A 55,506-nucleotide genomic window follows, 5' to 3' on the forward strand; every position below is an offset into this window, starting at 1 on the left:
CCCGAATAACCGAGCGCAGTCATCGTCTCGGTGACCGGCGCGATCGGCACCAGCTTGATCGCCCCGTCGAAAACGAGGAAGGCAACGATCAACCCGCTCATCACAGTGCCGGTCACGGTTTGCCAACGCGGAAGCCCCGCATGTGATTCAATGAATGCAGACATACCTCTATCCCCCTGTTTCGATTCCCGTTTCAGCTCCTGGCAAGCAACTCGGCGAGTTGGTCGGCGCATTTGCCCCAGCCTTCGTGGAAGCCCATCTGCTCGTGCTGTTCCTTGTCGGCCGCCGTCCAGTGTCGGGCCTTTGCGGTGTATTTCGTCCGCCCGTTGCCGAGGTCTTCGAGCAGGACGATGCCGACGAAGAACGGCTTTTCGGATGGCACCCAGGCACTGGTGAATGCATCGGTGAAAACGATCTTCTCGTTTTCGACGATCTCCAGATAGACCCCGCGGTTCGCAAACTCCCGGCCGTCGGGGCTGCGCATGACGATGAGGTTCGAGCCGCCGGGACGCACGTCGAGTTTTGCGTCTGCAATGCTCCAGGGACGCGGAACGAACCATTCCTTCATCAGCACAGGATCGGTCCAGGCCCTGAAGATCTTCTCGCGCGGGGCATCGAATTGCCGGACGAGAACCAGTTCGTGTTGGGCTTCTGCGGTCATTTCAGCATTCCTCCTGTTGAGCGAAACCTGTTTTTGATCAGGTTGTTACAAGGACGTGGGAGGGTTTCCGGTTCCGACAACCGGATATGACTTTTGAGAATTATTTCGCGATCGGTTGCGCCGCCCCGTGGACGAGGCTGTCGATCTGCTGGCGGATGTGGGCAGCTTCCGCTGCGGAATGAGCAAGCGCAATGGCGCGATCGAAGGCCTCGTGCGCCTCACGGGTGCGACCGAGTTGCTTCAAAAGGCCGCCTCGCAGACCGTGGTAGTAGAAATAGCCGTCGAGCTTGTCGCCGAGTGTTTCGACAAGTGCCAGCGCCTCTTGCGGGCCGCTGAGCTTGGAAACCGCGACGGCGCGGTTGAGCGTGATCACCGGCGACGGCTGGACACGCTCCAGCGCACGATAAAGCAGCTCGATCTCTTCCCAATCGGTATCCTCGGCGCGCTTGGCACGAGAATGCAGCGCTGCGATCGCTGCCTGCAGCTGGTAGGGTCCGGGCTGGCGATGACGGATCGCCTTGTCGAGCAACGCCAGCGCCTCGTTGATCAGCTCGCGATTCCAGAGCGAGCGGTCCTGATCCTCGAGCAGTACGATATCGTTTTCGCGGTTAAAGCGGGCCCGACGCCGCGAAATCTGCAGCAGCATCAGCGCAAGCAGGCCCATCAGCTCTGGCTCGCCGGGAAAGATGCGCAGCAAAAGGCGCGCGAGGCGGATCGCCTCGTCGCTGAAAGCGCAGGCCTCGTGCTTCGGATCGGCTTGGCTGTAGCCCTCGTTGAAGATCAGATAGATCATCGTGCTGACGATTGAGAGCCGTTCGGCACGTTCCTGCGCATCCGGCGTCTCGAAGGGAACGCCGGCCTTGGCAACACGCGCCTTGGCTCGCGTGATCCGCTGCTCCATGGCGCTTTCGCTGACGAGGAAGGCACGCGCGATCTGCTGCACGCTAAGTCCCGAGACGATGCGCAGCGCCAAAGCGATCTGCTGCGTGGCCGGCAGATCCGGGTGGCAGCAGATGAAGAGCAGCCGCAGGATATCGTCGCGATAGTTGGAATCGTCCAGCCGTTCGGCAATGTCGTTTTCGGCGTCGCCGGTATCGGAAATCAGTTCCTCATCGGGAAGCGCCTGTGTCTTCGAGCGCTTGCGCACAGCGTCGATGCCGCTGTTGCGGCCGACGAAGATCAGCCATGCCGTCGGATCGCGCGGCGGTCCCTTGTCCGGCCAGGTGCGGATGGCGCGCAGGCAGGCCTCCTGAAAGGCCTCCTCCGCGATATCGAGATCGCGGAAGTATCTGAGCAGCGCACCAAGCGCCTTCGGTCGGGCCGAAGCAAGCGTCACGTCGATCCAGGCAATGTCTGTCATGTCGAAGAAGCTCCCGGCCGGAACACGTAGAACGGCCGAATTTCATAAGAGGTGGAACCCGGATTGACCGCAGACAGCTCCTTCGAGAACGCGACCGCCTCCTCCAGAGTATCGAAATCAACCACGTAAAAACCGAGGAGCGCTTCCTTCGTCTCCGCAAAGGGACCGTCGAGGACAAGCGGCTCTTCCTTGCCCTTGCGCACGGTGGTGGCCGCGGTCGTCGGCATCAGCCGGCCCACAGGACCAAGCTTGCCGCGCTCGGCCAATGGTGCCTGGACGGCATAGAGCTTCGCCATCACGGCCTCCTCCTCCTCGCTGGTCCAGGAGAACACCGTCTCTTCATTCGCATAACAAAGGATTGCATAAAGCATGTCTTACTCCTCTTCCTGAATGACGAAGGAGTAGCGCGACATCCGACAGGACGCAGCAAAAAATTACAGCGCGCAGAAGGAGATGCTAAGCGTTCGCCGGCAGCGCCAGGCGTGGCGAATGCGGCGTAAGGCAAAACAGACGGCCGTCGGCTACGGTGCTGTCCCGGCTGAACACTGCCGGGACTGGTAAGCGCTACGCTACCTCAGCCCCATTCGTTCGGCCTGACCCGACGGCAACGACCTCCTGCACTGCCAACTCCGCCATGGCCAACGCGGCCTGGCGGGTCTTGGCGGCGGCGACGAAGCGGCCGTTATGGCAGAACGTTGCGCCCTCCACGCCGCAAGCGGCCTCAAGATCGCCATTGGTCAGGCCGGCCCAGCTTGCGGGCAGGTCTGCCCGCAGCTCGAACCCCTCTTCGGCCCGTCGAATGCCGGTCAAGCACCAATCCTTTTCCCGCGGATGAACGACAAACAGCAGGTGGTCGGCGCCTGCCTTCACGATGGCGGGACGGAAAGGCATTCCTGTCGGAAGTTCCAGAACGCGCGCTTGACCGGCACGCTCGATTGCCTGAAAGACCAGCGCTTCGGCCCGCAATTTGGCAACGCCTTTGGCAATCTTCGCCTCGACGAAACTGCGGGCAATGGCGACGGCGTTTTGGAATCCGCGATCTTCGGCTTCCGGATCCGTCTCGTCGAAGGCCGGCTTCAAGGTTTCCAGCAGGGCCGGCAGCGTCAGCCCGGCCAGTGGGCCGGACGGGCTGAGTACACCGTTGTCCGTGAGATCGACCGGCAGCACGAAGCTTAGATCGAAGGCGGCATGCACCGCCTCGATGTGGGCCTCAGGAACACCGGCAGCGACGAGGTAGTCGCGGCCGTAGTGCTTCCAGATCAGACCGAACGAGCTGTAGGGCTGCCCATCCTCGCGCAGGGGCGCACCACGCTGATGGTGATCGAAAATGCGCGCTGCGGCGTCATACCCGCCGCCGACGTCATAGATGATGCGGTCCGCGCCCGGCGTGATCCACTCCGACGCCCTGCTGCGGATCAGGCGGGCTTGCGGGAAAAGCCGGGTCAGGATGACGCTGGACAGCACTTCATCGGCATGGAAGCCACCGGAATGGGTGACGAGGAAATCGGGGATCATGCCAGGATGCGCCTTGTTGTTAGCTGGGGACCGCTTGCGGTTGGCATCACATAACCATTGCTGGCCGCCATCTCAACCGGTCATTTGCCGAACCGAGGGTCGTGATCGAAGCACGGTGGGTGTCGCCTGCCAACTGTGGCTAGCATTCGGCCGCGCCATCAGGCCGCCACCTTTCGTCGGAATTGCTCCGCAATCTCAAACGTCATACGTCCGAGACAATCGTGAAACCCGCTTTCCGCCTGCTTGCCGCCTTTGCGCTCCTCGCCTGCCTCGACGACGGCGTTCTTGCCGCGTCCGCGCGCGGTTCAGGAGCCAACCTTGACCGACAAGAATCCGAAGACGAAGAAGCCGTTCACCAAGGACGAGTTCATTGCCTTTGCCGGTGACTATCTCGGCGCCGACATTATCTTCTGGAGCACCGCGACGCCGTGGTTGCATCGCTGACGCAGCGATTTGGCGGCATCTGGCTCTCCGCGAATGCACGCTCGCGGTGCAAATTACGCCGCACCCCTCGTTTTTGACGTATTTTGCCTATCTATTTCGCTGCACTGCACAAATCGGAGGGCGGTCATTGCAGCAGAAAACCCGCATCGATTGGCTGGATATCGCCAAGGGTATGTCCATCATTCTTGTGGTGATCTACCACACCCTCCTACCACGACGTCCACGACATGGCCCCTGACCTCTATGCGCGCCTTAGCAGCATCATGACGCCGATCCGGATGCCATTGTTCTTTACGGTTTCAGGCTTCCTGGCTGCCTCGGCGATGCGTGCCTCGTGGGGCGACTTCCTGCGCCGCAAGATCTGGCTGCTCGTCTATCTCTTCGCGATCTGGAACACCGCGCGCTGGCTGTTCTTCCGTTACGTGCAGACGAACGTTCTGGTGCCGACCGAAGGAAGCGACCCCTATCAATTGCTCGAAATGTGGTGGGCGCCAAACACCGGCATCTGGTTCATCTGGGCGCTCGCCATCTTCATGGTCGCGACGAAGCTTCTCTGCCCCATCCGCCACCCGACCACAATCGCAATTGCCGCACTGATCTCGATCCTGACCTTCGGCGAGCACCTGTCGATCGATCTCTTCACCCACCGCAACGTACTGCAGTATTTCGTCTTTTTCCTATTCGGCTGCTGGTACGGGAAGCCGGTGGTCGACGCGATCACAAAGCGTCCGCTGCTGACGGCTTGTGCGGGCTTGCTCATCTTCGCCGCGCTCTACGTGCTGCGCTGGAGACTGCAGGCCATCGAGAAAGGTAGCTGGGCGCTGGTCTCCTCGATCGCCGGTCTTGCGTGGCTATGCGGGACGGCCGTACTGATGTCGCGTTTGCAATCGGTGCGCCACGCCTTCGCCTATTTCGGGCGCAACACGCTGCCGGTCTACGTGACCCATGTGATGATCGTGTCACTGGTGGTCGCCCTGGTTGCCACGATCGTTGGAAGCAATGCGGCAAGCGGCTACATCACCGCGCCGCTGGTGGTGGTCTTTGCGATCGGCCTATCGCTTGCGATCAGGGCAATCGCCGATCGCAGCTGTGCCGGCTGGCTCTACACGCCGCCGACGCGGCGCCAACAGCAGGCCGTGCCCGCCTGAATGACCGCAATCTCAGGAGCTAGGCGGCGCGCTCGATCGAAACTGCCACGCCGCGGCGCAGCGAATTGCTGACCATAGAGATCGCCTTCGCCCGCTCGACCACCTGCTCGGCACTCGTGCCGTCTTGCCCATGGCAAGCGACTTTCATCACCGCCGATTTCGCTATGATCGGCTTGCCCTCGAGCTCGAGGATGACCGAGACTGCGATCTTCCCAAGTGAGACGCCCATCTCGTCAGCGGCGTAGCGCAGGTCGTTGCAGAAGCAACCGCCGAGCGCCAATGCCAGAAGCTGCGCGCCATTGAATCCGAGCCCCTGCCCGCCGGCCTTACCCTCGGGACGATCGACAACGACGGTGTGCGAACCTGCCCATCCCATCGCCGCCTGCGTGCCCTCGACATTCCGCAACTCCACCGTGACTGCAACCATGCCAACTCCTCCGCGGCTAAACAGGCAAGTCCAAGAGCGCCGCAGTTTGGCGCGACGCGACCGGAAACTCGGTGCATATTATCCGCATCGATCGGTCGGGAGACAAGGACATGACGCCCTCACCGTATTTGAATGACCCCAAGGTCTACATCGACACCGACACCTTCATCGATCTCATCAACAAAAGGACACGGTGCCTAATCTGTTGCGAAGCCCTCGAGAGCAAGGTGGTCAACCGGGAACACGTCCTGCCCAAATGGATTCTGCGGAAGTATGACCTTTACGACAAGGAGCTCACTCTGCCCCACGAATACCATGGTCGGCGATACGATCGCCACACGATCCCCTGCTGCAAGGACTGCAATTCGCTGCTTGGACGGAAGCTGGAGCAGCCGGTGCGACGATTGACGGAAGGCGGATACGCAAAACTTCTGCGACACCTTGACGATGACGGGCACCGTGTGCTGTTTGCCTGGCTTTGCTGGATCTTCCTGAAATTCCTGATCAAGGACGGCGCCATCGCGATCAAGCCGGATCACCGGGTGGACGCCGTCGTGGAAGACAAGGACACCGATTGGGCGACACTCCATCACATCCATTGCATCGCCAGATCCCCCTATACCGGCGCACGCATTGCGCCAGAAGTGCTGGGCTCGGTGGTCATCCTTGCGATTGACGACGATCGCTATCGCGAGGACTTCGACTTCGTCACCGTCCACGAAACTCAAACCATCATGATCCGACTCGGCGATCTTGCCATCATCGCCAATCTGAGTGACAGCGGCCGCTCGATGGACATCATTCACCGTTTCGTCCTGCCCGGAAAACAGGAGAGGTTCACCATCCTGCAGGCACTGGAAATCTGCGCGGATATGGCGGCAACGACAACGCGGATCAACGCCAAGCCCGTCTACTTCACGCGCATAGACCAAGCCACGGGCCGTCCCTCGATCCATGCGGACCTCCCCGTCCACGAAGCAAATCCTGTCGATCCGAGCACGCGCGCCGCAATATTCGAACTCGTCTACAGGGAGCATCTGCCGCACCTGAAGATAGCGGGCAACGACATGTCCGCCCTGCAGGCCATCAGGGAGAACCGTTTGACCTTCCTCGATCATCGCATGAGCCGGGCGGCCACCGAAATAAAGGAATAGGCAATTGCTTCCAGCATTTGCGGACGTTTGCTGAGATCGACGGCGCGCTCAGGCATCCGCAAGCGTGCGCTTGACGGCGCTGCGCCAGCCCTTGAGCTTCGCCGCGCGAGTCTTCTCGTCCATGGCGGGTTCAAAGCGATGGTTGCGCTTCCAGCTCTTGGCGAAGCCTTCACGATCCGGCCAGACACCGGCCCTGCTGCCGGCAAGCCAGGCCGCTCCGAGCGCCGTGGTTTCGAGGATGACCGGCCGGTCGACGGGCGCGTCGAGAATGTCTGCCAGCCGCTGCATCGTCCAGTCGGAGGCGACCATGCCACCATCGACGCGAAGAACGGTGCTCTCCACGCCGCCCTTCCAGTCCTTGTGCATGGCGTCAAGCAGATCGCGGGACTGGTAGCAGACCGCCTCGAGGGCAGCGCGGGCGAATTCCTTCGGGCCGCTGTTGCGCGTCAGGCCGAAGATCGCCCCACGCGCATTCGCATCCCAATGCGGCGCGCCAAGACCGGTGAAGGCGGGAACCAGATAGACCTCCTGCGTCGGATCGGCAGCATCGGCAAGCTCGCCGGTGCGAGACGCCCTATCGATGATGCCGAGCCCGTCGCGAAGCCATTGCACGGCAGCGCCCGCGATGAAGATCGAGCCTTCCAGCGCATAGGTCGTTTCGCCGTTCAGCCGATAGGCGATCGTCGTCAGCAGCCGGTTCTTCGAACCCACGATGTCGCTGCCCGTGTTGAGCAGCGCGAAGCAGCCGGTGCCGTAGGTCGATTTCATCATACCGGGCTCGAAGCAGGCCTGCCCGATGGTCGCCGCATGCTGATCGCCGGCGACGCCGAGGATGGGAATCTCCGCGCCAAGGATGGCTTTCTCGGTCATGCCGAAATCGTCGGCGCAGTCCTTCACCTCAGGCAGCATCGCCGCCGGAACACGCAGGATATCGAGCAGAGCCCTGTCCCAGCAATTGTCGGAAATGTTGTACATCAGCGTGCGGGAGGCGTTCGTCGCATCAGTCGCGAACACCTTGCCGCCGGTCAGCCGCCAGATCAGGAAGGCATCGACGGTACCGAAGCACAATTCGCCCTTGGCGGCACGGGCCCGCGCACCTTTGACGTTGGCGAGCAGCCACGACAGCTTGGTGCCAGAGAAATACGGATCAAGAAGAAGGCCGGTCTTCTTGGTGAACGTCTTTTCGAGATCCTGTCTTTTCAACTTGTCGCAATAACTTGCCGTGCGGCGGTCCTGCCAGACGATTGCGTTGTGGATCGGTTTGCCGCTTTCGCGTTCCCAGACGACGACGGTCTCGCGCTGATTGGTAATGCCGAGCGCCGCGATGTCTTTTGCCTGGATCCTGGCCTCACGGATCGCCATTTTGATGGTCGAGACGACGGAATCCCAGATTTCCTCCGGATCGTGCTCCACCCAACCGGATCGAGGGTAGATCTGGCGGAACTCCTTCTGGCCCGCACCGGCGATCTGCATTTGGCCATCGAAGACGATCGCCCGCGTCGATGTCGTCCCCTGATCGATTGCCAGAACATATCCGCTCATGCCAGTCCTCCCGCTGATCGTGATTATCGGGAAAAATCAATAAGACAGGAGGGCGGGCGATGAAAGAACCTAGCCACCTCTTCGACACAAGAGAATTGCCGATAGCGCAATTGCCAGCAGAGATGCTTTGCGCATAACCTCACCTCGATTGCGTCGCAAAACGGCTTGAGGAGAAGAGAATGGCCAGAACAATCGTCGTCACCGGATCCACCAGCGGCATCGGCCTTGCGATCGCGACAGCCTTTGCCGGCAAGGGCGACAACGTCGTCATCAACGGTTTCGGAAAGCCCGAGGAAATCAAGGCGATAGTCGAGAAGCTTGAATCGGCCTCGAAGGCGAAGGTGATCCATCATCCGGCCGACATGACGAAGCCAGCCGAAATCGCCGACCTGATCGAAACTGCCGCGAAGACCTGTGGTTCCGTCGATGTGCTGGTCAACAATGCCGGCATCCAGCATGTCGAGAAGATCGAGGATTTCCCGATCGAAAAGTGGGACCAGATCATCGCGATCAATCTGTCCAGCTCGTTTCACACCATGCGTGCCGCGATCCCGCTGATGAAGGCGAGGAAAAAGGGACGCATCATCAACATCGCCTCCGCGCACGGCTTGGTCGCCTCTCCGTTCAAATCCGCCTATGTCGCGGCAAAGCATGGTATATTGGGCCTGACGAAGACGGCGGCGCTGGAACTTGCCGAATTTGGCGTGACCGTGAATGCCATCTGCCCGGGCTATGTGCTGACGCCGCTCGTCGAGAAACAGATACCGGATACGGCCAAGGCACGCGGCATGACCGAGGAGCAAGTCAAGACCGAAGTGATCCTCAAGGCCCAGCCGACGCATGAATTCGTCAAGGCGGAAGAGATTGGGGCGCTGGCTCTCTACCTCGCAAGCGACGAAGCCCGGCAGGTGACCGGCACCCACATCTCGATTGACGGTGGCTGGACCGCGGCATAACCATTCAAAATAAAGATAAAAACCAAGGAACGATATGAACGACAGCATCCGCTTCATCCTCAATGGCGAGGACGTCACGCTTGGCGACGTCCGGCCGACCGAGACGCTTCTCGATTATCTCCGGTTGAAGCGCCGGCTGACCGGCACGAAGGAAGGATGCGCGGAGGGCGATTGCGGCGCCTGTACCGTCCTTGTGGGACGGCTGATCGACGGCAAGCTGCATTATGAACCCGTCAACGCCTGCATTCGTTTCATGGGGTCTTTGAACGCCACCCATGTCGTCACCGTCGAGCATCTGGCCGCCAGGGACGGTTCGCTGCATCCGGTACAGCAGGCAATGGTGGATTGCCACGGCTCGCAATGCGGCTTCTGCACGCCGGGTTTCATCATGTCGATGTATGGCCTCTGGCTTTCCAACGACAAGCCGGTTCGCGCCGACATCGAAAAAGCCCTACAAGGCAATCTCTGTCGTTGCACCGGTTACGAGCCGATCGTGAAAGCCGCCGAGCAGGTAAGCCGCACGCGCCCGAGCGCACTCTTCGACCCGCTCGAAAAGACCCGCTCCGATATCATCTCGCGCCTCTGGGCGATGCGAAACAGCGAGACGATCTTGATCACGACGCTGGAGGGCCGGCTGATCCTGCCGGGATCGCTGGAGGCGCTGGCGCGTGTGCTGTCCGAAGAGCCGAGCGCCACCATCGTCGCGGGATCGACCGATGTGGGCCTCTGGGTGACCAAGCAGATGCGCGCCTTGAACCCGGTCGTCTTCATAAACCATCTGACCGATCTGCAGTCGATCACCGCTGGCGACGGCGGCTTCACGATCGGCGCCGGCGTGACCTACAGCCGCGCCTTCGAAACCATCGCCAGCAAGGTGCCGACCCTCGGCCGCCTCATCGAGCGCATCGGCGGGGATCAGGTGCGCAACATGGGCACGATCGGCGGCAACATCGCGAACGGTTCGCCGATCGGCGATATGCCACCGCCACTGATTGCCCTCGGCGCCACGGTGAAGCTGCGTTCTCTGGCCGGAACGCGCATGCTGCGGCTGGAAGATTTCTTCATCGATTATGGCAAGCAGGATCGCCGACCGGGCGAGTTCGTCGAGAGCATCTTCGTGCCCTATCCCGCCGAGGCGACCCAGTTTGCCGTCTACAAGATCACCAAGCGCCGCGACGAGGACATCACGGCGGTTCTCGGCGCCTTCTACCTGACACTGGATACGGAGGGAGACGTCAACGACATCCGCATCGCCTTTGGCGGCATGGCCGCAACACCGAAGCGTGCCCGCAGCGTCGAGAATGCGCTCATGGGCAAGCCTTGGAGCGAGACGACGATCGAAGCCGTCCGGGCCGAGTTCGACGCCGACTTCCAGCCGCTGACCGACTGGCGCGCAACGGCCGAATACCGTCAGTTGACCGCCAAGAACCTTCTGACCCGTTTCTATCTGGAAACCTCAGGCACGCCGGCGGAATTGAGGCGTTTCGAGGAGGTGGCATAAATGGACAAGTCAACTCTCCCCGACCCAAAGTTTATCATATCAGGCGCGATGCATGGCTCGCTGCGTCACGATTCAGCACACAAGCACGTTACCGGCACCGCCGACTACATCGACGACCTGCCCGAGCCTGCCGATCTGCTGCATGGCGCACTCGGCCTGTCCGAGCGGGCACACGCCGAGATCATCAGCATGGACCTTTCCGAGGTGAAGGCGACAGCGGGTGTCATCTGGGTTTTCACCGGCAAGGACGTGCCCGGCGTCAATGACGTCAGTTCGAACGGCAGCCACGACGAGCCGCTGCTGGCCGAACACAAGGTCGAATTTCACAACCAGCCGATCTTCGCCGTCATTGCCGAAACGCGCGAGATTGCCCGCCGCGCCGCCCGCAAGGCAAAGATCGAATATCGCGACCTGCCGCACTGGAGCGATATTGACGGCGCGCTTGAAAATGGAGGCCCGCTCGTCATCACGCCGATGACCTTGCAGCGCGGCGATGCCAAGGGCGAGATGGAGAACGCCCCGCGCCGGTTGAAGGGTCAGATGCGGATCGGCGGCCAGGAGCACTTCTATCTCGAAAGCCACATTGCCGTCGCCATCCCCGGCGAGGACGACGAGGTCGCCATCTGGTCGTCCACCCAGCATCCGAGCGAGATCCAGCATATTGTGGGCCACGTCCTCGATATCGCGTCGAACGCGGTGACGGTGAACGTGCGCCGCATGGGCGGCGGTTTCGGCGGCAAGGAGACGCAGGGCAACCAGTTTGCCGCCCTGGCGGCGATTGCCGCCAAGAAGCTGAAGCGCGCCATCAAGTTCCGTCCTGATCGCGATGAGGACATGGCCGCAACCGGCAAGCGCCACGACTTCCTTGTCGACTACGAGATCGGCTTCGATGACGAAGGCCGCATCCACGCAGTCGACGCCACCTATGCCGCGCGCTGCGGCTTCTCCTCGGATCTTTCCGGCCCTGTCACGGACCGGGCGCTGTTCCACGCAGATTCCAGCTATTTCTATCCGCATGTCCATCTGACATCGAAGCCGCTGAAGACCCACACCGTTTCCAACACCGCCTTCCGCGGTTTTGGCGGGCCACAGGGCATGCTCGGGGCTGAACGCTTCATCGAAGAGATCGCCTATGCGATCGGCAAGGACCCGCTCGACGTCCGCAAGCTGAACTTCTACGGCCAGCCTGGCTCCGGCCGCACGTTGACCCCCTACCATCAAGAGGTCGAAGACAGCATCCTCGAACGCATCGTCAGCGAACTGGAAGAAAGCGCCGAGTACCAAGCGCGCCGCAACGCCATCATCGCGTTCAACCGCGACAGCCGCTACATTCGCAAAGGCATTGCCCTGACGCCAGTGAAGTTCGGCATCTCCTTCACCATGACAGCGTTCAACCAGGCCGGCGCGCTCGTCCACGTCTATCAGGATGGTTCAATCCACCTGAACCACGGCGGCACCGAGATGGGCCAGGGGCTATACACCAAGGTCGCGCAGGTGCTCGCCGACAGCTTTCAGGTCGATATCGAGCATGTGAAGATCACGGCAACGACGACCGGCAAGGTGCCCAACACGTCTGCCACCGCGGCATCCTCCGGATCGGACCTGAACGGCATGGCGGCCTACGATGCCGCCCGCCAGATCAAGGAACGGCTGGTTGCCTTTGCCGCCGAAAAATGGGGCGTACCTCCGACGGACGTTGTCTTCCTGCCCAATCGCGTCAGGGTTGGCGACAAGGAGTTCCCCTTCCCCGATTTCATCAAGCAGGCCTATTTGGCCCGCGTCCAGCTTTCCGCCGCCGGATTCTATAAAACCCCGAAGATCCATTGGGATCGTGCCGCCGGCCGCGGCACGCCGTTCTACTACTATTCCTATGGCGCAGCCTGTTCGGAGGTCTCGATTGATACACTCACCGGCGAATACCTCGTCGAACGCACCGATATCCTGCACGATGTGGGCCGCTCGCTGAACCCGGCGATCGATATCGGCCAGGTGGAGGGCGCATTTGTTCAGGGCATGGGCTGGCTGACAACGGAGGAACTGTGGTGGGACGACAAGGGCCGGCTGCGCACGCACGCGCCTTCGACCTACAAGATCCCCCTCGCCTCCGATCGCCCGAAGATTTTCAACGTGCGTCTTGCCGAATGGTCGGAGAATACTGAACACACGATCGGCCGCTCCAAGGCCGTCGGCGAACCGCCGCTCATGCTGGCGATCTCAGTGCTGGAGGCGCTTTCCATGGCCGTTGCCAGTGTTGCCAACTACAAGGTCTGCCCGCAACTCGATTCACCGGCAACGCCCGAGCGGGTGTTGATGGCCGTGGAGAGAATGAAGAAGGCATAGGCTGAAGTGGCAGCACCTCGGGGCACTGCCACTCCAATCTCACGGCTTACCGCCGGAACTCGCTGTTGTAGCGCGGCTCGCGCCCGTCCATGAAACCGAGGTCGCGCTTGATGCGATCCGGCATTCCCTCGAATTCCAGCCTGTCCCATCCCGAAAGCCGACGCAGCAGTCTGCGGCCAAAGTCGGACAGCCAAGTTGAGGTCCCGGCAGCCTTTGCCTGTCTGTCCTGTTCGATAGCGGCGCAATCCATAACATCACCTCAACAATCTGATCCGTTGGGTTGCAGATTGCGCCAATAAATGCTGAAATTCCAATCGAACGCTCGTCTGGATGCATAAAGAGAACTTATCCATGAAGCTGTCGAAGCAGTTTCCCCTGAACGCGCTGCGCGTATTTGAGGCCGTCGCGCGGCTTGGCAGTTTCACCAAGGCCGGCGACGAACTCGGCATGACGCAGACGGCCGTCAGCTACCAGGTGAAGCTGCTGGAGGAGAACATCGGCGAGCCCCTCTTCATGCGGCGCCCGCGCCATATCAGGCTGACCGACGCCGGCGAACGGCTGGCGCCCAAAGTAACGGAAGCCTTCGCCATGTTGCATGAAGCGATGGCCTCGGTTCGCGGAGCAGCCGAGGAAACGCTGCTCATTCACTCCACGCCGACCTTCGCCTCGCAATGGCTGGCGCGTCATCTCGGCTCGTTTCACCTCAAATATCCCGCCACCGCCGTACGCCTGATCACATCGGACTCGCTGATCGATTTTGCCAGGGAGCCCGCCGACATCGCGATCCGCAGCGGCAAGGGCGAGTGGCCGGGCCTTGTGTCCCACCGGCTGCTGGCGATCGATTTCACTCCGATGCTGAGCCCCGAACTTGCGGCCAGTGCCGGCGGCATCCACCAGCCGAGCGATCTCCTCAAGCTGCGACTGATCGATGCCGGCGACTCGTGGTGGACGTCATGGTTCGAGGCGGCCGGTGTCGCCGATCCCGACCTTGCGGGCAGACCGCGCAGCCGGCTCGGCGCGCAATCCTTCGAGGCGAGTGCTGCGCTTGCGGGACAGGGCGTGGCGATCCTGACGCCGGCATTCTATCGCGATGACCTTGCCGCCGGTCGGCTGCTCCAGCCCTTTCCAATCCTCTGCAGCGACAATGATTGGGACTACTGGCTGGCCTACCCGGAAAGCCGCCGCAACGTTCCTAAAATCAAAGCATTCCGAAACTGGATTCTCGAGGAAATGAACGTCGCCGCGACCAATGGAAGCTAATAGCCCATCTGCGGCGCATAGAAGCAGCGTGGCGTATCCTCGTTCGGGAACAGGCAGAGATGGTAGTCGCCGTCACCGGAGCGCATTGCCTTGCCCATGGGAAGGAGGAAGACATGCGCATGCGTGACAAGCCTGTGATCGCCTGGCAACAACGTCACCCGATAGCCATGCGGCGTAATCGCGACGCTCTTTGGCGGGATCATCTGGCAGTCTCCGGTTTCGCTGTCGCCGTTGCAACAGAAGGGCTCGTAGCTCCAGCCTGAAGGCGCATCATGGGCCTGAACACAGGACGCGAATGCAATCATCACACACACAAGAATGCTGCGCATTGGCATCTTCTCCGTTGATGAATGCGCCGCCGGAATGAAGCGGTTTTCACCTCATCCCGACGGCCTCAAAAATGAAATTGTAATCGAACCGTGACATTTCAAGCCACTTTTCATGCTGCAAAGCGGCCTCGACAGACCGCCCATTCAAGGACGCCTAACCATTCCGCGTGGTTTGCGGACAGCAGTCCGCAAACGGGCTCCATGATCGCGAGATCACCGCCGTGAGGGAGCATCCAATGCAAAAGCGTCGACATCTTGGCTTGGCATACATTCTTTTGGTTCGCTCGCATTGAATGTACAGGAACGCATCCCGCGGGAGGACGATCCTGGCGCTAGCGAGGTCGGTGAGCTTCGCGGTCCTCGCAGTCCGCCCAACATCATTGATATGGTTTGCATATTGCAGCCCCTATCAGGACAGGCTGTCGTCTCCGTCCGAGGGCGAGGTAACGGCGGAATGCACATCTCAAGCCGCCGGCGACGGGAGGGGGAGCGTTCTTTGGATCCTCAAAAAAAACATGCGGGGCCCGCGGAGGTTCCGAGCTCGACCTGATGGCCGAACATGAAATCATCGCCTCAGGCGCTGAAAGCGTCGCGTGCGCAGTCCACTCGCATGAAGCATCTTCAAAAATTCGTTACCGTGGGCGACGCTGCGGTGTACATGTTGCAGCCAGGCTGGCGCCTTATCCCCTTTCCTCCGCGCGCGACTTTCTGCAATGTGGCGAGACTGAAGAACAGGGGAACTCCATGTATGAATACGCCATAGCGTGGGAATGGCTGGCCTTTGCGGCCCGCTGGTTCCACGTCATCACCGCGATTGCCTGGATCGGCTCGTCCTTTTATTTCATTGCACTCGATCTCGGTTTGGTGAAGCGGCCGCATCTTCCGCCGGGCGCCTATGGCGAGGAATGGCAGGTTCACGGCGGCGGCTTCTATCATATCCAAAAGTATCTCGTGGCCCCGGCGCAGATGCCGGAGCACCTGACCTGGTTCAAGTACGAAAGCTACTTTACCTGGCTATCCGGCTTTCTGATGCTCTGCATCGTCTATTACGGCGGCGCCGACCTCTTCCTCATCGACCGCCATGTGCTCGACATCAGCGCCCCGGTGGCGATCCTGATCTCGCTCGCCTCGTTGGCCGTCGGCTGGATCGTCTACGACCTGCTGTGCAAGTCGCCGCTCGGCAAGAACACCTGGGGCCTGATGGTCGTGCTTTACGCCGTGATCGTCTTCATGGGCTGGGGCTACACGCAGCTCTTCACCGGCCGCGCCGCCTTCCTGCATCTCGGCGCCTTCACGGCAACGATCATGTCGGCCAACGTCTTCATGATCATCATCCCGAACCAGAAGATCGTCGTCGCCGACCTGATCGCCGGGCGCACGCCCGATGCGAAGTACGGCGCGATCGCCAAGCAGCGCTCGCTCCACAACAACTACCTGACGCTGCCCGTCATCTTCTTCATGCTGTCGAACCACTATCCGCTGGCGTTTGGCACCGCCTACAACTGGGTGATCGCTGCCCTCGTCTTCCTGATGGGCGTCACTATCCGCCACTGGTTCAACACGACGCATGCCCGCAAGGGACGCCCGACCTGGACCTGGATCGTCACCCTCATCCTCTTCATCCTGATCATGTGGCTGTCGACGGTGCCGAAGGTGCTGACCGGCGAGAAGGATGCGCAGGCTGTCGCGCCCGCCTTCCAGCAATTCGCCGGTGACCGGCATTTTCCCGCGGTCAAGCAGCTTGTCGGCACACGCTGTTCCATGTGCCATGCTGCCGAGCCGGTCTATGAAGGACTGGCGCGGCCGCCGAACAACGTGATCCTGGAAACCGATGCGGAAATTGCCGCTCACGCCCGCGAGATCTATATACAGGCCGGCCGCAGCCATGCCATGCCGCCCGGCAACGTCACCGACATCACCTCGGACGAGCGCAAACTGCTCGTTGCCTGGTTCGAAAGCGCAGTCGAAGGCAAACAGGAATGACCTCAGCCGCCCTTCGCGCCCTGCTTCTCGCTTCCACGCTGACCGCCTGCGGCCAGAGCGGCGTGGATGCCGCGGCGCCGGAGGGTCGCTCGGCGGCACCCGAAGGCGATTTTTCCGGCGATCTGAACGCCCTCGGCACCGAACCCTTCTGGGCGATCAGGATCCGCTCCGACAGCATCACCTTCAGCCGCCCCGGCGCTGAAGACGTGAAAAGCGTCAACCCAGGCCCATTGGTCGAGAAGGAAAGAGCCAGCTGGACGGTCCCCGGTGGACCGGCTCCCTTCAAGCTGACGCTGACCAAGGGGGATTGCTCCGACGGCATGTCCGATCGCCACTACCCGCTCAATGCGGTTCTGGCGTTCGAGGACAAGACGATGTACGGCTGCGCCGCCACGCCGGCGGCAATCGCGGCCCAGCCGGCACCGTGACGCGAAAACCGCCACGTTCGGACAATCGACAGAAGGGCAGAACGCCATGACACACACACTTCTCCGCGGCCGGCTGCTCACCTTTCTGCGTGCGCCGCAAGAGCTTGGCGACACCGGAAGCTACCTCTACGAGAGTGACGGCGGGCTGCTGATCAAGGATGGTCTCATCGTTGCCCGTGGCGCTTACGACAAGGTGAGCGCAAAGGCCCCCGCCGACGTCGTGGCCGTTGATCATCGGCCGCATCTGATCATGCCGGGTTTCATCGATACGCATCTTCATTTCCCGCAGATGCAGGTGATTGCCTCCTATGCGGCAAACCTGCTGGAATGGCTGAACACCTATACCTTCCCGGAGGAATGCCGCTTCGTCGAAAGCGCCCATGCCGCGCGCATCGCCACGCATTTCTACGACGAGCTCGTCCGCCACGGAACGACGACGGCGGTCGCCTACTGCTCCGTCCACAAGACCTCCGCCGATGCGTTCTTTGCCGAGGCACTGAGACGCAACATGCGAATGGTCGGCGGCAAGGTGATGATGGACCGCAACGCCCCGCAGGGATTGCTGGACACGCCTCAGATGGGCTACGACGAGACCCGCCAGATCATCGCCGAATGGCATGGCAAGGGCCGCTGTCACGTCGCCATCACGCCGCGCTTCGCGATCACCTCGACGCCGGCCCAGATGGAAGCCACCCAGGCACTCGCCCGCGAGTTTCCCGACCTGCACATCCAGACGCACCTCTCGGAAAATCACGACGAAATCAAGTTCACCTGCGAGCTCTATCCCGAGGCGATCGATTATACCGATATCTATGCGCGCTACGGCCTGCTTGGTGACAGGACGCTCTTCGGCCACTGCATTCATCTCTCGGATCGCGAGGCCGATGCGATGAGCGAGACAGGCTCGGTCGCCGTGCACTGCCCGACCTCGAACCTCTTCCTCGGCTCCGGCCTCTTCCCGCTGAAGGCGCTTGCGCGTCGTGACAAGTCGGTGCGCATCGGCGTCGCGACCGATATCGGCGGCGGTTCCAGCTATTCCATGCTGCGCACGATGGACGAGGCTTACAAGATCCAGCAATTGCTTGGCGAACGCCTGAACCCGCTCGAAAGCTATTACCACATGACGCTCGGCAACGCCCAATCGCTGTCGCTCGCCGACCGGATCGGCACGCTCGATGTCGGCTCGGACGCCGATATCGTCGTCCTCAATGCTGCCGCCACCCCGGCCATGGCACTGAAGATGGAAGTGGTGAAGACGCTGCCGGAAGAGCTGTTCCTGCTGCAGACGATGGGGGACGACCGCGCGATCGTCGAGACATACGTGGCTGGCGTCGCGGCCAAGAGCACCATTTGAGTTTCTGCGCTGCTTTCAAGAACCGGCACCGAACCGTTGGGTGGCCCCTAGGCCCGATCGAGGTCAGCAACCGCTCGCCCGCCTCCGTTGGCGACACGCCTGTCGCCGACGGCAGCGGAAACATGCCGACCACGTTCGACCGCCCCACAGAGCCGGCAACGCGTTTGTCGCTCATATCCGTCGAGCACCTGGAAGGCGATGTCGTCTCCTTGCGCTATCGCCCTTGGTAATGCCGGACGAACGGGCTGATGGATAGCTGCGGCGTATCAGCCCGACCACGAAATCGACTTCAACGCGTCCATGACAACCCGCACGATCGGCACGCTGCGGATGTCGGCATGGACGACGAGCCACAGTTCTCGCGTCAGCGGGCGCGGTTGAGGGATCGCTTCGACAAGATCATCCAGGCCGGCCAGCATGAAATTCGGCAGCATGCCGATGCCGCCGCCTGCACGCGCTGCGGCGAGCTGAAACTCCAGCGTCGTTGCCCGGAGCGCCACCTTGCGGCCCTCCGCTGCCTCGGCAAGCCGCATCGATTGCGGCGCGCTCGCCATCGTTTCGTCATAGGCGATGAAGGTCCTTTGCTCCTGCGGCGTCGCCGCAAGATAAGCAGCCGTGGCATAAAAACCGAAAGCGACATCTCCGAGCTTGCTGATGACGAAGTTGCCCTGCTCGGGCTTCGTCATGCGAACGGCAATATCGGCCTCCCGCCGGTCGAGTGAGGCATAGCGTGTCTCGCCGACGATCGTGATGCCGATATCGGGATGCCGACCGCGCAACGCGACCAGTGCGGCCGGCAGCAATGCCGCAGCGAGCGTTGGCGGCGCGCTGATCCTGACCTCCCCGGCAAGCGTCGCACCGGCAGCAAGCCCCAGCCTCTCGACCGCAAGGGCCTCCTCGCCCATGCGCTCGGCCATCGCCGCCACCCGCTCGCCTTCCGGCGTCAGCAGAATGCGGCGCCCGCGCCGGTCGACCAGCTTCACGCCCGTCTGCTCCTCGAGCCCGGCAACCCGCCTGGAAACCGTCGCATGCTCGACTCCGAGAGCACGAGCAGCCCCGAGCAATGTGCCGGCCCGCGCCAAGGCGGCAAAGTAGCGAAGGCTTTCCCAATCGATCATTGTTCATTTTTTCCCATTGAGTGACAATCAATAGGGAATTTTCGATCATGACGCCACGCGCAATGATGGCTGCAACAGCAATCGGAGTGCGCTTTCATGGACAGGGTCGTTACACTTCTCGCGCCGGGCGGCATCGAGCAATTGCAGGTTTTTGAACAGACGCCGCAGGATCCGGGCGCAACTGAAATCCGGATACGCCATGATGCGGTCGGCATGAACTTCCTCGACATCTACCACCGGCGCGGGCTCTACCCGTTGCCTGCCTACCCCGCCGTGCTCGGCGTCGAAGGTTCCGGCGTCGTGGAAGCAGTCGGAACAGAGGTCACCGACCTGAAGGCCGGCGACCGCGTTGTCTACGCTGGCGCGCCTGTCGGCGCCTATGCCGCGACACGACTGCTTCCCGCGGCGCGCGCCATCCGCCTGCCTGATAGCGTGCCCTCACAGGTTGCCGCTGCCTCCATGCTGAAGGGGCTGACGGCCTATATGCTGCTGACCAAGACCTACCGCGTCGAGCCCGAAACCACCGTCCTCGTCCATGCCGCCGCCGGAGGTCTCGGAAGCATCCTCGTGCCGTGGGCCAAGCATCTTGGCGCCACCGTCATCGGAACCGTCAGCTCGCAGGAAAAGGCAGAGCTTGCCCGCGCATATGGCGCCGATCACCTGATCGTCGGCCGCGATGCCGATGTCGTCGGCGCCGTGAAGACGGTGACAGACAACAGAGGCGTTGACGTTGTCTATGACGGCATCGGCGGCAGCATGCTCGCAAAGTCCATTCGGGCCGTCCGTCCGCTCGGCGTCGTGGCAACCATCGGACAGGCCGGCGGACCGATCCCGCCCGTCTCAGTGGACGAGCTCCGTCCGGGCAAATGGCTGACGCATCCGAGCATCATGGCCTACATCACGGATACCGCCAGCTACCTGGCGGCAGCCGAGGCGGTGGTCGCAATGCTGGCATCCGGCATCGCTGCAACGATCGCCCGCGAATACGCTTTGGAGGAGGCTGCGCTAGCCCAGCAATTCCTCGAAGAGGGACGTGCCGCAGGCAGTCTGATTCTTGTTCCATAGGCAACGAAAGAGATACACAAAGCCTCGGATATCGTGTTAAGGGCCATGGCGTTATTCCGATGTGAAAGTCTTATCCATGGCCACTCCTCTCACGATCGCCGACCTGAAAAGTCTCGCCCAGCGCCGCGTCCCGAAGATGTTTTTCGACTATGCGGATTCCGGTGCCTGGACAGAGTCGACCTACCAGGCGAACGAGAGCGATTTCTCCAAGATCAAGCTGCGCCAGCGCGTGCTCGTCGACATGACGAACCGCACGCTGGAGACGACGATGATCGGCCAGAAGGTGGCAATGCCGGTGGCCCTTGCCCCGACCGGCATGACCGGCATGCAGCATGCCGACGGCGAAATGCTGGCCGCCCGCGCCGCCGAGGAATTCGGCGTTCCCTTCACGCTGTCGACGATGAGCATCTGCTCGATCGAAGATGTCGCCTCGGTCACCACGAAGCCCTTCTGGTTCCAGCTCTACGTGATGCGCGACAAGGACTTCGTGCTCAACCTGATCAACCGCGCCAAGGCGGCGAAGTGTTCTGCCCTCGTCCTGACCGCCGACCTGCAGATTCTCGGCCAGCGCCATAAGGACCTGCGCAACGGCCTTTCGGCACCGCCGAAGTTCACGCCGAAGCACATCTGGCAGATGGCGACACGCCCCTTCTGGTGCCTGGACATGCTGCAGACGAAGCGCCGCACCTTCGGCAACATCGTCGGGCACGCCAAGAACGTTTCGGACCTCTCCTCGCTCTCGTCCTGGACGGCAGAGCAGTTCGACCCGCAGCTTTCCTGGGCCAACGTTGCCTGGATCAAGGAACAATGGGGCGGCCCGCTGATCATCAAGGGCATCTGCGACGTCGAGGATGCGAAGGCGGCAGCTGAAACTGGCGCCGATGCCATCATCGTCTCCAACCATGGCGGCCGTCAGCTCGATGGCGCTCCCTCTTCGATCAGCATGCTGCCTGATATCGTCGACGCCGTCGGCCACAAGATCGAGGTGCATCTGGACGGCGGCATTCGCTCCGGCCAGGACGTGCTGAAGGCGATTGCCCTTGGCGCCAAGGGCACCTATATCGGCCGCCCCTTCCTCTACGGCCTCGGCGCCATGGGTAAGGATGGCGTTACACTCACCCTCAACATCCTGCGCAAGGAAATGGATGTCACCATGGCTCTCTGCGGCAAGCGCGACATCAACGACGTCAACTCGTCAATCATCGCTGGAAGGCAATAGGTTACGGCATCCAGCCTGTCGCAAGCGCGCCTGCCCAATCCGGGCGGGCGTTTTCTTTTGCGAGGCAGGACATGGCCATATGGTCGTAGGCAACGGCTCGGAAGTCCGGCAGCCAGCCAGCCTCGCCCTTCTCTAGGATGCAATAGGACGCCAGGGTGTGGCCGGTCTCGACCTTGTGGTAGTGTGGCGCGTCATCGTCATAGGCGGGGCAGCCGACGCTACCGGGATTGACGATGAGCCTGTTGTCGCTGAGGCGAACCATTCGCGGGATATGGCTGTGGCCGCAGAGGATCAGCGGGAAATCCGTGCCTTTCGCCAGCGCCTCGATCTCCCCGAGCGGCTTCAGGAACACGTGACCTTCGACGGACACGGACTCCAGCCAGTAGATGTTGTCGTTCGCCGGCGTCGCGTGGCAAAGATAGATTTCGTCACGGTAGACCGCACTTGTCGGCAGGCTGCGCAGCCATTGCAGGTCGTCCTCGTTCAGCTGACTGAAAGCAGCCGCGTCGGAGGCATGCATGGCATTTCGCGCCTGTTCAATCAGATAGCGATCGTGATTGCCGCGCACGGTCAACATGTCGAGCGCCCGCAGGCGCTCGGCGGTTCGCCCCGCTGTCAGCGGCCCGCTGAAGCAATCGCCGAGATTGACGATATCGCCAATCCCCAGCGCCGCGATGTCGGCAAGCACCGCTTCCAGCGCGAGATGATTGCCATGGATGTCTGCAATGGCGGCAAAACGCATGGTCTAGCTGCCGCGATAGGTCGAATAGCCATAGGGCGAGATCAACAGCGGCACGTGATAATGCGCGCTCACGTCGGCGATGCCGAAACGGATGGGCACGAGATCCAGAAACGCCGGATGCGGCAGGGCGATACCCGCCGCGCGCAGGTAGTCGCCAGCGTGGAAGAGCAGTTCGTAGGTTCCCGCCTTAAAGCTGTCGCCGATCAAGATAGGTCCGCCATCGACGCGGCCATCGGAATTTGTACTGACCGTCTTGATGTGGCGACGGAAGTCCCCATCCAGATGGAAGAGATCGATCCGCAGCCCTACGGCCGGTTTGCCGGCGGCAGTATCGAGAACGTGTGTGGTCAGTCCGGTCATAGGATCGGCTCGCTGATGATGAACGGGGTTTCGAAGAAGTATTCTTCCAGATTGTTACCGGGTCCCTCACGGTCTACGACGAGGAAGTCGCTGGCGGCGCCGAGAGACATCAGCGGATGATGCCAGACATTGCGGCGATAGTTCACGCCCTGATCGCCTCGGGCCAGGAACACCCGAGGGCGACCGGGCCTGCCTTCGTCCTCGGACACGACAACGAGGTAGGGGCGGCCGGAGATCGGCGAAAAGCTCTGGCTGCCGAACGGATGCCGCTCCATCATGCCGACTTCGTAGGGAAAGGCGCGCGGCTGACCGCGGAAGAGGTTGATGATGACGCGCGCGCCCTCGCCCACTGCTTCGGCCGCGGACAGCGCATGGAAGCGCTCCGTCGTGCCGTTGTTGATATAGCGCAGCGTTGCCGGATCGGCTTCGATCACGTCGCCGAAGGGCGCGAAGGCAGATTTGGTGAGGGGAAAAATGTCGAGACGTTGGTTCACAGGTTTATTCGCCTTGGATGCGCCAATGGCGTATCGATTGAAGCTGCGAGATCAGGTCGGTCAAATCACTTCGCACGGTGCCCCAAATGGCCGAAAGGTCCGCGCGATAGTAGTCGTGCACGATCAGATTGCGCATTCCCTTTATCTTTGCCCAGGGAAGTTCAGCGTGATCGCGGACGAAATCGGGATGGCTAACGCCGATCCGAACTGCGGCCTCGCCTAAGAGGACGAGGGACATGGTCACGGCGAGTTGGGTTCTAAGATCGGCCAGAAAAGCGTTCTCGGTCATGCCCTCCGTCAGCGCGCATGCCTGCTCGGCAGCTTGCTGCATACGATCGACATTTTCCACGAGCCGTTCTGTGCTCATACGACGATCGCTTCCGAGAGAACGCGTTCCCGTATCTTGTCCGGAAGACCCCCTGGCGTGACCAGATCCACCTTCACACCAAGTGTCTCCGTCAATTCCTCCAGCAACCCGCCAAGATCGAACAATGTCGTGCCTGGCAAGGTGTCGACCAAGATATCTAGATCGCTATCCGGCCGATCCTCGCCGCGCGCCACGGAGCCGAAGACACGCGGGTTCGTCGCGTTGAAGCGCTTCGTCGCTTCGCGGATCGCCTGCCTGTTCTTCTCCAGCACTTCTGAGGGCTTCATGACGCAACTATAAGTCACGGAGGCAAAAGAGAAAAGCCGTACGACTGGGGTGTCTCAACGCCCCGGCAACATCGTTTCGAGGCGCAGCAGCGCAATGCGCTCGACCTCAGCCGTGGCGGTGGTGAATTCCTCGTCGCGGCCGTTGTCGATGCGCTTTTCGAAGGCCGCGAGAATATCGTCCTTGTTCAGCCCCTTTACGGCGATGATGAACGGAAAGCCGAATTTTTCGACATAGGCGGCGTTGAGTTCGGTGAACCGTGCGTGCTCCTCGGCGCTCAGGCGATCGAGCCCGGCGCCGGCCTGTTCCTTTTTGCTGTCTTCCGTCAGCTCGCCTGCGATCGCGAGGCGCCCGGCAAGATCGGGATGAGCGCGCAGCACGCCGAGCCGCTCTTCCGGGCTTGCTGCACGAAAGATGGCGACGAGCGCCGTGTGCACACGATCCACGGTCAGTTCATCACCGATGAAACCGTCGTCATAGGCGCGCTCGGCAACGAACGGCGAATGCTCAAAGACGCCGCCATAACGTGATACGAACTCGTCCCGCGAAAGCATCAGATCGTCTCCGGCTTGTGGTGGGCATGCCAATGCTGCGCGATCTCGATGCGCCGCGGGATCCACACCTTGTCATGCTTCAGCACGTATTCCATGAACCGCTTCAGCGCCGCCGCGCGGCCCGGGCGACCAACAAGTCGGCAGTGCAGGCCCACCGACATCATCTTGGGGCTGCCTGCCTTGCCTTCTTCATAAAGCGTATCAAAGGCATCCTTGAGGTAGGTGAAAAACTGGTCGCCCGAATTGAAGCCCTGTGGCGTGGCAAACCGCATGTCGTTGGTTTCGAGCGTATAGGGAATGATGAGGAACGGCTTGTCATCGATGCCTTTCACCCAAAACGGCAGGTCGTCGGCATATGAGTCAGAAGAATAGAGGAACCCTCCCTCTTCCATGACGAGACGCAGCGTGTTGTCCGAGGGCTTGCCCTGATACATGCCGTAGGGACGCTCGCCGGTCAGCGCCGTGTGCAGGCGCACGGCTTCCTGAATATGCTTGCGCTCGACGTCTTCCTGGAAATCCTTGTATTCCAGCCAGCGGTAGCCATGGCTGGCGATTTCCCAGCCGGCTTCCTTCATGGCCGCGACGGCCTCGGGATTGCGCGCCATGGCGAGCGTCACGCCATAAACGGTCGCCTGAACCTTGAGTTCCGTGAACAGGCGCCACAATCGCCAGAAACCGGCGCGCGAGCCATATTCATAGATCGACTCCATGTTGAGGTTGCGTTGGCTCTGCCAGGGTGCAGCGCCGACGATTTCCGACAGAAGGTTTTCGGAGGCCGGATCGCCGTCTAGAATGCAGCTCTCGCCACCCTCTTCGTAATTGATGACGAACTGGACGGCGACGCGGGCATCGCCCGGCCACTTCGGATCGGGCGTATTGCGTCCATAGCCGATGAGATTGCGCGGATAGGTCTCGGATACCATGAAATCACCTTCCTGAAAGTCGGCGAAACGGTAACATCCGGGGACGGAATGTCGAGACGGAAAGTACGCAACAGAGTTTCGCCTTTGCGGCACAAACCCTTAGGCTAACGCAGGAACACGATCCCGCCGAGCGCTGACCTTGCCCATCGGATGTAGCGAATGCACGCGAAACGGCCCGCTATTCCCTTCCTCGATCATCAAGGCAACGTTGGCGACCTTCACGCGATCGGCAAGTACCGGCTCGAAGACGCCGCGAAGCGCCTGCTCGACCCGTGGCATGTCGCATTGGCTGACGGGGCCGGTCAGCGGCATGTGAAAACGAAATTCGTCCATCACATAGGGGCTTCCCCAGCGGTGCAGATTGGCGAACTGCGCCGCAGATAGACCACCCGGATCGGTCCGCTCGATTTCCGCCTCGCTCAACGGCGCGCGGAATCGATCGAACTGCTGAACAACGGCATTGGCAAGGTAGTGGGCGTGTTCGCAGGGCAGCGAGGGAACGAGACTGTAGAACGCACCGAGGCGGGCCACCTCCAGACGATTGATGTGAAACGGCGTCAGTGTGCCGCAGAAGCGCATAAGATCACGCAAAAGTTGCGCCTCCGTCACATCGGCGGCAAGGCGGAAGGGTGCCTTCAGGACACCGTGAAAACCATAGCGGCGTGGCATCGCCGTGTGGAAAGCGATCTCGTGAATGCTCAGGCCGCGTATTGCGGTCGGCTCGACCGTCTCGCCGGAAAACACGTTCCGACCCAACCAATTTGCGGCCACATATGAGAGCGGGTCGCTCGCGGCGGGCGTGAAGCAAATGGCATAGCGCATCGAATTTCCTCCGTAGACAAACGGCGCAGCCCTCCGTCGGCGCCGCGATTGCGCTAGCAGATAGGTGATTTGCGTGACAGATTGACGAAAGGCAGGAAACGCTAATTCACGTTTAGCGTGAAGCTACGCGGATGTGATTGGCAAGCAGGAAGCTTTCGGGCAGCGCAAAGGGCGGCTGACGACCGGCGGCCAGGTGGACCGCGACCGCCGCCAGATGGTGCGCCAGACCGAAGCTGACCTTGAAGCCGCCGGTCAAGGCGACAAGGCTGTCATGATCCGGATGCGCGCCAACCATCGGATCACGGTCGATCGCCTTCGGCCGCAGACCGGCCCATCGTTCAAGAATGGGCGCGCCTTGCAATGCCGGCACCAGTTGTGCGGCTGCCTCAATCAGCGCGTCCAGCTGTCGATCGGTCGAGAACGGCTCGTCGAAGCGAACCTCGCTCGTGCTGCCGATGGCGACATGACCGCCCTCATGGGCAACAATATACAGCCCATCGCGGAAGATCGTCGGCATGGACGGGTCCACGTCGACTTTCAGCAATGCCGCCTGGCCTTTGACGGGCTGGCCGAGCGGCCTTGAAAGACCCCCGGTGCAACGCTCGAGCAAGGGAAAGGATTGGTGGCCCGCGGCCACAATGCATTGGCTGAAAGTAACGTCGCCCATGCTGGTCTTTGCGACCTTGTGCTGAAGATCGAGACCATCGATTGAAACGTGCTCGGCAACGCGGACATGCCGCGCGTCCCGCAGGAATGCAGCGAGTACAGCGATGAGAGAGAGCGGGGCAACTCTGGCGGCAAGCGTGTCGAGGACGAAGCCACTTTCGCCAGCCGCGCCGTCGAGCCAATTCTCTTGGGGAGGCCTGTCGAGCACATGCCAGTGGAAGCGCCGCTCGCCCGCCATCCAGTGGTCCTCAGCATCCCGGGAATGGCCAAGCGCGATCTTACGCAAATGCGGCTTCGGCAACGGAATGAGACGCCCTGAGCGGCGATAGCCGGTGGAAAGGCCCGTCTGCTGTTCCAACGCTGCAATCTCCGCTTCCAGCGAAACCAGCGCATCGAACTGAAATTGCTTCTTGGCGTTCCACTTGTCGGGCATATGCGCCATGAGCGCGCCGAGCAGGCCACCGCTTGCGCCGTGGCCGAGCCGATCGGCGTCGACGAGCAACGCATCGATGCCGAGACGCTCCGCGTGAACTGCCGCCCACAGCCCCATGATCCCGCCGCCGACGATCAGCAGGGCAGTCGATGATTGACCGGAAGGCAAGGCCGGACTATCGGCTTTGGTCATGACAGATACGGATCCTGAAAAAATCGCTGGCGCACACCCGCCGCTTGAGTGGCGCGACGGCGATATGCCCTATTCACCGGCCTTTGGCGACCATTTTTATTGCCAGACTGATGGCAGGTTGGAATGCGGGCATGTCTCCCTTGCCGGCAACGGCCTGCCGCAACGCTGGCAGGTTCACGGCGACTTCCTGATCGGCGAGCTCGGCTTCGGCACCGGTTTGAACTTTGCCGAAACATGGCGCCAGTGGAAGCTCAATCGGCGCACGGGGCAGCAACTCCACTTCATGTCGTTCGAGCTTTATCCGATGCAGCGCGAGGAAATCGACCGTGCGCTTTCTCATTGGACCGAGATCGATGCCGAACGGCAAGCCCTGGCGGCAGCCTGGCCAGAAATGCCGCAGGCAACGGTATCCCTGAGGCTTGATGACCAGACATCCCTCAGCGTCGTCTGCGGCCGCGCTCTTGAAGGTGTTGCGGCCACCGAGGCCGGCTTCGACGCCTGGTATCTCGATGGCTTCGCCCCGTCGCGCAATGCCGACATGTGGTCTGCAGAATTGATGCGCCTCGTCTGCGACAAGACGAAGCCGAACGGAACCTTTGCGACCTATGCCGCGGCCGGCTTTGTCCGGCGCAACCTGATTGCGGCAGGCTTTGTGGTGGAGCGTCGAAGCGGCTTTGCCGGAAAGCGCGAGATGCTGTGCGGAATCAAATCCTAGCTCGCCGAGCGCCCAGCCTGTTGCTCGCTTCGGCCCAACCAGAGCTCCAGCTTCTCTTCGAGCAGTTCCGGGCTGATCGGCTTTGACATGTAGTCGTCCATGCCTGCCTCCAGGCAGATGTCGCGGTCGGCCTCCAGCGCATGCGCCGTCACTCCGATAATTGGCACGCGATGGCCTTGTCCGCGCTCGCGATTGCGTATTGCGCGTGTCGCGTCATGGCCGTTCATCACGGGCATCGAGACATCCATCACGATGATGCGTGGGGTATAACGGTCAAAGGCCTCGACGGCCTCCCAACCGTTGCCGACAACGAGAAAGTTGCGGCCGCTTGCCTGCAATATCTGCGTGAAGACGATCTGGTTGACCTCGTTGTCTTCCGCAACCAGCACATCGATGAACTCGCTCGGTGCACGTTCGCAAGGCTGGACCTTGGGGAGCGCCGGCGGTGCCTCCTGAACGCTGGGCGGCATGGCGACAGCCGCGGGAACCTGCTTCGCCCGGCTCGTACGCACGGCGTCAACGATGGTGTTCCTCAGCACGCTGGCCCGCGCCGGCTTCATCAGATGGGCTTGGCCGTTAAGCGCTGCGAACTCTTTTTCGGCCCCGGAAATGTCCATCGATGTGAGAAAGATGATCGGCAGACGCTCGAAGCGCCTGTCGATGCGCAGTTTCCGCGCGATCCCGGCCCCATTCATGCCCGGTATCTGGTCGTCGAGCACGACCGCATCGATCCTTATGCCAAGCTCATCCGCAGCCTCGAGGATTGCAAATGCCGCGGGTCCGTCTTCGGCCGCCGCGCCATCGAAGCCCCAAAGCGCCAATTGCTCGGTCAAAATCTGTCGGTTGACCGCATTGTCGTCGACGATGAGAACACGCGCACCCCTGACGTTGACGGGCAGCGGCTTTGCCAGGCGCGCCGCGGCCACGACGAAAGGCAGGTTCACGGTAAAGACCGAGCCTTCCCCCGGCTGACTGTCCACCTCGAGGTTGCCGCCGAACAAGTCGACCAGTCCTGCCGTGATGGCAAGGCCAAGTCCGGTTCCCTCGTGGCGACGCCTGGAGGATGCGTCGACCTGCGAAAACTTGTCAAAAATGGACTCGAGCTTGTCGCCCGGAATGCCGATGCCGGTATCCTTAACCCGGATGTTCGCCATGAACTCGTCTTGCGCGCCCGGTGTGAAGCCGACGTCCACAAGGACGTGACCACGCTCCGTGAACTTCACGGCATTGCCGACGAGATTGGCGATGATCTGCCGGAAGCGCGCCGCATCGCCGATCACGGCCGACGGCAAATCAGGCGCCGCGCGCACCAGCAGCTCGATGTTTTTTTCGGCTGCCGGTGACGACAGGAGGGTCGCAACATCCTCGATCGCCTCGACCAGATCGAACGTCGTGCGCTGGAGCGTCATTTGGCCGGCATCGATCTTGGAGAAATCAAGAATGTCGTTGATGATCGTCACTAGCGCATGGCCTGATTTGACGATGATATCGATGAACGTCTTCTGACGCGTATCGAGATTGGTCTTCGCCAGCAATTCAGCCATGCCGAGAACACCGTTCATGGGTGTCCGGATCTCATGGCTCATGTTCGCCAGGAACTCCGATTTGACGCGATCGGCGGCTTCGGCCCGTGACAGGAGCTGCTCGAGCTCGGCTTCGCGCTCCTTTGCTTCGGTAACGTCGGTGAACAATGCAATCCAATGCTGGCGCTCACTGATGGTAGCATCCAGGTTGACCCAACGCTCTCCGGCGATATGGAATGGCGTCGAGATCGGTTTCTTGGCCGCGATGTTGTCACGCCAAGTCGTGAGGATTTCATCCTCCTGACCGTGAAAATCCCCACGTTGAGCGCAGAACCTGAAGAGGTCGATCCATCCCCGACCGACAGCCAGGTATTCGGACGGAATGGCGAGGATGTCGCTGAGTGGGTCGCTGGCGAGCAGGATGATCCCGTCCTGCACGATCAAAAGGCCCTGGGACATCGCACGTGTCGCGTCGTGCATCAGATCGCCCAGATGCTCGAGCGCTGCGCGCGTTTCGTGGACTTCCTTTTCGCGCTCACGCACAGCAGTCACATCAGCATAGGAAAGCAGAACCCGGCCATTGGAGAGATTTCGGCCATCGAAAAGCACTCGCTTGCCGCCGACCCAGCCGAGTTCCACCGGCTGCTGTTGCCTCTCTGCCGCCTGGAAATGCGCCTCACGCCGCGCAAGGATCTGTTCAGGTGTCAACCTGGCGCCGTAGCGTCCGAGCTCGTGACTGTGACGGATCACGTCGATGAAGGCCCAGCCGTCAAAGCGGTGGTCGCGCGGTAGATCCCAGACATCGTAGAACTCGTCATTGGTGTAGAGAACATCGCGCTTGTCGTCGAGGATCATGACGCCGACGGGAAGAGCGCGAAGGATGTTTTGGAGATCCTCTGTCAGAGCCTGGCTGCGTGCCAAGGCCGACGCCGAACGGCTATCGCCGCCATGACGCGGGGCCTTTCTTTCGAAAAGACCCAGTATGTAGACACGGTCTTCGGACGGCGAAAAGCTCTCTATTCGCACCCGCTCATGCCCGACAGCACCGGCGTCGAAGCAAACGGCACTTTCCTCGCTTGCAAAGACAAGAGCACGACGTTCCTTGTCCTCGCGGATCTCCTCTTCCGGCGTATCAACGAGTTCGCGACTCCTGCGCCCGATGAAATCGGAGATTTCCTTTCCAAAGAAGGACGCATAGGCCTCGTTGACGGCCACGTAGCGAAGCTCACTGTTCTTGACATAGGCAGGACGCTCCAGATCCGCGATCCGGCGGCAGGCCAGTTCGAGAAGGTCCCCGCTCGATGTCAAAATTGGTCCTCAGTCAGGAAACGCTTGTGCATCGATCGACTATAAACGGACGCTCTTTAACAAGGCTTTAACCATAATTGTCGCCGGCCTCGATCAGCGCGAGCAATCCGCGCTTTCGCCGAACACGGTCGATCAGCGATCATCCGTGGCGGCGGGCCAAATCGAGTAAACATCCCGGAATTGTGGTATAGTTTCACTCGTTTCTAGAATGGACCCGTTCAGTTGGCCCGTATACCCGAACGGTTTCGCCTGACGGCTTCAAGAACAAGCTTCGTCTGCGAAAGGAGACGACCATGTCCGTACTTCATAAAAGCGTGGCGGCGGGCTTAATGGCATTGACCCTGACTGGTGCATCCCTGATCCCGGCAACACCCGCAAATGCCAACAGTGACTTCTGGGGCGGTGTCGCCGCCGGGGCCGTCGGCGGCATTCTGCTGTCGCAGGTTGCGCGCCCCTACCCGTATTACGGCTACTACCCCGGCGCGTACTACAGGCCATACTACAGGCCCTACTACAACTCATATTATAGGCCTTACTACGGTTACGGCTACAGACCGTACTACAGGCCTTATTCGGCCTATCGGAGCCCCTACAGGCCCTACTATTCGCGGTACTACTACGCGCCTCGCTGCCATGTCGAATGGCGACGCAGCGGTTGGGGCGAAGCTTACCGGACAAGGGTCTGCTACTGAGATCGGCGCTGGCTTGGGGGCGTGGCCGGGCCTTTGCGGCCGCCGCTCCCTGAACCGGTGCTCTTGACTTTTGGCCCGAACTAGACCAAATGCAGGCCAGCTTTCACCTTCCGGCCGCCGCGTGAGCGTGCCCCTGCCAGCAAATAGGATGCAGGAAGAAGGACAAAAGCGCATTTCATACAGGCCGCATCCCAAGACGCGGCAGAAGCGCTGGAAAGCTTTTTCCAACAAGACAAGTTCCCACTTCACGCGGGGTTCTTGACGCCAGAATGACACCGGGCCGCACTCTGCGATCCGGCGGATTTGTTTTGGCGCGCCCTAAAAAGGTTATGACTTGACCAATTTTGAATCGCTTGGTGTATCCAAGCCGATCGTCGCTACACTTTTCCAGCTCGGCATCGAAACGCCGACCCCTATCCAGGAAAAGGCAATCCCGCTTCTCCTTCAAGGCCGTGATCTCATCGGCCTCGCCCAGACCGGCACCGGCAAGACGGCCGCCTTCGGCCTACCGTTGATCGAAAAGCTCATCCCCGAAGAACGTCGCCCGGACAACCGCACGACCCGTACGCTGATCCTGGCGCCGACCCGCGAGCTGGTGAACCAGATCGCCCAGAACCTGAAGAACTTCCTGCGCAAGTCTCATCTGCGCATCAACGTCGTCGTCGGCGGCGTGTCGATCAACAAGCAGCAGCTGCAGCTTGAAAAGGGCACGGACATTCTCGTCGCCACGCCGGGCCGCCTGCTCGACCTCGTCAACCGTCGCGCCATCGGCCTCACCGCCGTGCGCTACCTTGTGCTCGACGAAGCCGACCAGATGCTCGACCTCGGCTTCGTGCACGACCTGCGCAAGATCTCCAAGATGGTGCCGAAGAAGCGCCAGACCATGCTGTTTTCGGCCACCATGCCGAAGGCGATCGCCGATCTCGCTGCCGACTTCCTGACCGATCCGGTCAAGGTCGAAGTCACGCCTCCCGGCAAGGCTGCCGACAAGGTCGAACAGTATGTTCACTTCGTCAACGGCAAGAACGACAAGACCGATCTCCTGAAGAAGTCGCTCTCCGAAAACCCAGATGGCCGCGCCATCGTATTCCTGCGCACCAAGCACGGCGCCGAGAAGCTGATGAAGCACCTCGAGCATGTCGGCTATTCCGTTGCCTCGATCCACGGCAACAAGAGCCAGGGCCAGCGCGAGCGCGCCCTCAAGGCCTTCAAGGACGGCGACATCAAGACGTTGATCGCCACCGACGTCGCTGCCCGCGGCATCGACATTCCGGCCGTCAGCCACGTCTACAACTACGACCTGCCGGAAGTAGCCGAAGCCTATGTCCACCGTATCGGCCGCACGGCCCGTGCCGGTCGCGACGGCATCGCGATTGCCTTCTGCGCGCCTGACGAGTCGCGCCTGCTGCGCGACATCGAGCGCCTGATGAGCATTAACATCGCCGTTGCCAGCGGCGAAGCCCCTGCCAACATGAACGCGACCCCACGCCGCGGCAATGGCAACGGCAATGGCGGCAACCGTGGCCAGGGTCGTGGCGGTGAAGGTCGCGGCGGCGAAGGCCGCGGCGAACATAACCGCTCGGGCGGTCGTCCGGAGCGTCGTCCGCGTCGCGAAGGCGAAGGCGGCGAAGTGCGCGCCGACAACGAGGAACGGCGCGAGCGTCGTCCGCGTCCGGAGCGCCAGCCCCAGTCCCAGCGCAACGAGGACTTCCGCGGCCAGCGCCGTGGCGAGCCTACGCCTGCCGTCGGTCCCGACAATGATCTGGCCACGACGTCCGACTTCCGTCCGGCCCGCAAGCCACAGCGCCCGCAGCATGGCAACCATGCCAATGGCAGTGATGCAAACCGTCATCATCCCGGCGGTGGCGCACGCAACGCCCATGGTCGTCCGGCCCGCAAGTACGGTGAAGACCGCGGCGCGCAGGCCAATGCCGGCGGTGGCGAGCGTGGCGAACGTCGTGAAGGCAACGGCGGCAACCGCCGCGGTGGCCCTTCGCGCGGTGGCAACGGTGGTCAGCGCCGCGAACGCGCCTGATTAAAAAGAGAGGGCGGGAGAAATCCCGCCCTTCAAAATGCGCCTCTTGCGGCGCCAGATCGATTCCCCATGATTTCAATCCTACCTTGTAGCAACCGGTCAGCTGCGTTAGGATGAGGGTGCTGCTGTAGGGCGCGTCGGCCTCAGGCCGGAGGGGCATTGCCCGCCTACGACAAAGTCAAATGTAGTGCGCGCCCATGCCCAATATCGAAAACCTTCGAAAGCAAGCCAAGACCTACCTGCGATGGCATCGCCAACGGTACCATCCCGTGGCGGCGCAAATCAGGTGGATTCTGCCCGGATATCGAGACCAAAGCGATCGAGAGATACTGGAAGCAGATTTCAAGCTCAGCGACGCCCAGGAGCTTGTTGCCAGAAAGCATGGCTTTGCGAATTGGCCGGCGCTGATCAAAGGGATCGAAGCCATGACAGACACGCCAGTCCTCAATAGCAACGGCTCGCTTATCATATCCGCGCAGCCGCAACTCTTCGTCGCCGACCTCGATGCCGCATTCCGGTTTTATGTCCAGCAGCTCGGCTTTCACGTCGCATTTTCCTATGGAGAGCCGCCATTTTATGCCCAGGTCTTTCGAGATGGCGCCTGCTTGAATCTGCGAAAGGTCGGCGTGCCCGCTTTCAACGCCGGCTTCAGAGCCCGAGAGGTCGATGCCCTTTCCGCAACCCTGACCCTCGACGATCCGAAACCGCTGTTCCTGGAATTTCAGGCGGCGGGCGTCGCGTTTCATCAGTCTCTACGGACCGAGCCATGGGGTGCACGCACCTTCATCGTGCGGGATCCGGATGGAAACCTGATCGCCTTTTCAGGCGGCGAAATCTAGGCGCGCCTCAACGCGGCCATATCTCGTGAAGGCACGCTCGCCGGTCGGTTTGTCAGATAGACGCCGGCAACGACCACGATAGTGCCGAGGATCAGGGGCAGCGTCAGCGGCTCGCCGAAAGCGATAAAGGCCTCGAGCGCCACCGTTGGCGGCATCAGATAAATGAGCGAAGCCGCCCGCGAGACCTGACCGCGACGAATGAGATAGAGCAGCAGTCCGACGCCGCCCATCGAGAGCCCGAATACCGACCAGATAAGCGCCGCGATGGCCTGCGCCGACGCATCGAAATGCATGCGCTCGAAAGTAAGCATCAGCGGCAAGGTGACGATCAGCGCACCGACATATTGCAGCGTGGCGATCGGTAGAAGGTTGCCGGTCTGCAGATGCTTCTTTTGATAGAGCGTTCCGTAAGTGACGGAACACATGGCGATAAGGTTGATTGCCAACGGCAGCGCCGCATGCGCCAGATCAGCGGTGGCAGGATCGAAGAGCTTCGGCGATATCGCCATTGCGATGCCGAGGAAACCGAGCAACAAACCAAGCCTCTGGACGCCCTGCAGGCGCTCACCGACGAGCAGCGGCGCAGCCATTGCCGTCAGAAGCGGCTGCAGGGCGGCAATGATGCCTGATATCCCCGCCGGCACGCCATTCGCGATCGCCCACCATAGGCCGGCGAGATAGAAGCCATGCAGGAACACACCGGAATAGACCGCCTTGAAAGCAACCGCCCTGCCCGGCCACGCCGCGCGCATTACCAGGCAAAGGCTGAAAAACGCCAGCGCCGACAACGCGTAACGCACCGCAAGGAAGGTAAAGGGCTCCGAGTGGAGGGCGGCGTATTTCGCCACGACCCAGCCGGTCGACCAGAGGAGAACGAAAATGGCGGGTGCAAAGCGATCGAGCGACATAAATTGATCCCGGGGCAATGGATTGCGGTGGGGATAGCCGAACGTTGGGCTGCCCGTCAAAGGCGAACCGCTGATCCTTACCTGAAGTTTCGTTGATGCTGGGCGCAGCCTCCATCCGACCCCTGCGCCCGAAATTGAATCGGATGCCGATTTGAAAATGATCAACTGCTCACATTTTGAGCGAACGCTGAGGATTGAGGACAGGAGCGCCGACGCCTGCTTTTGATAAATGCCCAGTTTTTCGACTGTTTTTGCTGTCGGAAGGTTTTTACGAATCTCGCCTTCAAACTGTGCATGGTTCTTGCATTGCTATTTGCATTGTATTCAAATGAACAAAAAAGGGGAGCCACACCTTTGGCATTTGATGAAATGATCACCGGGGACGAAAGTCCGCGTCCGCCATATGAAAAATACTTTGAGTGGTACAATAGCCAAGATCGAACGCATCTGATTGCCAAATCGCAGGACGCGGAAAACATCTTCCGCAAGACTGGCATTACCTTTGCGGTCTACGGGCACGCAGACTCCTCCGAAAAGCTCATCCCCTTCGACATCATCCCCCGCATCATTTCCGGCCGCGAATGGCGCAAGCTCGCTCAGGGCATCGAGCAGCGGGTCATCGCCCTCAACGCCTTTCTCGATGACATCTACCACAAACAGGAAATCATTCGCGCCGGGCGCATTCCGCGTGAGCTGATCGAGAGGAACGATACCTTCCTGCCCGAGATGATCGGCTTCCGGCCGCCCGGAGGGGTCTACACCCACATCGTCGGCACCGATATCGTGCGCACCGGCGAGGATGAGTTCTACGTGCTGGAGGACAACGCCCGCACGCCTTCCGGTGTCAGCTACATGCTGGAAAACCGGGAAACGATGATGCAGATGTTCCCGGAACTGTTCCACACCAACAAGGTCCGGCCGGTCGAGGACTATCCCTACCTGCTGCGCCAGAGCCTGGCATCGCTTGCGCCTCCGGGCTGCAAGGGCAAGCCGCGCGTCGCCGTTTTGACCCCCGGGATCTACAATTCGGCCTATTACGAGCACTCGTTCCTGGCCGACACGATGGGCGTCGAGCTTGTCGAAGGCTCGGATTTGCGCGTCATCGACGGCAAGGTGAAGATGCGCACAACGCGCGGCTACGAGGCGATCGACGTGCTCTACCGCCGCGTCGACGACGACTTCCTCGATCCCCTCACCTTCCGACCGGATTCCGCGCTCGGCATCCCGGGGATCATGGATGTCTACCGCTCCGGTAACATCACCATCGCCAATGCACCCGGCACCGGCATATCGGACGACAAGGCGATCTATTCCTATATGCCCGAGATCGTAGAGTTCTACACTGGGCGCAAGCCGATCCTGGAAAACGTGCCGACCTGGCGCTGTTCCGAGCCGCAAAGCCTTAGATACGTGCTCGAGCATCTGGAAGAACTCGTCGTCAAGGAAGTACACGGTTCAGGCGGTTATGGCATGCTCGTCGGCCCGACAGCTTCGAAGAAGGAACGCGCCGACTTTGGCGAGAAGTTGAAGGCGAAGCCCGCCAACTACATTGCACAGCCGACGCTTTCGCTTTCGACCGTGCCAATCCTCGTCAACAAGGGAATTGCGCCGCGCCATGTGGACCTGCGCCCCTATGTTCTCGTCTCCGACAAGGTGCAGATCATCCCCGGCGGCCTGACCCGTGTAGCCCTGAAACAGGGCTCACTGGTGGTCAACTCCAGCCAGGGTGGCGGCACAAAAGATACCTGGGTATTGGAGGACTGATGCTCGGAAGAACCGCAAACGGACTCTACTGGATGTTCCGTTACTTCGAGCGCGCCGAGAACATCGCGCGCCTCATCGATGCCGGTCTTCGCATGTCGCTGACGCGAAGCGGGACCGGAGACGACGATTGGGATGGCGTCCTGCAAAGTGCGGGCGTGCGCGAGACCTACGACGAAGGCCACAGCAAGCTGACAAGCGCTGATGCCATCGACTACCTGCTGCGCGATCGCACCAATCCCTCGAGCGTCATGTCCTGCGTCGACTACGGGCGAAACAACGCCCGTATGGTGCGCACGGCGCTGACCCGCGAAACCTGGGAGGCGACCAACGAGTTCTGGATCGAACTCAAGGCCCTGCTCTCCAAGAGGCTGAAGCCGGCGGAACTGCCTGAAGCAATCGATGCCATCAAGCATCGCGCCGGACTAATCCGCGGCGCCTTCCATGGTTCCATGCTCAGAAACGAGCTCTATAACTTCGCGCGCATCGGCACCTTCATCGAGCGCGCCGACAATACGAGCCGTATTCTCGACGTGAAGTACTATGTGCTGCTGCCCTCGGTCTCTGCCGTCGGCACGTCGATCGACAATATCCAGTGGGAATCGATCCTGCGGTCGGTCTCCGCCCACCGCTCCTATAGCTGGGCCTATGACGGGGAGTATCGCGCCATGAACATCGCCGACTTCCTGATCCTCAATGGCCAGATGCCGCGCTCGCTCGCCTATTGCTACGAGAAGATCGTCAGCGAACTCGGCTATCTCGCCAAGGACTACGGCGAGCGGCTGCCCGCGCACGACACGGCAGACGCCATCCGCAAGACGCTCCAGACACGCGCCATCAAGGAGATCATGGATCAGGGCCTCCATGAGTTTCTCGAGGATTTCGTCACGCGCAACAACCAGCTCGGCATGGAAATTTCCGACGGCTACCGGTTCTACGTATAGGCGGGCATCACATGAAACTTAAGATCAGCCACGTCACCGAATATCACTACGAAGAACCGTCAACCTTCTCGCTGCAGCGGCTGCGACTGACCCCGCCGACCGTGGTTGGGCAAACGGTCCTCAACTGGTCGCTACATGTCGAAGGCGCCAAGCCTGAAGTCGAGTATGACGATCAGTTCGGCAACCACGTCAACCTGGTCTCTCTCGACGGTGAGCAGCGGACGACACGCATCGTCGCCGAAGGCGAAATCGAAACAGCAGATCAAAACGGCGTCCTGGGCCCTCACCGCGGGTTCTGCCCGCTCTGGCTGTTCCTGCGCGAGACGCCGAGGACGAAGCCCGGCAAGCTTGTCAAGGAGCTGATCAAAGGCGTGAGCGGCGAAAACGAGCTCGCTCGCATGCATGCGCTGATGTCCGGGATTCATGAAATGGTGGCCTACCGGCCTGGGACGAGCGACACGGAAACGACAGCGGAACAAGCGCTGGAGAAGAAAAGCGGCGTCTGTCAGGACCACGCCCATATCTTTGTCGCCGCGGCGCGGAGCCTCGGCGTGCCGGCCCGCTACGTCTCCGGTTACCTGATGATGGAAGAGAAGGTCGAGCAGGCGGCGACTCACGCCTGGGGCGAAGCGCATGTCCCCGGCCTCGGCTGGGTCGGCTTCGACCCCGCCAACAATATCTGCCCCGACGCGCGATATGTGCGTGTCGCCTCCGGCCTCTGCTACCGCGATGCAGCGCCGGTTTCGGGGATGCGCATCGGCACGCCGGGAGAAAAGCTCTCTGTCGTTGTCAAGGTGGAAGATCAGGGACAGATGCAGAGCCAGAGCTGAGCGGCTCGCCTCGGGCGAACTCAGTATTGCAAGATTAGCCGAGCCGCCGCATGGCGGCTCGGATCGTTCTGGGCGATCGTTAGGCCAGCGTGTAAGCGGTCTTGACGGTCGTGTAGAACTCGGCGGCGTACTTACCCTGCTCGCGCGGGCCATAGGACGAACCCTTGCGGCCGCCGAACGGAACGTGGAAATCGACGCCTGCGGTCGGCAGGTTGACCATCACCATCCCAGCTTCGGAGTTGCGCTTGAAATGCGTCGCATGCTTCAGGCTGGTCGTGGCAATCCCGGCCGACAGGCCGAACGGCGTGTCGTTGGCGGTCGCCAGCGCCTCTTCATAATCCTTAACGCGGATGACGGAGACAACGGGTCCGAAGATTTCCTCGCGCGAGATGCGCATCTGGTTCGTGGCTTCCGTAAAGAGTGTCGGCTGCAGATAGAAGCCGGGCGTCTCGCGGGTGATGAGTTCGCCGCCGAATGCGAGCTTGGCGCCTTCTTGTTTGCCGATCTCGATGTAGTCGGTATCGGTCTTGAGCTGCCTTTCATCGACAACCGGGCCGATGTGGGTGCCTGATTTCAACGCGTTGTCGACGACCAGCGTCTGCAGCTTCTCCGTTAGCGCGGCGACGAACTTGTCGTGGATGCCTTCGGTGACGATCAGGCGCGACGACGCTGTGCAGCGCTGGCCGGTGGAGAAGAAGCCAGAATTGGCGGCTGCCTCGACGGCGACGTTGAGGTCGGCATCATCGAGAACGACCATCGGGTTCTTGCCGCCCATTTCGAGCTGGAACTTGCGGTTATGCTCAATCGAGGCGGCCGCGACGCGGCGTCCCGTGCCGGTCGAACCGGTAAAGGTGATGCCTGCGACATCTGGACTGTCGAGCATCGCCTGGCCGACCACCGAACCCTTGCCCATGACCAAGTTCAGCACGCCCTTCGGCAGGCCCGCACGATGCAGGATGTCGACGATCGCCCAGGAGCAGCCCGGCACGAGTTCGGCCGGCTTGAAGACGATGGTGTTGCCGTAGCAGAGCGCCGGCGCAATCTTCCAGGCGGGAATCGCAATTGGGAAGTTCCAGGGCGTGATGATGCCAATGACGCCGAGCGGATCACGGGTGATCTCGACGCCGATATTCGGACGGACCGACGGAATGATCTCGCCTGCAAGCCGCAGCGCTTCACCGGCGAAGAACTCGAAAATCTGCGAAGCGCGGATCGTCTCGCCGATCGCTTCGGGCAGCGTCTTGCCCTCTTCGCGGGCAAGCAGGGCGCCGAGCTCGTCCTTGCGCGCCATGATCTCGTCGCCGGCCTTTTTGAGGATGACGTGACGTTCCCAGATGCCGGAGCGCGACCATGCCGGGAAGGCGGCCTTGGCGGCGGCAATGGCATTCTTGGTGTCTTCGACCGTACCGTCGGCATAGAGGCCGACAACCTCGTTGGTATCCGACGGATTGATGTTCTTGGTCGCGTCCGAGCCGACCCATTCGCCGGCAATTAGGTTTTGATAAATGGTCATGGGCTGATGAGGCCTCCTTCACCGTTCTATGAAAAACGGTCCGGACGCAAAGCGGCCGGGCCTTTTCGAAATCAGAGCTGCTTGACGGCAAACTCTTCTTCGGCAGCAATCTTCAGCGGGTTGCGCAGCGGCAGGCCGAATTCGGCGACTTCGATTTCGAAGACGTCGCCCTCTTCCGCCTTGATGCCTTCCGCAAAGGAGAGCGTCGCAGTGCCGAACATATGGACGTGAACGTCGCCCGGCACGCGGAACAGGCCGTATTTGAAGTGGTGATATTCGAGGTTGGCGAAGGTGTGCGACATGTTCGCCTCGCCCGAAAGGAAGGGCTTCTCGAAGATCACCTGGTCGCCGCGCTTGATCCGCGAGGTGCCGCGGATGTCGTCCGGTGCCGCCCCGATGCGGATTTCCGGGCCGAAGCTTGCCGGACGCAGCTTGGAATGCGCGAGGTAGAGGTAGTTGATGCGCTCGGTGACGTGATCGGAGAATTCGTTGGACAGTGCGAAACCGGTGCGGAACGGCGTGCCGTCTTCCGCAATCACATAGATGCCGGCCATTTCAGGCTCTTCGCCGCCGTCGAGCGCGAAGGAAGGCGAGACAAGCGCCGTGCCGGGAGCGGCCGAGCCGTAGCCGTTGCCCTTGTAGAACCACTCGGGCTGAACGCCCTTCTCGCCGGCTTTCGGCTTGCCGTTCTCAAGGCCCATCTTGAACATCTTCATCGAGTCGGTGAGCGTCGCTTCAGCCGCCTCGGAGGTCTTCTTGTGCATCGAGTCGCGCGTCGCGGCCGAACCCAGATGCGTAAGACCGGTGCCCGTCAGATGCAGGTGCGCAGCATCAGGATGCGTCATCGGCGGCAGAAACTTGCCTTCGGCATACGCCTTTTCGAGATCAACCGCATCGCCGAGGCCATGCGCCTCGATCACGGAAACCAGCGATTTGCCGCCGTTTGCTGCTTCGATGGCCAGCGCGTAGACGCTGCCGGCGTTCTTGACGGCTTTCGCGGTACCGCCCGGCTCGCGCACGGCGACGATGATCTCTCCGTTCGAACCCTTGATCTGCGAAATGAGCACGGTCTTCATCCTTTTTTCGATAGCGCGGAAAATGCTCCGCCAATCCGGCTCTGGAATGAACCGGATTGGTAAGTTCACATGACTGCGAATGCGTGGGCGGCGCCGGAGCGCTTAGCCCTTGTTCTTGTTGTAGACGTCGAAGAAGACGGCAGCCAGAAGCACCAGTCCCTTGACCATCTGCTGGAAGTCGATGCCGAGGCCGACGATCGACATGCCGTTGTTCATGACACCCATGATGAAAGCGCCGATGACAGCACCGGTGATCTTGCCAACGCCGCCGGACGCCGAGGCACCGCCGATGAAGCACGCTGCGATAACGTCGAGTTCGAAGCCGACGCCTGCCTTCGGGGTCGCCGAGTTCAGGCGAGCCGCTACGATCATGCCGGCGAGACCAGCAAGAACACCCATGTTGACGAAGGTGTAGAAGCTCAGCCGCTCGGTGTTGATACCGGAAAGCTTGGTGGCCTTTTCGTTGCCGCCCATTGCGTAGACACGGCGGCCAATCGTGGTGCGGCGCGTCACGAAGGTGTAGGCGGCGATCAGCACGAGCATGACAACGAGAACGTTCGGCAGGCCCTTGTAGGTCGAGAGCTGGAAGCCGAGGAACAGGATCGCCAGCGCGATGATGAGGTTCTGTGCAACGAAGAAACCATACGGCTCGACATCGATGCCGTGGCTCTCGTTCACCTTGCGGCGGCGCCAGGCAAGGAAGAACAGCACGACCGGGATGATGACGGTCAGGATCAGCGAGGTCGAATGCAGCGGGATGCCCGCGATATCGATCATATTGCCTGGCAGGAAGCCCGTGCTGATGACCTGGAAGTCTTTCGGGAACGGGCCAATGTTCTTGCCGCCGAGCACGAAAAGCGTCAGTCCGCGGAACACGAGCATGCCGGCGAGCGTCACGATGAAGGCCGGGATACGGTGATACGCGATCCAGTAACCCTGAGCGGCACCGATAACACCCCCGATGATCAGGCAGAGAATGCCGGCCAGCACATAGTTCATTTGCAAATTGACGGTCAGGATGGCCGCTATCGCGCCGACGAAGGCGACGATCGAGCCGACAGAAAGGTCAATATGTCCGGCCACGATGACGAGCAGCATGCCGAGCGCCATGATGACGATGAACGAGTTCTGCAGAACGAGGTTCGTCAGGTTGACGGGCTTGAAGAGGATGCCGCCCGTATAGAATTGGAAGAATACCATGATCGCGACGAGCGCGATGAGCATGCCGTATTCACGAATGTTGCTTCGGATATAGTCCGCAACGGAAACGACGTTGCTTTCCTCGGTGGCTGAAGGGTTGACCGGAGTCATTGTTTCTTCTCCCCTGAGCGCATAATAGCGCGCATGATGGTTTCTTGGCTCGCCTCTCCCTTTGGCAGTTCCGCAACGATACGTCCTTCATTCATGACGTAGATGCGGTCGCACGTGCCAAGCAGTTCCGGCATTTCCGATGAGATCATCAGAACGCCTTTGCCGTCGGCGGCGAGCTGGTTGATGATAGAATAGATTTCGTATTTTGCACCGACATCGATACCGCGTGTGGGCTCGTCGAGGATCAAAACGTCGGGATCGGAGAACAGCCACTTCGACAGCACGACCTTCTGCTGGTTGCCGCCCGAGAGATTGACCGCTTCCTGGAAGATGCTGGAGCTGCGGATGCGCAGCTTCGAGCGGTAGTCCGATGCGACTTTCGATTCCTTGATACTGTCGATAACCGTGGCGCTCGACACGCCGGCCAGATTGGCGAGCGTCGTGTTGTGAACGATGTTCTCGCCGAGCACGAGGCCGAGATGCTTGCGGTCTTCGGTCACGTAGGCGAGACCGGCATCGATCGCCTTGCGAACGGTGCTGACATCGACTTCCTTGCCGTGCATGAAGACGTCGCCATGGATCTTGTGTCCGTAGGACTTGCCGAACAGGCTCATGGCGAATTCGGTGCGGCCGGCGCCCATCAGACCGGCGATGCCAACCACTTCGCCCTTGCGGACGGTGACGTTGATATCGTGCAGGACCTGGCGGTCACGATGATGCTGGTGATAAGCGTTCCAGTTCTTCACCTCGAGGATCGTCTCGCCGATCGGCACAGAGCGCGGCGGGTAACGATCGGCGAGCTCGCGGCCCACCATGTTCTTGATGATAATGTCTTCGCTGATCTCTTCGGTCTGACAGTCGAGCGTCTTGACCGTCATGCCGTCGCGCAGAACCGTGATCTGGTCGGCGACCTTGCGCACTTCGTTCAGCTTGTGCGTGATGATGATCGAGGTCAGGCCCTGGTTGCGGAACTCGATCAGAAGTTCGAGCAGCGCGTCGGAATCCCTTTCATTGAGAGACGCCGTCGGCTCGTCGAGGATCAGCAGCTTGACGCTCTTCGACAGTGCCTTGGCGATTTCGACCAGCTGCTGCTTGCCGACGCCGATGTCGGTGACGAGCGTTTCCGGCGACTCCTTGAGGCCAACCTTGCTCAGCAGCTCTTTCGTGCGCTTGAAGGCTTCCTGCCACTTGATGATGCCGTTCTGGGCGACTTCGTTGCCGAGGAAGATGTTTTCGGCGATCGACAGGAGCGGCACCAGCGCCAGTTCCTGGTGAATGATGACGATGCCGATTTCTTCGGAATCCTTGAGTGCCTTGAAATGACGGACGTCGCCTTCGTAGACAATGTCGCCGTCGTAGGTTCCGGCCGGGTAGACGCCGGAGAGAACTTTCATCAGGGTCGACTTTCCGGCCCCGTTTTCACCCACCAATGCGTGGATCTCACCCTGTCGAACCTTGAGGTTCACATTCTCAAGCGCCTTCACGCCTGGGAACGTCTTGGTGATGTTCCGCATTTCGAGGATTGTATTGTCCATGGTCATAATCCAGCGCCAGCAGCCAAAAGGGGCTCGGCGATCATAAAATTGAAGACCGGAACCTGCAAGCAGCGGGCTCCGGCCAACTTGGTACAATTATTACTTCAGCTGGTCAGCCTTGTAGTAACCGCCTTCGACGAGGATCTTCTCGTAGTTGGTCTTGTCAACTGCAACGGGGGTCAGCAGGTAGGACGGAACAACCTTGACACCGTTGTCGTAGGTCTTGGTGTCGTTGACTTCAGGCTCCTTGCCTTCCATCAGAGCGTTGACCATGCCGACGGTAACCTTTGCGAGGTCACGGGTGTCCTTGAAGATCGTGGAGTGCTGCTCGCCAGCGATGATCGACTTGACCGACGGAACTTCAGCGTCCTGGCCGGAAACGACCGGCAGCGGCTGGTCCGGGGTGCCGTAGCCAACGCCCTTCAGCGACGAGATGATGCCGATGGACAGACCGTCGTAAGGCGACAGAACTGCATTGACCTTCGCGTCGGTGTAGTTAGCCGAGAGCAGGTTGTCCATACGAGCCTGGGCCGTTGCCGCGTCCCAACGCAGCGTACCGACCTTGTCCATGCCGGTCTGGCCGGACTTCACGACGAGCTTGCCGCTGTCGATGTAAGGCTGCAGGACAGACATAGCGCCGTCATAGAAGAAGAAGGCGTTGTTGTCGTCCGGCGAACCGCCGAAGAGCTCGATGTTGAACGGGCCCTTGCCATCCTTGAGGCCGAGGGCGTCAACGATGGAGGTTGCCTGCAGAACGCCGACCTTGAAGTTGTCGAACGTCGCATAGTAGTCGACGTTGGCCGAGTCGCGGATCAGGCGGTCGTAAGCGATGACCTTGATACCGGCGTCATGAGCCTTCTGGAGAACGTCGGAAAGCGTCGTGCCGTCGATAGCGGCGATGACGAGAACCTTTACGCCCTTCGTGACCATGTTCTCAATCTGAGACAGCTGGTTCGGAATGTCGTCGTCAGCGTACTGCAGGTCGGTGCTGTAACCGGCTTCCTGAAGCTGCTTGACGATGTTGTTACCGTCGTCGATCCAGCGTGCGGACGACTTGGTAGGCATTGCGATACCGACAGTCCCCTTGTCGGCAGCCAAAGCCGGCATAACGAACGACGCGACGCCGAAGGCCGCCGCTGCCATCAATGAGATAATGGATTTCATATCTCTCTCTCCCTTAGTTAATAAACGCGCGGACGAAAAATCGCCCGCCCCGAAACTGTGGCAGGTTCCGTCTTGGATCATACTTCAGATGGTGAGAAACGAAGTAGGTCTCCTCCACGCTCTCACACGTGTTGAGTGCCAACCAGCACACGGCGGCAAACTGGTATGGATTCCCATAACTGTCAAATAGAATAACTGGTAAAGTGCATAACAATTTTGGTATATCGTTAAAAAGTATTACTTTTGATGGAACGCGGTTGGGAGGCCGCAACCATGACGTTCATTTCAGACCCGCAGACGCATGCCCATGTGGACATTCAAACGGATATTTTCGGCGATGACGCCCTTTTGAGATCGGGGCTCAAGCTGAATCACCTACGGATGCTCGTCGCAATCGAAGATAGCGGGCAGATTTCCGCCGCTGCTGAGGTACTGAACATTTCGCAGCCGGCGGCATCGCGAATCCTGTCGGAAATGGAGTCGATCGTTAAGACGCCACTCTACGAACGCGTCGCACGCGGCGTCGTGCTGACGACCTTCGGACTGGCACTTGCCCGACGGGCGCGAAAGATCATGCTGGAGCTGCGCGAGGCCGGCCGGGAGATTGCCGAACTGAAGACCGGAAAGGGCGGCGCCGTGTTCATCGGCGCGGTCACCGCGCCAGCCATGAGCCTCGTCGTACCGGCGATTAAGCGCGTCAGAAGCGCCCTGCCCGGCATAGAGGTCACCATACAGGTCGAAACGAGCAACGTGCTTACCCGCGAACTGCTCGCCGCGCGGCATGACTTCATCATCAGCCGCATTCCCGACGATCTCAATCCACGCCTGTTCCAGGTCCAGGAGATCGGCGTGGAGAAGGCCTGCCTGATCGTGCGGGGCGGCCACCCGCTCCTGAAGAAGAAAAAGGTCGCCACCCTGGAAGACCTTCCCCAATACGACTGGGTGTTTCAGCCACCCGGGACGCTGCTGCGCCGCACGATCGAGGACCTGTTCCTCTCTCGCGGCGTGCCGCTTCCGGAAAATATCGTCAACACGTCTTCCCTGCTGCTCACCTGTGCCACGGTTTGCCAGACGGATGCGATCGCTCCAATCGCGCTTGACGTCGCGCAATTCCTGGCGACCCACAAGTCGAAGGCATCGGATGTGGGGGTGCTGCCGATCGATTTCGACATCAACGTCAGGCCCTACAGCCTGATCACGGTCAAGGAGCGGGCTCTGCCCCCAAGCGCACGGCTGCTCTATGACCTGGTGCTTGCCGAGAGCAAGAAGGCGGCTGCGAGCTGACAAGCTTTGCACCACCTTGCTCGCATTTAATGCCCGCCTCCAAAGGAGGTGGCAATCATGCTGTTTGGCCAATCCGTGTTCCAGTCCGTGCTCGACCGCCTGAAAGCGGAGGACGATGAGACTGCCGAACAGGATGCACCTGCTGCCGCCCGTGTGAGCGGCCTCAACACCGGCCTCGCCTTCGACGTCATGGAAGGGGTCTCGGCGTCGTCAGCGCGACCCGACCAGGCGTATGTCGAGACACTCGAATTCGCCCCTCCTAAGACCGTGGCTGAGCAGCCGCCACCTCCTGAACCAGAGCCCGAGCCTGTGATGCCCGACTATCTCGTGCGTGTCACACCGGAAAACGTTGCTGCCGAACTAGATATTTCGGCGCGCGATACGGTCCAAAGCCTGAGCGAGAAGCGCCGCGCCTTTGCCAAGAAGAATCACCCCGATCGCGTTGATCCGCCATTTCGTGACAACGCCACGAAACGGATGACGATCGCGAATCTGCTGATCGACCAGGCCTTGCGGCGCCTTGGCCGCTGACTACTCCGCGTCCTTCTTGTCTTCCTCGTCATCGGAAGATGGCGTGGCGGTCTCCGCCGACTGCGGCTTGTAGTTCCAAAACAGCATATAGGCCGCGTAGACGCCGGCGCCGCCCGACAGGACCGCCCAGAATGGATCTCCGGTAATGATTTCGACCAGCGCCCAGCCGAAGCAAACGGCCACAATCAGAATGCGTGCCCAGAGCGGGCGATAGGCCGGATGGTTCGGATCGATAAGTTGCATATTTGTCCCGCGCCGTATTTCGATCACATGTCTTTAGGATGGATTCTACAAATGTGAAAGAGCCGCGGGCTTGACGCGGCACCCATTAAATGGAATGAAAATTCCACAATCAGCAAAATTCGGTTCATTTGTTCCGAATTCAAGGGAGGTTCTCATGACTGTCAGATTTGGTCTTCTCGGTGCCGGCCGCATTGGCAAGGTTCATGCGAAGGCCGTCAGCGGCGATGCCAACGCCAAGCTCGTCGCCGTCGCCGACGCCTTTCCGCAGGCCGCCGAGGCGATCGCATCGGCCTACGGCTGTGAGGTCCGCACAATCGAGGCGATCGAAGCCGCCAAGGATATCGACGCCGTCGTCATCTGCACGCCGACCGACACCCATGCCGATCTGATCGAGCGCTTCGCGCGCGCCGGCAAGGCGATCTTCTGTGAAAAACCGATCGATCTTAACGTTGCCCGCGTCAAGGCTTGCATCAAGGTCGTTGACGAAACCAAGGCCAAGCTGATGGTTGGCTTCAACCGTCGTTTCGATCCGCATTTCATGGCCGTTCGCAAAACCATCGATGATGGCCGCATCGGCGAGGTCGAAATGGTGACGATCACGTCGCGCGATCCGGGCGCCCCGCCGGTCGACTATATCAAGCGTTCGGGCGGCATCTTCCGCGACATGACCATCCATGATTTCGACATGGCCCGCTTCCTGCTCGGCGAAGAGCCGGTCGCAGTCAGCGCCACCGCCGCGGTCCTCGTCGACAAGGCCATCGGCGAAGCCGGCGACTACGACAGCGTTTCGGTGATCCTGCAGACCAAATCCGGCAAGCAGGCGATCATCTCCAACTCGCGCCGCGCCACATATGGCTATGACCAACGCATCGAGGTGCACGGCTCCAAGGGTATGGTCGCAGCCGAGAACCAGCGCCCGGTCTCGATCGAGGTCGCCAACGGCGACGGCTACACGCGCCCGCCGCTGCACGACTTCTTCATGACCCGCTACACCGAAGCCTATGCCAACGAGATCGCGAGCTTCATCGCCGCGATCGAGAAGGGCACAAAAATTGCGCCTTCCGGCGCCGATGGCCTGGCAGCGCTGGCGCTTGCCGATGCTGCCGTGCAGTCCGTCAAGGAAGGCAAACTCATCAAGATCGACTGACGGCCCTCTCCCGACCGAAAGCCACCTGTGAGATGGCCGGGCCCCTGCCCGGCCATTTCTCGTTTCGATCGCAGCTGCGCGGCACCTGCCTTAGTCGGCTCCCTGGATACCGGACATGACGATATCCTGGTCGATCACCGACAATGCTCTGTCCAGATGCCCCTCGAAGACGAGGTTCGGTTCATCGGGCACCACCCGGATCTCGGGCATTCCCTCCATACGCACGACATGCGCCTGGCCAAGGCCCTCCTCGACCCCCTGCCGCAACAGGTCATAATAGCGCGTTCCCGGTCCCGTGATCGCGATCGGCATACGTTCCGTCAGGCTCAACATACGCGAAAGCCCGTTTCCGAGCGCGACGCCAGCCTGCCTGAACGCAAAGGCAGACATGCGATGTCCTTGGCGCGCTTGTGCAGCGATCTTGTCGAGCTCGGCCACCGGCACGAACTTGGCTGGGATCGTGTCGAGCGGCACCTCGAAGGCCATTCGTAGAATGGCGTAGAAGCCGGCATAGGCCTCGATGCATCCCTTACTGCCACAGCGGCAGAGGCCGCCATTGGCCATGTGCAGCATATGGCCGAAATTCGGCGCCGAGATCTCACGCTCCCCCTGCCCTGTGCGCCGGACGATGCCGAGGCCGACGCTATGTCCGAGCGACAACGCCGCCAGCGAGCGGAATTCCGCGGGCCTGGTATTCTCCTCATGCGCGCCGAGCGCCGCCGCAACCAGCTGCGTCTCGTTGCCGAGAATGATCTTGGCCTGCCAGTCCGGCCGCAACACCGAACCGAAGTCGATCTGTTTGCTGCCGAAAATCGGCGACCAGACCAATGCCGGTTCGGTGGGGTGTACGAGACCTTTGCTGCTGATCGATATCAGCAGCACTTTTTCCTGGGGAAGCTTTGAGCGGGCAAGAATGCGTGAAAGCCCCTCCCTGATGGAGGCAACGAAACGCTCGGCTCCGGCAGGATCATGGGATCGTTCCTCGCTGAACCGGTCGATGAGCCTACCGGAATAGTCGACCAGCGAATACTGGACGCCATCCGACGAGATGATCACGACGACAAGGTAGCCGCAATCGCGCCGCTGCCGAAACAACACGCGCGGGCGCCCCCTCCCCGTGGTTGCCTGCTGCTCGGATTTCTCGATGATTTGCGCTTTTTCGAGGTCGGCGGTGATCGCCGAGATCGTTGCAGAGGAAAGCTTCGTAGAGTCGGAAATCTCTGTATGCGCCAGCGCACCATGTCTTCGAAGCGCGGCGAGCACGAGGACGCTATTTCGCTGCCGGACCAATTCCGTGCTCGACTTGGTCAGCATATATGCCGGCCCTCTCCCCTCGCATTCCGCCCTTATTCACACCTCATCTCCAGCAGTTTCAGCAACGGAAATTAAGCTGGTAGTGCAGTGTTGACAGTTGAAAAAATCTCTGACACTAAATTTCTCGACTGTCGAGAAAATAATTCGAACTTCTCGTCAGCGAACCGCGGCGGCCGGAGGAACCACTGGCTGGGGCTGGCCGCAACTCACTCGGGAGGATAATTATGAAGTCAATTTTGAAGCTGATGGCCGGGGCGGCCATCCTCGTGTCGGTCCACACTGCCGCCATGGCCGCTGATCTCGTCGTTGGCGTTTCCTGGTCGAACTTCCAGGAAGAACGTTGGAAGACCGACGAAGCTGCCATCAAGAAGGCACTGGAAGCCAAGGGCGCCAAGTACATTTCTGCTGACGCCCAGTCGTCTGCAGCAAAGCAGCTGACCGACGTTGAATCGCTGATTTCGCAGGGCGCGAACGCACTCATCATCCTCGCTCAGGACTCCGACGCAATCGGCCCGGCCATCGAAAAGGCTGCCGCTGAAGGCATTCCGGTCGTCGGCTACGACCGCCTGATCGAAAACCCGGCTGCCTTCTACATCACCTTCGACAACAAGGAAGTCGGCCGTCTCCAGGCGGAAGGCGTGTTCAAGGTCAAGCCGGAAGGTAATTACGTCTTTATCAAGGGCTCCTCGTCCGACCCAAATGCGAACTTCCTGTTCTCGGGCCAGATGGAAGTGCTGAAGGCCGCCGTCGATGCCGGCAAGATCAAGAATGTCGGCGAAGCCTACACCGACGGCTGGCTTCCGGAAAATGCACAGCGCAACATGGAGCAGTTCCTGACTGCGAACAACAACAAGGTTGACGCTGTTGTTGCTTCGAACGACGGCACCGCCGGTGGTGCGATTGCAGCCCTCGACGCCCAGGGCCTCGCCGGCTCCGTACCGGTTTCCGGTCAGGACGCCGACAAGGCAGCGCTGAACCGCGTCGCGCTTGGCACGCAGACGGTCTCCGTCTGGAAGGACTCGCGTGAACTCGGCAAGCGCGCCGCTGAAATCGCCCTCGACCTCGCAGGCGGCAAGAAGATGACCGAAATCGAAGGGGTCCAGACTTTCGACGGCGGCGCCAAGAAGGTCGCCATGGAATCGGTCTTCCTGAAGCCGCTGCCGATCACCAAGGACAACCTGAACGTCGTCATCGACGCCGGCTGGATCTCCAAGGCTGAAGCTTGCCAGGGCGTCAAGGCCGGCAGCGTCAAGGCTTGCGACTAATCGACGTGCGCAAGGCATAGATTGCCGGCGCCGCAACGGCTGAAACCGTTGCGGCGCCGGATGCGGATTTGAACCGTCGCTCGATGGTCTATCCGCCTCACCCAACCATCGCGGCCTTGATTCCCTGCCGGTTTCATGTCGCGGGACAGAGCGACCGAAATTCCGGACGCACGGCGATGGTCAATACAAGAACGGGGCGAAACCACGGGCATCGACGTGATGCCGAGTGGATCAACGTCCAAACAGTGGGGGAACGGCAAACCCATGGCCGAAATGGTAAAATCCACAACTTCAAGCGGACCGAGCATGGCTGAGGGCAACCTCGTCAGCCGCTTCTTCCGCGCGACCGAAATCGACACGCGCCTTCTCGGTATGATCGGCGCGCTGCTCATCATCTGGATCGGCTTTCACATCATTACCGGCGGCCTGTTTCTGACGCCGAGAAATCTCTGGAACCTTTCGGTTCAGACAACCGACATCGCGATCATGACGACCGGCATGGTTCTCATCATCGTGACGCGCAACATCGACCTTTCCGTCGGCTCCGTACTTGGCCTCTGCGCCATGATCATGGGTGTCACGCAGGCAAAAATCCTGCCCGAGTTCATCGGTTTCGACAGCCCGTTTACCTGGATCATCACCCTAATCGTCGGCCTCATCGCCGGCGCCCTGATCGGCACCTTCCAGGGCCTCATCATCGCCTTCCTGAACGTTCCCTCCTTCATCGTGACGCTCGGCGGCCTGCTTGTCTGGCGCGGCGCAACCTGGCTCGTCACCAGCGGCCAGACGGTCGCTCCGATGGACCAGACCTTTCGCGTCATGGGCGGCGGTGCGGAAGGCTCGATCGGCGCGACCTGGAGCTGGATCGTCGGCGTGCTCGCCTGCCTCTTCGTCATCGGCAGCATCGTCAACTCCCGTCGCCAGCGCAAGCGTTTCGGCTTCCCGCGACGTCCCGTCTGGGCCGAGTACTTCCTGTCGGCACTCTCCTGCGCGTTGATCCTCGGTGCCGTCTGGATCGCCAACAGCTACTACTGGCCGATCAATATCGCCAAAAGATACGCCGAAGCGAACAGCATTCCGTGGCCCGAAACCGGCCTGGATATTCCCTACGGCATTGCCGTTCCGGTTCTGATTGCCATTGTCGTCGGCATCATCATGACCTTCATCGCCACCCGCCTGCGCTTCGGCCGTTATGTCTTCGCGATCGGCGGCAACCCTGAGGCGGCGGAACTTGCCGGCATCAAGACCCGCTGGGTCACCGTGCGCATCTTCGCGCTGATGGGCATTCTCGCCGCCGTCGCGGCAGCCATCTCGACGGCGCGCCTCAACGCCGCCACCAATGCTCAAGGTACGCTCGACGAGCTATATACCATCGCTGCAGCCGTTATCGGCGGCACATCGCTTGCAGGCGGTACCGGCACGATTGCCGGCGCCATGCTCGGCGCGCTCGTGATGCAGTCGCTGCAGTCAGGGATGGTATTGGCCCATGTCGACACGCCGCTGCAGAGCGTCGTCGTCGGTGCGGTGCTCGTCGTCGCCGTCTGGCTCGACACTGTCTATCGTTCGCGTGCCAAGTAAGAGGAGTCCTAGATATGACTGATCAACGCACTCCCCAGAGCCAGAACGCTCCTCTTGTGGAACTCAAGAACATCTCGATCTCCTTCGGCGGCATCCACGCCGTGGACAACGCTTCGGTCGACCTCTACCCCGGCGAAGTCGTCGCGCTTCTCGGCCATAACGGCGCCGGCAAGTCGACGTTGATCAAGATCCTCTCGGGCGCCTACAAGCGCGACAGCGGCGAAATCCTCATCAACGGCGAGCCGGCCGACATCCGCAATCCGCGCGATGCGAAGAAGTACGGCATCGAGACGATCTATCAGACGCTCGCCGTCGCCGATAACGTCGACGCCGCCGCCAACCTCTACCTCGGCCGCGAGATCCGCACGAAGTGGGGCACGCTCGATGACGTCGCCATGGAGGCCTCGGCCCGTGAAGTGATGGGACGTCTCAACCCGAACTTCCGCCGCTTCAAGGAGCCGGTGAAGGCGCTCTCCGGCGGCCAGCGGCAGTCGGTGGCGATCGCCCGCGCGATCCTCTTCAACGCCCGCATCCTGATCATGGACGAGCCGACGGCCGCCCTTGGTCCCCAGGAAACGGCGCAGGTCGGTGAACTGATCAAGCAGTTGAAGAAGGAAGGCATCGGCATCTTCCTGATCAGCCACGACATCCACGACGTCTTCGACCTTGCCGACCGCGTCTCGGTGATGAAGAACGGCCAGGTGGTCGGCCATGCCCGCACCGAGGACGTCACCAAGGATGAAGTGCTCGGCATGATCATCCTCGGCAAGGTGCCGCCCAAGGCCATCCCCGGCCCCGGCGCCATGCAGGTCTGACCGCCAGACGTGAGATATAAAAGTCCGCCGCGTACAAGAACGGCGGACTTTTCATTTTGTAGATTGAAGCCAGCGAGAAGCTAGGCTAAGAACCACGCATCGGACAGGCGATTCAAACGCCTGCGGCATGCACCCGTAGCTCAGCTGGATAGAGTGTTGGATTCCGATTCCAAAGGTCACAGGTTCGAATCCTGTCGGGTGCGCCATTTCCTCTCTTGTCCATACCGAAGACATAGGTAACAGAGCGTCCCTAAGACATGGGTGACAACCTCGTGCCGAACGGGTTGTCGATGGTTTGCAAGGTCCTCTGCTCCAGGTCGATATATCCGAGATCATAGTGCATGAAGCTGACGAGCCAAATGCCGTCGTCGGTTTCCGTGATTCCCAGTTTCTGTCCGGCCAGCACGCTCGAGATGTTGATCTTCTTGCGGTAGATGCAGATGCGGCCGCAATGGGTCACCAGCGCATCTCGATCGTGGAAGGGATAGTCGATCTCCGGCAGCCCGTTATATCGGCGCGCCGATGGCGTGTAGAGATCGACCGGCACCTTCATCGCCAGCGCTTCACGCGGCCGCTCCTGATTGAATTCGCTGACGAACGCATCGAAGCGGGCCTGTTGCTGCAGGATGTTTCTGCCGGGTGGCCTGGTCGCCTCTTTCTTCAGCGTCAAGTACATGCGCTCATGCCGGCCATTCTCTTGCGGATGGCCCGGCCTGATGCGCTCCAGCGCGATGCCGAGCCGCAGCCATCACACCGACAGCCTCGACAGATTGTAGAGGCCGTTGGGGCTGGCGAACGGCAGGCCGTTGTCGCTGCGGATCGCGCTTGGCAGGCCATGCTCGGCAAACAATCGGCGGAACGCCTCGAAGACACCCACCTCCCTTGTCGATTCGAAGGCTTCGCAGGCAAGCAGATAACGTGGAGCCTGGTCGGTGACCGTCAGCGGGTAACAGTAGCGGCCATCGCCGAGCTTGAACTCGCCCTTGAAGTCGGCTCGAAGGCCTTCACGCCCAAGGCACCCCGCGAGTGGCGGAACCGGATGGATCCACTCGTGCAGAGTTTCGGATCGCGAACGGAAGCGACGTGGCTGTCGTCGTGAAAGCGCTGGCCGCCTTTCTTTCCCGTTTCAGGAACCGGCGGCAGTTGCCAAAGGAATAAGCACGCTACTCATTAAAGCCGGTCCCGGTAGGGACGATGGTTGCCCATCGCCCCCCGGCCAGATCCGTACGTGCGGCACTACCGCATACGGCTCCTATCGGATGTCTTGACGGTGAGCCGGGCATCTGGATGCGGATGCACCAGCCGACATGGTGGCAGGTACTTGCGAAGCAGCCTTTGGAAACGATCCCAAGACAATCGGTTTCGCTGGCTTCGACGCATCAGAGCGTGTCGCCAAGCGCGACCAACTTCCCAGCGGAACCCACCCAGTCTTCTTAGATTGCCAGGAACCGCATGGTAGTTCAAATACCCCTGTAACACTTGCCGTAACCACCGACCTACTACTGCCACCGGTTCATGGCGGCGTCGCATTAG

General features: G+C 60.8%; 54 protein-coding genes, 1 tRNA gene and 1 pseudogene (1 of these 56 cut by a window edge). 27 read left to right on the plus strand and 29 right to left on the minus strand.

Annotated features, from left to right (window positions below; genetic code table 11):
* The 5 genes from BSG20_RS08035 to BSG20_RS08055 form a co-directional block, all read right to left on the minus strand.
* Positions 1–164: the 5' portion of a DoxX family protein gene (locus BSG20_RS08035; RefSeq protein WP_072373215.1), read on the minus strand. 253 nt of this gene lie to the left of the window's left edge; the window shows 164 of its 417 coding nt (coding positions 1–164); its start codon is at positions 162–164; its stop codon lies beyond the left edge, outside the window.
* A gap of 29 nt (positions 165–193) precedes the next feature.
* Complete coding sequence (locus BSG20_RS08040; protein ID WP_072373218.1) at positions 194–661, minus strand: SRPBCC family protein; 468 nt, start codon at positions 659–661, stop codon at positions 194–196.
* Between the two features lie 100 nt (positions 662–761).
* On the minus strand, positions 762–2,021 hold the full coding sequence (locus tag BSG20_RS08045; protein ID WP_072373221.1) for an RNA polymerase sigma factor: 1,260 nt from the start codon (positions 2,019–2,021) through the stop codon (positions 762–764).
* A complete protein-coding gene (locus BSG20_RS08050) occupies positions 2,018–2,392 on the minus strand; it encodes a YciI family protein (RefSeq protein ID WP_072373224.1) in 375 nt (124 codons plus the stop codon). The genes BSG20_RS08045 and BSG20_RS08050 overlap by 4 nt, the downstream gene beginning before the upstream one ends.
* A 193-nt stretch (positions 2,393–2,585) precedes the next feature.
* Positions 2,586–3,536 (minus strand): MYG1 family protein, encoded by a 951-nt coding sequence (locus BSG20_RS08055; RefSeq protein WP_072373227.1) that lies wholly within the window; start codon positions 3,534–3,536, stop codon positions 2,586–2,588.
* A 318-nt stretch (positions 3,537–3,854) separates the two neighbouring features.
* Here BSG20_RS08055 and BSG20_RS38370 point away from each other — a divergent pair, with 318 nt between their 5' ends.
* Positions 3,855–3,980 (plus strand): hypothetical protein, encoded by a 126-nt coding sequence (locus BSG20_RS38370; RefSeq protein WP_280142173.1) that lies wholly within the window; start codon positions 3,855–3,857, stop codon positions 3,978–3,980.
* A 227-nt stretch (positions 3,981–4,207) separates the two neighbouring features.
* Positions 4,208–5,128 carry an acyltransferase family protein gene (locus BSG20_RS08065; protein ID WP_072373233.1) on the plus strand — a complete coding sequence of 307 codons (921 nt, stop codon included), beginning with the start codon at positions 4,208–4,210 and terminating at the stop codon, positions 5,126–5,128.
* 19 nt (positions 5,129–5,147) lie between these two features.
* Here BSG20_RS08065 and BSG20_RS08070 read toward each other — a convergent pair whose 3' ends face one another.
* Entirely contained in the window at positions 5,148–5,555 is a 408-nt protein-coding gene (locus BSG20_RS08070) for an OsmC family protein (protein ID WP_072373236.1), read from the minus strand.
* A gap of 110 nt (positions 5,556–5,665) precedes the next feature.
* Here BSG20_RS08070 and BSG20_RS08075 point away from each other — a divergent pair, with 110 nt between their 5' ends.
* On the plus strand, positions 5,666–6,709 hold the full coding sequence (locus tag BSG20_RS08075; RefSeq protein ID WP_072373400.1) for a hypothetical protein: 1,044 nt from the start codon (positions 5,666–5,668) through the stop codon (positions 6,707–6,709).
* 48 nt (positions 6,710–6,757) lie between these two features.
* On the opposite strand, the gene glpK is transcribed toward BSG20_RS08075, so the two are convergent.
* Complete coding sequence (gene glpK / locus BSG20_RS08080) at positions 6,758–8,251, minus strand: glycerol kinase GlpK (RefSeq protein WP_072373239.1); 1,494 nt, start codon at positions 8,249–8,251, stop codon at positions 6,758–6,760.
* Between the two features lie 179 nt (positions 8,252–8,430).
* Between glpK and BSG20_RS08085 the strand changes: the two genes are divergently transcribed.
* The 3 genes from BSG20_RS08085 to xdhB are packed head-to-tail and all read left to right on the plus strand — an operon-like array spanning position 8,431 to position 13,048.
* Positions 8,431–9,207, plus strand: a complete 777-nt coding sequence (locus BSG20_RS08085) for a 3-hydroxybutyrate dehydrogenase (RefSeq protein WP_072373242.1) — start codon at positions 8,431–8,433, stop codon at positions 9,205–9,207.
* A 34-nt stretch (positions 9,208–9,241) separates the two neighbouring features.
* Positions 9,242–10,708 carry a xanthine dehydrogenase small subunit gene (xdhA, locus tag BSG20_RS08090; protein WP_072373244.1) on the plus strand — a complete coding sequence of 489 codons (1,467 nt, stop codon included), beginning with the start codon at positions 9,242–9,244 and terminating at the stop codon, positions 10,706–10,708.
* Positions 10,709–13,048, plus strand: coding sequence for a xanthine dehydrogenase molybdopterin binding subunit (gene xdhB, locus BSG20_RS08095; protein ID WP_072373247.1), 2,340 nt, complete (start codon positions 10,709–10,711; stop codon positions 13,046–13,048).
* 46 nt (positions 13,049–13,094) lie between these two features.
* Here the strand turns inward: xdhB and BSG20_RS08100 are convergent, their stop codons facing one another.
* Positions 13,095–13,298 (minus strand): hypothetical protein, encoded by a 204-nt coding sequence (locus BSG20_RS08100; RefSeq protein ID WP_072373250.1) that lies wholly within the window; start codon positions 13,296–13,298, stop codon positions 13,095–13,097.
* 80 nt (positions 13,299–13,378) lie between these two features.
* Here BSG20_RS08100 and BSG20_RS08105 point away from each other — a divergent pair, with 80 nt between their 5' ends.
* A complete protein-coding gene (locus BSG20_RS08105; RefSeq protein ID WP_072373253.1) occupies positions 13,379–14,308 on the plus strand; it encodes a LysR substrate-binding domain-containing protein in 930 nt (309 codons plus the stop codon).
* Here the strand turns inward: BSG20_RS08105 and BSG20_RS08110 are convergent.
* Positions 14,305–14,637: a hypothetical protein gene (locus BSG20_RS08110; RefSeq protein ID WP_024313971.1), complete on the minus strand. Its 333-nt coding sequence runs from the start codon at positions 14,635–14,637 to the stop codon at positions 14,305–14,307. The genes BSG20_RS08105 and BSG20_RS08110 overlap by 4 nt on opposite strands.
* A gap of 744 nt (positions 14,638–15,381) precedes the next feature.
* Here BSG20_RS08110 and BSG20_RS08115 point away from each other — a divergent pair.
* Genes BSG20_RS08115 through guaD form a run of 3 tightly spaced genes read left to right on the plus strand, consistent with a single transcriptional unit; the run spans position 15,382 to position 18,402 of the window.
* Complete coding sequence (locus BSG20_RS08115; RefSeq protein ID WP_072373256.1) at positions 15,382–16,620, plus strand: urate hydroxylase PuuD; 1,239 nt, start codon at positions 15,382–15,384, stop codon at positions 16,618–16,620.
* Positions 16,617–17,048 (plus strand): COG3650 family protein, encoded by a 432-nt coding sequence (locus BSG20_RS08120; RefSeq protein WP_072373258.1) that lies wholly within the window; start codon positions 16,617–16,619, stop codon positions 17,046–17,048. Before BSG20_RS08115 ends, BSG20_RS08120 begins: the two co-directional genes overlap by 4 nt.
* Positions 17,049–17,094: 46 nt before the next feature.
* Complete coding sequence (gene guaD / locus BSG20_RS08125; protein WP_072373261.1) at positions 17,095–18,402, plus strand: guanine deaminase; 1,308 nt, start codon at positions 17,095–17,097, stop codon at positions 18,400–18,402.
* 266 nt (positions 18,403–18,668) lie between these two features.
* Here guaD and BSG20_RS08135 read toward each other — a convergent pair whose 3' ends face one another.
* Positions 18,669–19,520 (minus strand): LysR family transcriptional regulator, encoded by an 852-nt coding sequence (locus BSG20_RS08135; RefSeq protein ID WP_072373267.1) that lies wholly within the window; start codon positions 19,518–19,520, stop codon positions 18,669–18,671.
* Between the two features lie 96 nt (positions 19,521–19,616).
* Here BSG20_RS08135 and BSG20_RS08140 point away from each other — a divergent pair, with 96 nt between their 5' ends.
* Positions 19,617–20,585 (plus strand): quinone oxidoreductase family protein, encoded by a 969-nt coding sequence (locus tag BSG20_RS08140; protein ID WP_072373270.1) that lies wholly within the window; start codon positions 19,617–19,619, stop codon positions 20,583–20,585.
* A 76-nt stretch (positions 20,586–20,661) separates the two neighbouring features.
* On the plus strand, positions 20,662–21,804 hold the full coding sequence (locus BSG20_RS08145; protein WP_072373273.1) for an alpha-hydroxy acid oxidase: 1,143 nt from the start codon (positions 20,662–20,664) through the stop codon (positions 21,802–21,804).
* A gap of 1 nt (position 21,805) precedes the next feature.
* Here the strand turns inward: BSG20_RS08145 and BSG20_RS08150 are convergent, their stop codons facing one another.
* The 9 genes from BSG20_RS08150 to BSG20_RS08190 form a co-directional block, all read right to left on the minus strand.
* Positions 21,806–22,546 carry a metallophosphoesterase family protein gene (locus BSG20_RS08150; RefSeq protein WP_072373276.1) on the minus strand — a complete coding sequence of 247 codons (741 nt, stop codon included), beginning with the start codon at positions 22,544–22,546 and terminating at the stop codon, positions 21,806–21,808.
* A gap of 3 nt (positions 22,547–22,549) precedes the next feature.
* The gene (uraH, locus tag BSG20_RS08155) at positions 22,550–22,906 is read right to left on the minus strand and encodes a hydroxyisourate hydrolase (RefSeq protein WP_072373278.1); all 357 of its coding nucleotides are present in this window, start codon (positions 22,904–22,906) and stop codon (positions 22,550–22,552) included.
* Positions 22,903–23,400 carry an ureidoglycolate lyase gene (locus BSG20_RS08160; protein WP_072373281.1) on the minus strand — a complete coding sequence of 166 codons (498 nt, stop codon included), beginning with the start codon at positions 23,398–23,400 and terminating at the stop codon, positions 22,903–22,905. The genes uraH and BSG20_RS08160 overlap by 4 nt, the downstream gene beginning before the upstream one ends.
* Positions 23,401–23,404: 4 nt before the next feature.
* Positions 23,405–23,767 (minus strand): HepT-like ribonuclease domain-containing protein, encoded by a 363-nt coding sequence (locus tag BSG20_RS08165; protein ID WP_072373284.1) that lies wholly within the window; start codon positions 23,765–23,767, stop codon positions 23,405–23,407.
* Positions 23,764–24,054: a nucleotidyltransferase family protein gene (locus BSG20_RS08170; RefSeq protein ID WP_072373403.1), complete on the minus strand. Its 291-nt coding sequence runs from the start codon at positions 24,052–24,054 to the stop codon at positions 23,764–23,766. Before BSG20_RS08170 ends, BSG20_RS08165 begins: the two co-directional genes overlap by 4 nt.
* A 54-nt stretch (positions 24,055–24,108) precedes the next feature.
* Positions 24,109–24,606 carry a 2-oxo-4-hydroxy-4-carboxy-5-ureidoimidazoline decarboxylase gene (gene uraD, locus BSG20_RS08175; protein WP_072373287.1) on the minus strand — a complete coding sequence of 166 codons (498 nt, stop codon included), beginning with the start codon at positions 24,604–24,606 and terminating at the stop codon, positions 24,109–24,111.
* Positions 24,606–25,529, minus strand: a complete 924-nt coding sequence (puuE, locus tag BSG20_RS08180) for an allantoinase PuuE (protein WP_072373290.1) — start codon at positions 25,527–25,529, stop codon at positions 24,606–24,608. Before puuE ends, uraD begins: the two co-directional genes overlap by 1 nt.
* 99 nt (positions 25,530–25,628) lie before the next feature.
* A complete protein-coding gene (locus tag BSG20_RS08185) occupies positions 25,629–26,351 on the minus strand; it encodes a DUF1045 domain-containing protein (RefSeq protein ID WP_072373293.1) in 723 nt (240 codons plus the stop codon).
* Between the two features lie 112 nt (positions 26,352–26,463).
* Positions 26,464–27,642: an NAD(P)/FAD-dependent oxidoreductase gene (locus BSG20_RS08190; RefSeq protein WP_072373296.1), complete on the minus strand. Its 1,179-nt coding sequence runs from the start codon at positions 27,640–27,642 to the stop codon at positions 26,464–26,466.
* On the opposite strand from BSG20_RS08190, the gene mnmC2 reads away from it, so the two are divergent.
* On the plus strand, positions 27,641–28,357 hold the full coding sequence (gene mnmC2, locus BSG20_RS08195; protein ID WP_072373298.1) for a tRNA (5-methylaminomethyl-2-thiouridine)(34)-methyltransferase MnmC2: 717 nt from the start codon (positions 27,641–27,643) through the stop codon (positions 28,355–28,357). The genes BSG20_RS08190 and mnmC2 overlap by 2 nt on opposite strands.
* On the opposite strand, the gene BSG20_RS08200 is transcribed toward mnmC2, so the two are convergent.
* Positions 28,354–31,188, minus strand: coding sequence for a response regulator (locus BSG20_RS08200; RefSeq protein WP_072373300.1), 2,835 nt, complete (start codon positions 31,186–31,188; stop codon positions 28,354–28,356). The two genes, mnmC2 and BSG20_RS08200, sit on opposite strands and share 4 nt — an antisense overlap.
* Positions 31,189–31,481: 293 nt before the next feature.
* Here BSG20_RS08200 and BSG20_RS08205 point away from each other — a divergent pair, with 293 nt between their 5' ends.
* The 3 genes from BSG20_RS08205 to BSG20_RS08215 all read left to right on the plus strand — a co-directional run bounded on the left by BSG20_RS08205 (position 31,482) and on the right by BSG20_RS08215 (position 34,754).
* Positions 31,482–31,880 (plus strand): hypothetical protein, encoded by a 399-nt coding sequence (locus BSG20_RS08205; RefSeq protein WP_072373302.1) that lies wholly within the window; start codon positions 31,482–31,484, stop codon positions 31,878–31,880.
* A gap of 334 nt (positions 31,881–32,214) precedes the next feature.
* Positions 32,215–33,915, plus strand: a complete 1,701-nt coding sequence (locus BSG20_RS08210) for a DEAD/DEAH box helicase (RefSeq protein WP_072373304.1) — start codon at positions 32,215–32,217, stop codon at positions 33,913–33,915.
* Between the two features lie 197 nt (positions 33,916–34,112).
* Positions 34,113–34,754, plus strand: coding sequence for a VOC family protein (locus BSG20_RS08215; protein ID WP_072373306.1), 642 nt, complete (start codon positions 34,113–34,115; stop codon positions 34,752–34,754).
* Here the strand turns inward: BSG20_RS08215 and BSG20_RS08220 are convergent.
* Positions 34,751–35,662, minus strand: a complete 912-nt coding sequence (locus BSG20_RS08220; RefSeq protein ID WP_072373308.1) for a DMT family transporter — start codon at positions 35,660–35,662, stop codon at positions 34,751–34,753. The genes BSG20_RS08215 and BSG20_RS08220 overlap by 4 nt on opposite strands.
* A gap of 354 nt (positions 35,663–36,016) precedes the next feature.
* Between BSG20_RS08220 and BSG20_RS08225 the strand changes: the two genes are divergently transcribed.
* The 3 genes from BSG20_RS08225 to BSG20_RS08235 are packed head-to-tail and all read left to right on the plus strand — an operon-like array spanning position 36,017 to position 39,197.
* A complete protein-coding gene (locus BSG20_RS08225; RefSeq protein ID WP_072373311.1) occupies positions 36,017–37,426 on the plus strand; it encodes a circularly permuted type 2 ATP-grasp protein in 1,410 nt (469 codons plus the stop codon).
* Positions 37,426–38,367 (plus strand): alpha-E domain-containing protein, encoded by a 942-nt coding sequence (locus BSG20_RS08230; RefSeq protein WP_037118384.1) that lies wholly within the window; start codon positions 37,426–37,428, stop codon positions 38,365–38,367. The genes BSG20_RS08225 and BSG20_RS08230 overlap by 1 nt, the downstream gene beginning before the upstream one ends.
* A gap of 11 nt (positions 38,368–38,378) precedes the next feature.
* Positions 38,379–39,197, plus strand: a complete 819-nt coding sequence (locus tag BSG20_RS08235; protein WP_072373314.1) for a transglutaminase family protein — start codon at positions 38,379–38,381, stop codon at positions 39,195–39,197.
* Positions 39,198–39,276: 79 nt separating this feature from the next.
* On the opposite strand, the gene BSG20_RS08240 is transcribed toward BSG20_RS08235, so the two are convergent.
* From BSG20_RS08240 to chvE, 5 genes are all read right to left on the minus strand, one after another.
* Entirely contained in the window at positions 39,277–40,710 is a 1,434-nt protein-coding gene (locus BSG20_RS08240) for an aldehyde dehydrogenase family protein (protein WP_072373317.1), read from the minus strand.
* Positions 40,711–40,781: 71 nt separating this feature from the next.
* Complete coding sequence (gene araD1, locus BSG20_RS08245; RefSeq protein WP_072373406.1) at positions 40,782–41,777, minus strand: AraD1 family protein; 996 nt, start codon at positions 41,775–41,777, stop codon at positions 40,782–40,784.
* Between the two features lie 111 nt (positions 41,778–41,888).
* Entirely contained in the window at positions 41,889–43,097 is a 1,209-nt protein-coding gene (gene mmsB, locus BSG20_RS08250; protein ID WP_072373320.1) for a multiple monosaccharide ABC transporter permease, read from the minus strand.
* Entirely contained in the window at positions 43,094–44,632 is a 1,539-nt protein-coding gene (gene mmsA, locus BSG20_RS08255; protein WP_072373408.1) for a multiple monosaccharide ABC transporter ATP-binding protein, read from the minus strand. The genes mmsB and mmsA overlap by 4 nt, the downstream gene beginning before the upstream one ends.
* Positions 44,633–44,731: 99 nt before the next feature.
* Positions 44,732–45,796 (minus strand): multiple monosaccharide ABC transporter substrate-binding protein, encoded by a 1,065-nt coding sequence (gene chvE, locus BSG20_RS08260; protein ID WP_072373323.1) that lies wholly within the window; start codon positions 45,794–45,796, stop codon positions 44,732–44,734.
* Positions 45,797–46,069: 273 nt separating this feature from the next.
* Here chvE and BSG20_RS08265 point away from each other — a divergent pair, with 273 nt between their 5' ends.
* Together BSG20_RS08265 and BSG20_RS08270 are read left to right on the plus strand one after the other, a co-directional pair.
* Positions 46,070–47,080, plus strand: coding sequence for a LysR family transcriptional regulator (locus tag BSG20_RS08265; protein ID WP_072373326.1), 1,011 nt, complete (start codon positions 46,070–46,072; stop codon positions 47,078–47,080).
* A 57-nt stretch (positions 47,081–47,137) separates the two neighbouring features.
* Positions 47,138–47,611, plus strand: a complete 474-nt coding sequence (locus tag BSG20_RS08270) for a hypothetical protein (RefSeq protein WP_072373328.1) — start codon at positions 47,138–47,140, stop codon at positions 47,609–47,611.
* On the opposite strand, the gene BSG20_RS08275 is transcribed toward BSG20_RS08270, so the two are convergent.
* On the minus strand, positions 47,612–47,854 hold the full coding sequence (locus BSG20_RS08275; RefSeq protein ID WP_072373330.1) for a hypothetical protein: 243 nt from the start codon (positions 47,852–47,854) through the stop codon (positions 47,612–47,614).
* A gap of 154 nt (positions 47,855–48,008) precedes the next feature.
* Between BSG20_RS08275 and iolG the strand changes: the two genes are divergently transcribed.
* Entirely contained in the window at positions 48,009–49,001 is a 993-nt protein-coding gene (gene iolG, locus BSG20_RS08280) for an inositol 2-dehydrogenase (protein WP_072373334.1), read from the plus strand.
* 90 nt (positions 49,002–49,091) lie between these two features.
* Here iolG and BSG20_RS08285 read toward each other — a convergent pair whose 3' ends face one another.
* On the minus strand, positions 49,092–50,315 hold the full coding sequence (locus tag BSG20_RS08285; RefSeq protein ID WP_072373337.1) for an ROK family transcriptional regulator: 1,224 nt from the start codon (positions 50,313–50,315) through the stop codon (positions 49,092–49,094).
* Positions 50,316–50,539: 224 nt separating this feature from the next.
* Here BSG20_RS08285 and xylF point away from each other — a divergent pair, with 224 nt between their 5' ends.
* The 4 genes from xylF to BSG20_RS08305 all read left to right on the plus strand — a co-directional run bounded on the left by xylF (position 50,540) and on the right by BSG20_RS08305 (position 54,179).
* Positions 50,540–51,580 (plus strand): D-xylose ABC transporter substrate-binding protein, encoded by a 1,041-nt coding sequence (xylF, locus tag BSG20_RS08290; RefSeq protein WP_037118402.1) that lies wholly within the window; start codon positions 50,540–50,542, stop codon positions 51,578–51,580.
* A 264-nt stretch (positions 51,581–51,844) separates the two neighbouring features.
* Complete coding sequence (locus BSG20_RS08295) at positions 51,845–53,158, plus strand: sugar ABC transporter permease (RefSeq protein ID WP_037118404.1); 1,314 nt, start codon at positions 51,845–51,847, stop codon at positions 53,156–53,158.
* Between the two features lie 14 nt (positions 53,159–53,172).
* Complete coding sequence (locus BSG20_RS08300; RefSeq protein ID WP_024317657.1) at positions 53,173–53,973, plus strand: ATP-binding cassette domain-containing protein; 801 nt, start codon at positions 53,173–53,175, stop codon at positions 53,971–53,973.
* Between the two features lie 129 nt (positions 53,974–54,102).
* A tRNA-Arg gene (locus BSG20_RS08305) sits at positions 54,103–54,179 on the plus strand.
* A 44-nt stretch (positions 54,180–54,223) separates the two neighbouring features.
* On the opposite strand, the pseudogene BSG20_RS08310 reads toward BSG20_RS08305, so the two are convergent.
* Positions 54,224–54,967, minus strand: a pseudogene (locus tag BSG20_RS08310) (integrase core domain-containing protein); the annotation flags it as partial.
* Between the two features lie 313 nt (positions 54,968–55,280).
* Between BSG20_RS08310 and BSG20_RS36965 the strand changes: the two are divergent.
* On the plus strand, positions 55,281–55,506 hold a 226-nt coding region (locus BSG20_RS36965; RefSeq protein WP_210216952.1), incomplete at its 3' end, for a hypothetical protein.

Source organism: Rhizobium tibeticum (assembly GCF_900110205.1).
Taxonomy (GTDB): domain Bacteria; phylum Pseudomonadota; class Alphaproteobacteria; order Rhizobiales; family Rhizobiaceae; genus Rhizobium; species Rhizobium tibeticum.

Bases quoted from the DNA above. Each gene is read 5' to 3' on its own strand.
- BSG20_RS08040 (WP_072373218.1), bottom strand. From the start codon at position 661: ATGACCGCAGAAGCCCAACACGAACTGGTTCTCGTCCGGCAATTCGAT.
- BSG20_RS08045 (WP_072373221.1), bottom strand. From the start codon at position 2,021: ATGACAGACATTGCCTGGATCGACGTGACGCTTGCTTCGGCCCGACCG.
- BSG20_RS08050 (WP_072373224.1), bottom strand. From the start codon at position 2,392: ATGCTTTATGCAATCCTTTGTTATGCGAATGAAGAGACGGTGTTCTCC.
- BSG20_RS08055 (WP_072373227.1), bottom strand. From the start codon at position 3,536: ATGATCCCCGATTTCCTCGTCACCCATTCCGGTGGCTTCCATGCCGAT.
- BSG20_RS08065 (WP_072373233.1), top strand. From the start codon at position 4,208: ATGGCCCCTGACCTCTATGCGCGCCTTAGCAGCATCATGACGCCGATC.
- BSG20_RS08070 (WP_072373236.1), bottom strand. From the start codon at position 5,555: ATGGTTGCAGTCACGGTGGAGTTGCGGAATGTCGAGGGCACGCAGGCG.
- BSG20_RS08075 (WP_072373400.1), top strand. From the start codon at position 5,666: ATGACGCCCTCACCGTATTTGAATGACCCCAAGGTCTACATCGACACC.
- glpK (WP_072373239.1), bottom strand. From the start codon at position 8,251: ATGAGCGGATATGTTCTGGCAATCGATCAGGGGACGACATCGACGCGG.
- BSG20_RS08085 (WP_072373242.1), top strand. From the start codon at position 8,431: ATGGCCAGAACAATCGTCGTCACCGGATCCACCAGCGGCATCGGCCTT.
- xdhA (WP_072373244.1), top strand. From the start codon at position 9,242: ATGAACGACAGCATCCGCTTCATCCTCAATGGCGAGGACGTCACGCTT.
- xdhB (WP_072373247.1), top strand. From the start codon at position 10,709: ATGGACAAGTCAACTCTCCCCGACCCAAAGTTTATCATATCAGGCGCG.
- BSG20_RS08100 (WP_072373250.1), bottom strand. From the start codon at position 13,298: ATGGATTGCGCCGCTATCGAACAGGACAGACAGGCAAAGGCTGCCGGG.
- BSG20_RS08105 (WP_072373253.1), top strand. From the start codon at position 13,379: ATGCATAAAGAGAACTTATCCATGAAGCTGTCGAAGCAGTTTCCCCTG.
- BSG20_RS08110 (WP_024313971.1), bottom strand. From the start codon at position 14,637: ATGCGCAGCATTCTTGTGTGTGTGATGATTGCATTCGCGTCCTGTGTT.
- BSG20_RS08115 (WP_072373256.1), top strand. From the start codon at position 15,382: ATGTATGAATACGCCATAGCGTGGGAATGGCTGGCCTTTGCGGCCCGC.
- BSG20_RS08120 (WP_072373258.1), top strand. From the start codon at position 16,617: ATGACCTCAGCCGCCCTTCGCGCCCTGCTTCTCGCTTCCACGCTGACC.
- guaD (WP_072373261.1), top strand. From the start codon at position 17,095: ATGACACACACACTTCTCCGCGGCCGGCTGCTCACCTTTCTGCGTGCG.
- BSG20_RS08135 (WP_072373267.1), bottom strand. From the start codon at position 19,520: ATGATCGATTGGGAAAGCCTTCGCTACTTTGCCGCCTTGGCGCGGGCC.
- BSG20_RS08140 (WP_072373270.1), top strand. From the start codon at position 19,617: ATGGACAGGGTCGTTACACTTCTCGCGCCGGGCGGCATCGAGCAATTG.
- BSG20_RS08145 (WP_072373273.1), top strand. From the start codon at position 20,662: ATGGCCACTCCTCTCACGATCGCCGACCTGAAAAGTCTCGCCCAGCGC.
- BSG20_RS08150 (WP_072373276.1), bottom strand. From the start codon at position 22,546: ATGCGTTTTGCCGCCATTGCAGACATCCATGGCAATCATCTCGCGCTG.
- uraH (WP_072373278.1), bottom strand. From the start codon at position 22,906: ATGACCGGACTGACCACACACGTTCTCGATACTGCCGCCGGCAAACCG.
- BSG20_RS08165 (WP_072373284.1), bottom strand. From the start codon at position 23,767: ATGAGCACAGAACGGCTCGTGGAAAATGTCGATCGTATGCAGCAAGCT.
- BSG20_RS08170 (WP_072373403.1), bottom strand. From the start codon at position 24,054: ATGAAGCCCTCAGAAGTGCTGGAGAAGAACAGGCAGGCGATCCGCGAA.
- uraD (WP_072373287.1), bottom strand. From the start codon at position 24,606: ATGCTTTCGCGGGACGAGTTCGTATCACGTTATGGCGGCGTCTTTGAG.
- puuE (WP_072373290.1), bottom strand. From the start codon at position 25,529: ATGGTATCCGAGACCTATCCGCGCAATCTCATCGGCTATGGACGCAAT.
- BSG20_RS08185 (WP_072373293.1), bottom strand. From the start codon at position 26,351: ATGCGCTATGCCATTTGCTTCACGCCCGCCGCGAGCGACCCGCTCTCA.
- mnmC2 (WP_072373298.1), top strand. From the start codon at position 27,641: ATGACAGATACGGATCCTGAAAAAATCGCTGGCGCACACCCGCCGCTT.
- BSG20_RS08190 (WP_072373296.1), bottom strand. From the start codon at position 27,642: ATGACCAAAGCCGATAGTCCGGCCTTGCCTTCCGGTCAATCATCGACT.
- BSG20_RS08205 (WP_072373302.1), top strand. From the start codon at position 31,482: ATGTCCGTACTTCATAAAAGCGTGGCGGCGGGCTTAATGGCATTGACC.
- BSG20_RS08215 (WP_072373306.1), top strand. From the start codon at position 34,113: ATGCCCAATATCGAAAACCTTCGAAAGCAAGCCAAGACCTACCTGCGA.
- BSG20_RS08220 (WP_072373308.1), bottom strand. From the start codon at position 35,662: ATGTCGCTCGATCGCTTTGCACCCGCCATTTTCGTTCTCCTCTGGTCG.
- BSG20_RS08230 (WP_037118384.1), top strand. From the start codon at position 37,426: ATGCTCGGAAGAACCGCAAACGGACTCTACTGGATGTTCCGTTACTTC.
- BSG20_RS08235 (WP_072373314.1), top strand. From the start codon at position 38,379: ATGAAACTTAAGATCAGCCACGTCACCGAATATCACTACGAAGAACCG.
- BSG20_RS08240 (WP_072373317.1), bottom strand. From the start codon at position 40,710: ATGACCATTTATCAAAACCTAATTGCCGGCGAATGGGTCGGCTCGGAC.
- mmsB (WP_072373320.1), bottom strand. From the start codon at position 43,097: ATGACTCCGGTCAACCCTTCAGCCACCGAGGAAAGCAACGTCGTTTCC.
- mmsA (WP_072373408.1), bottom strand. From the start codon at position 44,632: ATGGACAATACAATCCTCGAAATGCGGAACATCACCAAGACGTTCCCA.
- chvE (WP_072373323.1), bottom strand. From the start codon at position 45,796: ATGAAATCCATTATCTCATTGATGGCAGCGGCGGCCTTCGGCGTCGCG.
- BSG20_RS08265 (WP_072373326.1), top strand. From the start codon at position 46,070: ATGACGTTCATTTCAGACCCGCAGACGCATGCCCATGTGGACATTCAA.
- BSG20_RS08270 (WP_072373328.1), top strand. From the start codon at position 47,138: ATGCTGTTTGGCCAATCCGTGTTCCAGTCCGTGCTCGACCGCCTGAAA.
- BSG20_RS08275 (WP_072373330.1), bottom strand. From the start codon at position 47,854: ATGCAACTTATCGATCCGAACCATCCGGCCTATCGCCCGCTCTGGGCA.
- iolG (WP_072373334.1), top strand. From the start codon at position 48,009: ATGACTGTCAGATTTGGTCTTCTCGGTGCCGGCCGCATTGGCAAGGTT.
- BSG20_RS08285 (WP_072373337.1), bottom strand. From the start codon at position 50,315: ATGCTGACCAAGTCGAGCACGGAATTGGTCCGGCAGCGAAATAGCGTC.
- xylF (WP_037118402.1), top strand. From the start codon at position 50,540: ATGAAGTCAATTTTGAAGCTGATGGCCGGGGCGGCCATCCTCGTGTCG.
- BSG20_RS08295 (WP_037118404.1), top strand. From the start codon at position 51,845: ATGGCCGAAATGGTAAAATCCACAACTTCAAGCGGACCGAGCATGGCT.
- BSG20_RS08300 (WP_024317657.1), top strand. From the start codon at position 53,173: ATGACTGATCAACGCACTCCCCAGAGCCAGAACGCTCCTCTTGTGGAA.